59 protein-coding genes and 1 pseudogene (1 of these 60 only partly in view) are annotated in these 57,671 nt (G+C 42.0%); 13 read left to right on the top strand and 47 right to left on the bottom strand.

Features of this window, described 5'->3' with window-relative positions; genetic code table 11:
* Positions 1-78 precede the first annotated feature (78 nt).
* A complete protein-coding gene (locus ACIRUQ_RS00605) occupies positions 79-534 on the bottom strand; it encodes a DUF4230 domain-containing protein (RefSeq protein WP_082432775.1) in 456 nt (151 codons plus the stop codon).
* Here ACIRUQ_RS00605 and ACIRUQ_RS00600 point away from each other — a divergent pair.
* A pseudogene (locus ACIRUQ_RS00600) lies at positions 479-682 on the top strand (site-specific integrase); the annotation flags it as partial. The gene ACIRUQ_RS00605 and the pseudogene ACIRUQ_RS00600 overlap by 56 nt on opposite strands.
* Before the next feature lie 364 nt (positions 683-1,046).
* Here the strand turns inward: ACIRUQ_RS00600 and ACIRUQ_RS00595 are convergent.
* The 14 genes from ACIRUQ_RS00595 to ACIRUQ_RS00530 form a co-directional block, all read right to left on the bottom strand.
* Positions 1,047-1,505 (bottom strand): toll/interleukin-1 receptor domain-containing protein, encoded by a 459-nt coding sequence (locus ACIRUQ_RS00595; protein WP_055290156.1) that lies wholly within the window; start codon positions 1,503-1,505, stop codon positions 1,047-1,049.
* A gap of 27 nt (positions 1,506-1,532) precedes the next feature.
* Positions 1,533-1,913, bottom strand: coding sequence for a hypothetical protein (locus ACIRUQ_RS00590; protein WP_055290157.1), 381 nt, complete (start codon positions 1,911-1,913; stop codon positions 1,533-1,535).
* Positions 1,914-1,943: 30 nt separating this feature from the next.
* Complete coding sequence (locus tag ACIRUQ_RS00585; protein ID WP_082432777.1) at positions 1,944-2,912, bottom strand: caspase family protein; 969 nt, start codon at positions 2,910-2,912, stop codon at positions 1,944-1,946.
* 32 nt (positions 2,913-2,944) lie between these two features.
* Positions 2,945-3,886 (bottom strand): site-specific DNA-methyltransferase, encoded by a 942-nt coding sequence (locus ACIRUQ_RS00580; RefSeq protein WP_055290159.1) that lies wholly within the window; start codon positions 3,884-3,886, stop codon positions 2,945-2,947.
* Positions 3,871-4,656, bottom strand: coding sequence for a hypothetical protein (locus ACIRUQ_RS00575; protein WP_207642778.1), 786 nt, complete (start codon positions 4,654-4,656; stop codon positions 3,871-3,873). The genes ACIRUQ_RS00580 and ACIRUQ_RS00575 overlap by 16 nt, the downstream gene beginning before the upstream one ends.
* Before the next feature lie 22 nt (positions 4,657-4,678).
* Positions 4,679-4,879, bottom strand: a complete 201-nt coding sequence (locus ACIRUQ_RS00570) for a helix-turn-helix transcriptional regulator (protein WP_055290161.1) — start codon at positions 4,877-4,879, stop codon at positions 4,679-4,681.
* Between the two features lie 174 nt (positions 4,880-5,053).
* The gene (locus tag ACIRUQ_RS00565) at positions 5,054-5,431 is read right to left on the bottom strand and encodes a TnpV protein (RefSeq protein WP_055290219.1); all 378 of its coding nucleotides are present in this window, start codon (positions 5,429-5,431) and stop codon (positions 5,054-5,056) included.
* 17 nt (positions 5,432-5,448) lie between these two features.
* Positions 5,449-6,879 (bottom strand): MobA/MobL family protein, encoded by a 1,431-nt coding sequence (locus tag ACIRUQ_RS00560; protein ID WP_055290162.1) that lies wholly within the window; start codon positions 6,877-6,879, stop codon positions 5,449-5,451.
* Positions 6,880-7,177: 298 nt separating this feature from the next.
* Positions 7,178-7,405, bottom strand: coding sequence for a DUF5348 domain-containing protein (locus ACIRUQ_RS00555; RefSeq protein WP_055290163.1), 228 nt, complete (start codon positions 7,403-7,405; stop codon positions 7,178-7,180).
* An 83-nt stretch (positions 7,406-7,488) separates the two neighbouring features.
* A complete protein-coding gene (locus ACIRUQ_RS00550; protein WP_055290164.1) occupies positions 7,489-7,722 on the bottom strand; it encodes a hypothetical protein in 234 nt (77 codons plus the stop codon).
* A gap of 105 nt (positions 7,723-7,827) precedes the next feature.
* Positions 7,828-8,970, bottom strand: coding sequence for a helicase RepA family protein (locus ACIRUQ_RS00545; RefSeq protein WP_055290165.1), 1,143 nt, complete (start codon positions 8,968-8,970; stop codon positions 7,828-7,830).
* On the bottom strand, positions 8,960-9,295 hold the full coding sequence (locus ACIRUQ_RS00540) for a plasmid mobilization protein (protein WP_055290166.1): 336 nt from the start codon (positions 9,293-9,295) through the stop codon (positions 8,960-8,962). Before ACIRUQ_RS00540 ends, ACIRUQ_RS00545 begins: the two co-directional genes overlap by 11 nt.
* Positions 9,285-10,376 (bottom strand): site-specific integrase, encoded by a 1,092-nt coding sequence (locus ACIRUQ_RS00535; RefSeq protein WP_055290167.1) that lies wholly within the window; start codon positions 10,374-10,376, stop codon positions 9,285-9,287. The genes ACIRUQ_RS00540 and ACIRUQ_RS00535 overlap by 11 nt, the downstream gene beginning before the upstream one ends.
* Positions 10,376-10,564, bottom strand: coding sequence for a hypothetical protein (locus tag ACIRUQ_RS00530; RefSeq protein ID WP_055290220.1), 189 nt, complete (start codon positions 10,562-10,564; stop codon positions 10,376-10,378). The genes ACIRUQ_RS00535 and ACIRUQ_RS00530 overlap by 1 nt, the downstream gene beginning before the upstream one ends.
* A gap of 334 nt (positions 10,565-10,898) precedes the next feature.
* Between ACIRUQ_RS00530 and ACIRUQ_RS00525 the strand changes: the two genes are divergently transcribed.
* The gene (locus ACIRUQ_RS00525) at positions 10,899-11,432 is read left to right on the top strand and encodes a helix-turn-helix domain-containing protein (protein ID WP_055290168.1); all 534 of its coding nucleotides are present in this window, start codon (positions 10,899-10,901) and stop codon (positions 11,430-11,432) included.
* A 225-nt stretch (positions 11,433-11,657) separates the two neighbouring features.
* On the opposite strand, the gene guaA is transcribed toward ACIRUQ_RS00525, so the two are convergent.
* On the bottom strand, positions 11,658-13,202 hold the full coding sequence (guaA, locus tag ACIRUQ_RS00520; RefSeq protein WP_021739296.1) for a glutamine-hydrolyzing GMP synthase: 1,545 nt from the start codon (positions 13,200-13,202) through the stop codon (positions 11,658-11,660).
* 404 nt (positions 13,203-13,606) lie between these two features.
* Here guaA and ACIRUQ_RS00515 point away from each other — a divergent pair, with 404 nt between their 5' ends.
* Entirely contained in the window at positions 13,607-14,137 is a 531-nt protein-coding gene (locus ACIRUQ_RS00515; protein WP_022035122.1) for a nitroreductase family protein, read from the top strand.
* Between the two features lie 90 nt (positions 14,138-14,227).
* Here ACIRUQ_RS00515 and ACIRUQ_RS00510 read toward each other — a convergent pair whose 3' ends face one another.
* From ACIRUQ_RS00510 to ACIRUQ_RS00500, 3 genes are all read right to left on the bottom strand, one after another.
* Positions 14,228-14,809, bottom strand: coding sequence for a M48 family metallopeptidase (locus ACIRUQ_RS00510; RefSeq protein ID WP_055290169.1), 582 nt, complete (start codon positions 14,807-14,809; stop codon positions 14,228-14,230).
* A gap of 200 nt (positions 14,810-15,009) precedes the next feature.
* Positions 15,010-15,567: a 4'-phosphopantetheinyl transferase superfamily protein gene (locus ACIRUQ_RS00505; protein WP_055290170.1), complete on the bottom strand. Its 558-nt coding sequence runs from the start codon at positions 15,565-15,567 to the stop codon at positions 15,010-15,012.
* Between the two features lie 120 nt (positions 15,568-15,687).
* Positions 15,688-16,872 carry a pyridoxal phosphate-dependent aminotransferase gene (locus tag ACIRUQ_RS00500; RefSeq protein ID WP_021739300.1) on the bottom strand — a complete coding sequence of 395 codons (1,185 nt, stop codon included), beginning with the start codon at positions 16,870-16,872 and terminating at the stop codon, positions 15,688-15,690.
* A 276-nt stretch (positions 16,873-17,148) separates the two neighbouring features.
* Here ACIRUQ_RS00500 and ACIRUQ_RS00495 point away from each other — a divergent pair, with 276 nt between their 5' ends.
* Both ACIRUQ_RS00495 and ACIRUQ_RS00490 read left to right on the top strand, forming a co-directional pair.
* The gene (locus tag ACIRUQ_RS00495; RefSeq protein ID WP_022036659.1) at positions 17,149-17,841 is read left to right on the top strand and encodes a GntR family transcriptional regulator; all 693 of its coding nucleotides are present in this window, start codon (positions 17,149-17,151) and stop codon (positions 17,839-17,841) included.
* A gap of 20 nt (positions 17,842-17,861) precedes the next feature.
* Positions 17,862-18,299 carry a GatB/YqeY domain-containing protein gene (locus ACIRUQ_RS00490; protein WP_021739303.1) on the top strand — a complete coding sequence of 146 codons (438 nt, stop codon included), beginning with the start codon at positions 17,862-17,864 and terminating at the stop codon, positions 18,297-18,299.
* Positions 18,300-18,390: 91 nt separating this feature from the next.
* Here ACIRUQ_RS00490 and ACIRUQ_RS00485 read toward each other — a convergent pair whose 3' ends face one another.
* From ACIRUQ_RS00485 to ACIRUQ_RS00475, 3 genes are all read right to left on the bottom strand, one after another.
* Positions 18,391-19,575 (bottom strand): NlpC/P60 family protein, encoded by a 1,185-nt coding sequence (locus ACIRUQ_RS00485; protein ID WP_055290171.1) that lies wholly within the window; start codon positions 19,573-19,575, stop codon positions 18,391-18,393.
* A 141-nt stretch (positions 19,576-19,716) separates the two neighbouring features.
* Positions 19,717-21,267 (bottom strand): SPOCS domain-containing protein, encoded by a 1,551-nt coding sequence (locus ACIRUQ_RS00480; protein ID WP_172679884.1) that lies wholly within the window; start codon positions 21,265-21,267, stop codon positions 19,717-19,719.
* Positions 21,268-21,288: 21 nt separating this feature from the next.
* Positions 21,289-21,774 carry a protease complex subunit PrcB family protein gene (locus ACIRUQ_RS00475; protein ID WP_242853599.1) on the bottom strand — a complete coding sequence of 162 codons (486 nt, stop codon included), beginning with the start codon at positions 21,772-21,774 and terminating at the stop codon, positions 21,289-21,291.
* Between the two features lie 124 nt (positions 21,775-21,898).
* Between ACIRUQ_RS00475 and ACIRUQ_RS00470 the strand changes: the two genes are divergently transcribed.
* Entirely contained in the window at positions 21,899-22,633 is a 735-nt protein-coding gene (locus ACIRUQ_RS00470; RefSeq protein WP_404856512.1) for a lysophospholipid acyltransferase family protein, read from the top strand.
* 20 nt (positions 22,634-22,653) lie between these two features.
* On the opposite strand, the gene murF is transcribed toward ACIRUQ_RS00470, so the two are convergent.
* The 3 genes from murF to ACIRUQ_RS00455 form a co-directional block, all read right to left on the bottom strand.
* Entirely contained in the window at positions 22,654-24,066 is a 1,413-nt protein-coding gene (gene murF, locus ACIRUQ_RS00465; protein WP_022036663.1) for a UDP-N-acetylmuramoyl-tripeptide--D-alanyl-D-alanine ligase, read from the bottom strand.
* Entirely contained in the window at positions 24,059-25,123 is a 1,065-nt protein-coding gene (locus tag ACIRUQ_RS00460; protein ID WP_022036664.1) for a D-alanine--D-alanine ligase, read from the bottom strand. The genes murF and ACIRUQ_RS00460 overlap by 8 nt, the downstream gene beginning before the upstream one ends.
* 181 nt (positions 25,124-25,304) lie before the next feature.
* On the bottom strand, positions 25,305-26,201 hold the full coding sequence (locus ACIRUQ_RS00455; RefSeq protein ID WP_055290173.1) for a helix-turn-helix domain-containing protein: 897 nt from the start codon (positions 26,199-26,201) through the stop codon (positions 25,305-25,307).
* Positions 26,202-26,453: 252 nt separating this feature from the next.
* On the opposite strand from ACIRUQ_RS00455, the gene ymfI reads away from it, so the two are divergent.
* Complete coding sequence (ymfI, locus tag ACIRUQ_RS00450; RefSeq protein WP_021739311.1) at positions 26,454-27,182, top strand: elongation factor P 5-aminopentanone reductase; 729 nt, start codon at positions 26,454-26,456, stop codon at positions 27,180-27,182.
* Between the two features lie 288 nt (positions 27,183-27,470).
* Here the strand turns inward: ymfI and ACIRUQ_RS00445 are convergent, their stop codons facing one another.
* The 3 genes from ACIRUQ_RS00445 to ACIRUQ_RS00435 all read right to left on the bottom strand — a co-directional run bounded on the left by ACIRUQ_RS00445 (position 27,471) and on the right by ACIRUQ_RS00435 (position 31,736).
* A complete protein-coding gene (locus ACIRUQ_RS00445) occupies positions 27,471-28,124 on the bottom strand; it encodes a MerR family transcriptional regulator (RefSeq protein WP_055290174.1) in 654 nt (217 codons plus the stop codon).
* Between the two features lie 166 nt (positions 28,125-28,290).
* Positions 28,291-31,014, bottom strand: coding sequence for a sensor histidine kinase KdpD (locus tag ACIRUQ_RS00440; protein ID WP_055290175.1), 2,724 nt, complete (start codon positions 31,012-31,014; stop codon positions 28,291-28,293).
* A 14-nt stretch (positions 31,015-31,028) separates the two neighbouring features.
* Positions 31,029-31,736: a response regulator transcription factor gene (locus ACIRUQ_RS00435; RefSeq protein ID WP_021739314.1), complete on the bottom strand. Its 708-nt coding sequence runs from the start codon at positions 31,734-31,736 to the stop codon at positions 31,029-31,031.
* A 267-nt stretch (positions 31,737-32,003) separates the two neighbouring features.
* Here ACIRUQ_RS00435 and ACIRUQ_RS00430 point away from each other — a divergent pair, with 267 nt between their 5' ends.
* A complete protein-coding gene (locus ACIRUQ_RS00430; RefSeq protein WP_055290176.1) occupies positions 32,004-33,266 on the top strand; it encodes a glycosyltransferase family 2 protein in 1,263 nt (420 codons plus the stop codon).
* Positions 33,267-33,697: 431 nt separating this feature from the next.
* Here the strand turns inward: ACIRUQ_RS00430 and buk are convergent, their stop codons facing one another.
* Both buk and ACIRUQ_RS00420 read right to left on the bottom strand, forming a co-directional pair.
* Positions 33,698-34,768 (bottom strand): butyrate kinase, encoded by a 1,071-nt coding sequence (gene buk, locus ACIRUQ_RS00425; RefSeq protein ID WP_055290177.1) that lies wholly within the window; start codon positions 34,766-34,768, stop codon positions 33,698-33,700.
* Between the two features lie 155 nt (positions 34,769-34,923).
* Complete coding sequence (locus ACIRUQ_RS00420) at positions 34,924-36,246, bottom strand: MATE family efflux transporter (RefSeq protein ID WP_055290178.1); 1,323 nt, start codon at positions 36,244-36,246, stop codon at positions 34,924-34,926.
* An 84-nt stretch (positions 36,247-36,330) separates the two neighbouring features.
* On the opposite strand from ACIRUQ_RS00420, the gene ACIRUQ_RS00415 reads away from it, so the two are divergent.
* On the top strand, positions 36,331-37,149 hold the full coding sequence (locus ACIRUQ_RS00415; protein WP_055290179.1) for a MerR family transcriptional regulator: 819 nt from the start codon (positions 36,331-36,333) through the stop codon (positions 37,147-37,149).
* Positions 37,150-37,156: 7 nt separating this feature from the next.
* On the opposite strand, the gene rlmD is transcribed toward ACIRUQ_RS00415, so the two are convergent.
* The 3 genes from rlmD to ACIRUQ_RS00400 form a co-directional block, all read right to left on the bottom strand.
* Positions 37,157-38,533 carry a 23S rRNA (uracil(1939)-C(5))-methyltransferase RlmD gene (gene rlmD / locus ACIRUQ_RS00410; RefSeq protein ID WP_055290180.1) on the bottom strand — a complete coding sequence of 459 codons (1,377 nt, stop codon included), beginning with the start codon at positions 38,531-38,533 and terminating at the stop codon, positions 37,157-37,159.
* 2 nt (positions 38,534-38,535) lie between these two features.
* A complete protein-coding gene (locus ACIRUQ_RS00405; RefSeq protein WP_021739320.1) occupies positions 38,536-39,480 on the bottom strand; it encodes a 3'-5' exoribonuclease YhaM family protein in 945 nt (314 codons plus the stop codon).
* Positions 39,481-39,553: 73 nt separating this feature from the next.
* Positions 39,554-40,855, bottom strand: a complete 1,302-nt coding sequence (locus ACIRUQ_RS00400; RefSeq protein WP_404856511.1) for a S1C family serine protease — start codon at positions 40,853-40,855, stop codon at positions 39,554-39,556.
* A 159-nt stretch (positions 40,856-41,014) separates the two neighbouring features.
* On the opposite strand from ACIRUQ_RS00400, the gene ACIRUQ_RS00395 reads away from it, so the two are divergent.
* The 3 genes from ACIRUQ_RS00395 (at position 41,015) to ACIRUQ_RS00385 (ending at position 45,894) form a co-directional block, all read left to right on the top strand.
* Complete coding sequence (locus tag ACIRUQ_RS00395; RefSeq protein WP_055290182.1) at positions 41,015-43,390, top strand: endonuclease MutS2; 2,376 nt, start codon at positions 41,015-41,017, stop codon at positions 43,388-43,390.
* Positions 43,391-43,732: 342 nt separating this feature from the next.
* Positions 43,733-44,431, top strand: a complete 699-nt coding sequence (locus ACIRUQ_RS00390) for a response regulator transcription factor (RefSeq protein WP_055290183.1) — start codon at positions 43,733-43,735, stop codon at positions 44,429-44,431.
* A 47-nt stretch (positions 44,432-44,478) separates the two neighbouring features.
* Complete coding sequence (locus ACIRUQ_RS00385; protein ID WP_404856510.1) at positions 44,479-45,894, top strand: HAMP domain-containing sensor histidine kinase; 1,416 nt, start codon at positions 44,479-44,481, stop codon at positions 45,892-45,894.
* Between the two features lie 155 nt (positions 45,895-46,049).
* On the opposite strand, the gene ACIRUQ_RS00380 is transcribed toward ACIRUQ_RS00385, so the two are convergent.
* Positions 46,050-46,610: a hypothetical protein gene (locus ACIRUQ_RS00380; protein ID WP_055290185.1), complete on the bottom strand. Its 561-nt coding sequence runs from the start codon at positions 46,608-46,610 to the stop codon at positions 46,050-46,052.
* A 147-nt stretch (positions 46,611-46,757) separates the two neighbouring features.
* Positions 46,758-48,140 carry a short-chain fatty acid transporter gene (locus ACIRUQ_RS00375; protein ID WP_022036677.1) on the bottom strand — a complete coding sequence of 461 codons (1,383 nt, stop codon included), beginning with the start codon at positions 48,138-48,140 and terminating at the stop codon, positions 46,758-46,760.
* Positions 48,141-48,407: 267 nt separating this feature from the next.
* Between ACIRUQ_RS00375 and ACIRUQ_RS00370 the strand changes: the two genes are divergently transcribed.
* Positions 48,408-49,949, top strand: coding sequence for a phosphomannomutase/phosphoglucomutase (locus ACIRUQ_RS00370; RefSeq protein ID WP_172679885.1), 1,542 nt, complete (start codon positions 48,408-48,410; stop codon positions 49,947-49,949).
* A 163-nt stretch (positions 49,950-50,112) separates the two neighbouring features.
* Here ACIRUQ_RS00370 and ACIRUQ_RS00365 read toward each other — a convergent pair whose 3' ends face one another.
* The 12 genes from ACIRUQ_RS00365 to secY all read right to left on the bottom strand — a co-directional run.
* Positions 50,113-50,292 (bottom strand): hypothetical protein, encoded by a 180-nt coding sequence (locus ACIRUQ_RS00365; RefSeq protein WP_021739329.1) that lies wholly within the window; start codon positions 50,290-50,292, stop codon positions 50,113-50,115.
* A 397-nt stretch (positions 50,293-50,689) separates the two neighbouring features.
* On the bottom strand, positions 50,690-51,214 hold the full coding sequence (locus ACIRUQ_RS00360; protein ID WP_022035235.1) for a bL17 family ribosomal protein: 525 nt from the start codon (positions 51,212-51,214) through the stop codon (positions 50,690-50,692).
* Positions 51,215-51,444: 230 nt separating this feature from the next.
* Positions 51,445-52,404, bottom strand: coding sequence for a DNA-directed RNA polymerase subunit alpha (locus ACIRUQ_RS00355; protein ID WP_021739331.1), 960 nt, complete (start codon positions 52,402-52,404; stop codon positions 51,445-51,447).
* 128 nt (positions 52,405-52,532) lie between these two features.
* On the bottom strand, positions 52,533-53,126 hold the full coding sequence (gene rpsD, locus ACIRUQ_RS00350) for a 30S ribosomal protein S4 (protein WP_021739332.1): 594 nt from the start codon (positions 53,124-53,126) through the stop codon (positions 52,533-52,535).
* Positions 53,127-53,145: 19 nt separating this feature from the next.
* Positions 53,146-53,541 (bottom strand): 30S ribosomal protein S11, encoded by a 396-nt coding sequence (gene rpsK / locus ACIRUQ_RS00345; RefSeq protein ID WP_021739333.1) that lies wholly within the window; start codon positions 53,539-53,541, stop codon positions 53,146-53,148.
* Between the two features lie 85 nt (positions 53,542-53,626).
* On the bottom strand, positions 53,627-53,995 hold the full coding sequence (rpsM, locus tag ACIRUQ_RS00340; protein ID WP_021739334.1) for a 30S ribosomal protein S13: 369 nt from the start codon (positions 53,993-53,995) through the stop codon (positions 53,627-53,629).
* Between the two features lie 359 nt (positions 53,996-54,354).
* Positions 54,355-54,468 (bottom strand): 50S ribosomal protein L36, encoded by a 114-nt coding sequence (rpmJ, locus tag ACIRUQ_RS00335; RefSeq protein WP_003022746.1) that lies wholly within the window; start codon positions 54,466-54,468, stop codon positions 54,355-54,357.
* A 269-nt stretch (positions 54,469-54,737) separates the two neighbouring features.
* Positions 54,738-54,956, bottom strand: a complete 219-nt coding sequence (gene infA, locus ACIRUQ_RS00330; protein ID WP_021739335.1) for a translation initiation factor IF-1 — start codon at positions 54,954-54,956, stop codon at positions 54,738-54,740.
* Positions 54,957-55,007: 51 nt separating this feature from the next.
* The gene (locus ACIRUQ_RS00325) at positions 55,008-55,265 is read right to left on the bottom strand and encodes a KOW domain-containing RNA-binding protein (RefSeq protein WP_021739336.1); all 258 of its coding nucleotides are present in this window, start codon (positions 55,263-55,265) and stop codon (positions 55,008-55,010) included.
* Positions 55,256-56,053 carry a type I methionyl aminopeptidase gene (gene map, locus ACIRUQ_RS00320; RefSeq protein ID WP_022035234.1) on the bottom strand — a complete coding sequence of 266 codons (798 nt, stop codon included), beginning with the start codon at positions 56,051-56,053 and terminating at the stop codon, positions 55,256-55,258. Before map ends, ACIRUQ_RS00325 begins: the two co-directional genes overlap by 10 nt.
* Positions 56,054-56,074: 21 nt before the next feature.
* Positions 56,075-56,719: an adenylate kinase gene (locus ACIRUQ_RS00315; RefSeq protein WP_022035233.1), complete on the bottom strand. Its 645-nt coding sequence runs from the start codon at positions 56,717-56,719 to the stop codon at positions 56,075-56,077.
* 143 nt (positions 56,720-56,862) lie between these two features.
* Positions 56,863-57,671 carry the 3' portion of a preprotein translocase subunit SecY gene (gene secY, locus ACIRUQ_RS00310; RefSeq protein WP_021739339.1) on the bottom strand. 508 nt of this gene lie beyond the right edge of the window, so the window shows 809 of its 1,317 coding nt (coding positions 509-1,317); its start codon lies beyond the right edge, outside the window — the gene reads right to left on this strand; its stop codon occupies positions 56,863-56,865.

Here is a 57,671-nt window from a genome sequence, read left to right as displayed (position 1 = left end):
ATGATTATATTAACATCAAATTTTCAATATGTCAAAATCTTTATTTAAAACAATCCCAAGTATCACATTTACTTCACTCTACTCTATCTCCACCCATTCTACTGTATACTCTTCTCCAATTTGTTCACCAACATTTTTTACATATCCTTCTATAAGATTCTTTGCTCGTTCCTTGGCTTGCACCAAAAGAGCACCATTCGCCTGAGCAGTCTCCTCCATATTGTCTTGTGCTTCTGCTAATGCAGCTGTTTCTTCTTCTTTTGTGATTTCAGTCATAAATCCGGTATCTGTTAATGGTTCACTCATAGACTCTTCATCCAAGTCAACATCCAGCATTTCCGCATCCGGAATCGTAATTTTCACTACCCCATCAGCATCTGGTTTTGAAATTGATACTTTGTTCACATCAATTCCCAACTCGACAATCCCGCTGTATTCTGTCCAAATTTTCTTATATCCTGTTCCAAGCCATTTAAATAATCCACTTATCAAGGAACGTTTAGGACATGAAAAAATACAGACAACACTCGGCACTTATGGTCATCTGTATCCAAATACGAATCTTGAAGTTGCTAAAAAGCTGACTGGAATATTACAAGTACAATCTGCTACTGAAAGCATTGCTAATTATACCAGCAATCAACATACAGCAATCTATCACAGAACAGTTGAAGAAAAATAATGCAATGAAAATGCAATCCTATAAAGGAAAAGCTGTAAAACCCTTGTAAACAAAGGCTTTACAGCTCAGCTTCAACTATTCAAACTCTACAATCACTAATCAATTTTGTTTAGTAATTATTAATTGCCATGTTTGCTTTTCTTTCGATTTTTTGATTTATCCATATTATCCTGCCTATATGGGCTAATGTTATCATTCTGTTATCGGTATTGATAACACTCGCTCCGTAACTGTGGATAATAGCAATATGTTCCGATTCAGATTATAAGCGGTTTTGCTTAGAAAAGCAACACAATATATAACAAAGCAAACGTATTCCGATTCATCTCTTTTCCTATTACCAACATATTGCGTTATCCCGCTTTTATTTCAATCGTTGTTTTAATACATCATAAAAATGTTCTGTCTTTTGCTGTTGACTTGCAAATTCGTAAATCGCATGATATTCTCTTTCTACGTCATTTCTTGCTGATACATATTCTCTAATATCCGTACTTTTCTTTAATCGAGGCCAATACTGTAAATAATCCGGCAAAGAAACATCTTCCTTCAAAAAAGTTGCCGTCGGCATATCCTTTTGTGCTGCCATACCAACTTCAAAGGGAACCCATTGCGAAAATTTTGTTATATTTGACATGACAACAATTATATCTGTACATTTATTCAAATTTGCACGTATATGATTAGTTAGCTCTTTACCATTCTCTGTTATAGAATTATCTAATACATCAAGATAGCAATCCACTTTGATTTCTTTTAATTCTTTCGCTATCAAATTCGCTGTCGCTGAATCTTGTAGCTTATGTGATATAAATATTTTCATTTTTTACCGCCTTATCTTCAATTACTACTACACATTCCGACGAATCCACTCCTCTAATGAGTCTCTTCTTTTAGCTACTACAGGAATATTTAAATTTGTAATATTTGAACTTGTACTATCAGTAATTTTAATAGCAACAACTGGTTTACCAATAGAAATAGCAAAACGTATCTCATCCATTGACATTCCATAATTATTAGCTGGTCGATTGGAACATACTACTACGCTTGCATATTTTATTTGTTTTTGAATTTGAGGGTCAACATTGTATCTTCTATCGATACTATCAAAAGGCGAACTACTCGGAACAGAATAGTCCCTCACATTAAATTTTGTCCTATCCAACAAAGCACTTATTTCTGAATAATCATTATTATTCCAACGATGCGGTATAAACACATTAATCATTTCAATTCCTCCTTTTTTACAAAATTCAACCTAAAAACGTCTATCTTTTGACAGTTTCCAATAATGCAACCCTAATGCAGTTAGTTTACATGACTTATTTTCCATTGCTGCAAAATACATATGTTCCGTTCCCACAGGTTCCACAAGTCCAACGCTTTCAAATAATTGCAATTCTTTAAATACATTAACATGTTCAGCATCGGCATATGGCTCTATCACCTGATGTTCAATATTCAGTGCATTCGTGTATTCATACGATGGATCTAACTTAAACTCATCTGTTGGATTTTCAAAATATGTACTTAATTTTCTAAGTATACTCTTAGGAACCTTCGCCTGTATAGTTCGCAATGGCAAAAACTGAGAAATATTTGTTTTGAAAACTGGACGTTGTTGCCATGCACCTAATGATTGATCCACGAACGAATATAAACTTGCAGGTGTAATATTGCCACCAATATCAGCAGCTCCTCCCTTTAATCCTTGTATAAGCAATTCAGTAAATATGCCATGTTGTAGAGAACGCTTTTCCTCAGAAGTCTGCCATGACTGACTTGCTGCTATTATTGTTACGCCTTCTCCCAAAACAGAATTATTATTAAGTAATATAGATTCACCCATTTTAGCTGCAAAGCAACAGTCTAAAATAATAACCTTATTCTTGCAACGAGATTTATTGGCCATTTCCAATACATCTGTCATTTTAACGCCATAATTACTTCCCGAGAAGTCTGTAGTACAAAGATATCCACCATCTATATCTGCACCATGTCCCGAAAAATATAAAAGAGCTATATCTGCATCATCAGCAAATAATTTTCCGATAGCCGATATCAAATTGTTTTTTGAACAATTATCAATAATTGGAACCACTTCAAAATTAGGAGATCCATCCCCATTAGATTCTATCAATTCTTTCATTGCAATCGCATCATTATTGCACCACTCTAATTCACGGCCCGGATAGTTATTTAAACCAACTATTAACGCTTTTTTCATTACCTGATTCATCTCCTTTCATAAACTTACTTTTATATAGCTACACCATATTGGTCAAAAATCCATGTTTGACCTGTCTCAATCATTTTAATCAAATATTTTGCCTTAACCTCTTCTAAAAACTCATTAATTGCATCTGGATGATTTTTTAAAAACCATTTTATATGATTTTCAATATAATCAATTCTAATCTTAGCATCATTCAAATCATTAGGACATCTTTTCATTTTTTCATCAATACTGTCAAATCCCGAAAATGGTTCATTTAGTCGTTCCTTAGTCATTTGAATATACTCAGGATTAATATCGATTCCTATACTTCTTCTATTCAGTTGTTGACAAACCCTCAAGCAAGTCCCCGATCCAACAAATGGATCTACAACCAAATCTCCCTCTTCGCTTGATGCTAAAATCATTCTTTCATATAATCCCTCCGGCTTTTGAGTTGGATGTTTTTTTCGATTTTTATTACAATAATGCATATGTGAAAACTCCCACACATTTCCCGGATTAGCTCCACGCATATTATTAACTGAGCGATAATATTTTTGCGGAACACGAATCGAATCTAAGTTAAATAAAAATTTCTTGGGATTTTTTGTAAACATTAATATATCATCATGTCTTGGACTAAATCCTTTAGTTTTTCCAATTCCTTGTGTATAAAACCATGTAATCCAACTATTAAATGTCATTCCCAATTCTTGTTCTAAAATTGTGTATATATATGAGATATATTTCATGCCCATAAAAACATATATTGTCCCATCTGGTTTTAAAACTCTTTTCGCTTCGTTTAGCCATATTCTACTAAACTCAATATAATCTTCAAATTCCAGCTTATCTTGACTTGTACCATAATCTTTATTTAAATTATACGGAGGATCTGTCACAATTAAATCCACACTATCATTCTCTAATTTGCAAAGTTCCTCAACAACATCTCCGCAAATCGCATTCAATTTTTTATCCATTTATTTTTTTTAGCCTCTCTATAAAAATCATCAATACTTCTTCTTGAACTATGTAAATACTTACTATCTAACAATTTACACATTTCCCAAGTTGTCCTATATTGATATGTGACATAATGTATATCTTTAATTTGAATTTGTCCCGTTCCTAATGCTGGATTATAATTAATGTCTGCATCACTAATATATTTTAAATCATATGCATTATAATCAACAATTTCCATTATTCCATCCATCAGTTTTGTACGTTCATTTCTTTGAACATATACTTTATGTTTAATTGACAAAATTATAAACATAAAATCCGGATCCTTAACATAAGCAGTTCTTATTCTGCTAAAACTCGTGATATTCGGACCTTTACCACTATTAGGAATATCATTTGCAGTCGCTTTTACATCTACATTTCCTGTTATTGATTTATCGTCTTTTTTAAATTGCAAGATTATATCTGCCATTCCAAGGCGTTCTTGAGCCTCTACATTTACAAGTCGATACGGATTATCCATATCATCCCTTATCCCTGCAAACACTTCTCCAGCCCAAGCTTCAATCATGGGGCCTGCAATTTTATTTATATTTTCTAATGGAAGTCCCATGCGTAAGTTAGTATTAATGACAATCTTATTGTCACCCATTTCTTTTTGTCTATCAAGAATTAAATTCATCTGTCTAATTACAAACTCACTATTTTCTTTATAATCAGGCGATTCTACCGGTACTTTAAAAATCATATCTTCATATTGCATTTTATTTTTTCCTTTCTCCATTCCGTTATAGATCATTTTATATTTAGCTTACAAATTCCATAATATCCCCAATATTGCAATTGAGAACCAAACATACCTTATATAGACTTTCTAAGGAAACATTTTCCCCTTTTCCCATTTTAGCTAATACATTAAAACTGATTCCAGCCATTTCTTTTAAATCTGTTCGATTCAATCCTTTATCAATTAATAGTTTCCATAATTTATCATAACATACCGACATATCATTTCTCCCAATGTGTTATTTCCTATGTTTATATTAGGATACCATATTTCACCTCATACCTCAAGATATTCTCCCGAAAAAATGAGATTTTACAGAACATACTTTCTGTCCATTATAACTTGTAAAGTAGAGAGCAAGCCATTTTCCGACTTGCTTCCCATCATGTTATTTTTACTGATAAATCATCTCTTTATCCACAATCTCCCTTGCACACACCTGTATGTTATTCATTCTACCTACCCATTCTAATGCGTTATCAACCTTTAACTGTTCGGTAATTCCTTGTGCCTGTTTCATCTGCTCTACAATCCTTTCAAAACGTTCCTGTGCCTGTTCCTCTATATCTGCCAGATAACTGTTCAATCCGCCATTCATCAGCAGATCCAGATATACAGTCCTGCGGTATTCCTTCAAATACTGTAAATGTCTTTGTCCCCATACTCCGACAAATCTCGGTTCTTCTTCCTCCGGCAAGGTAAGGTTGGGGATAAAGTAATCTCCACATCTTACATAAGTGCCGCCCATTTCTTCAAAAATTGTTTTCTTCATTTTCTGTTCCACCTTTCTCATCGTTCTCTGTCCATAGATTTCTTCTTTGCTGACTGTTTTGGCTGTTGTCTGATTTCCTGTTGGTAACGGTGCAATTTTTTCCGTATGCTTGCCTTTTTCGGCGGTTCTGATGAATGCCCTTCCTTCTGTTCTGTCTGATTTTCCCATTCCCACAGCTCCTCATTGTATTCCCGAATCAACTTTTCCGATTTCTGATATATCTTTGCGAATGACTGAACATCTGGATACCCTGCCTGTTTTACAGTCTGCTCCATATCTGTGTGGATACGTTTCTCCTGTTTCTCTGCCTGTTCAATTTTTCCCTCTATGGATTTTCGTGCTTTTCCTTTGAAAAATCCCGTTGTCTCGGAAAGCTGTTTCTTCAATGAGGAAATCTCCTGCTGTGCTGACTTCACCGCCTGTGACTGCTTCTGAAGTTTCTCCATCAGCTTCCGCATATCATTCCATTCCTGTAAATCAATCTTTGGCACTGGCTTCGGCGGCAGCTTAAATTTGAAAATCATTTCCTGTAAGAAGTCTTTTGCCCCTCGGATAATCTGCTGAAACATATCCGGTAGCCATCCATGTGTCCGTATAGATTGCATTGTTTTATTCGTGATTTTCTCCCGCTTGACAGCTAAAATATCTTCTTCGGGAACGCCCTCGACTAATGCTACATCTACCGTCCGATTCCATTCCTGCCTTGCCGCATTATCTGTCCGTATCTCTGCTTCTTTCGGATTGTTCTTCCCGATTTTCTTGGTTGCCAGATATACGCCACCCTGCTGAAATACAGACAGCTTTTCGGATTCTTCTTTCACATGACTGTTGATGATTTCCGTAAACATCTCCTTGACTTCTTTGGTAAAAGCATCGCTCTTAAACCATTCATCTTTCTTTGTAAAAATGTGGCTCTCATAAACTTCCCCTTTTGGAATAATGCTGCATCCTGCCCGAAGATTTCCCTGCTCATCCAAAATCTCTTTCTTCGTGCGTCTGTGCTTGCCCTGCTCATCATAAAACATATTTCTGGTAGCAATTTTCACTTCTGGATGTTCCAGCATTTTCCGTTCGCTGAATACGAGGTGGATATGGTAATTAGTCATTTTTTTGTTATGGTGAAGTGCCGCACTGCATTCCACACCGTATCTTTTATGAAAGCTGTCTGCAAAAAGCCTTACCACATCATCTGCCTTATACTCAACAAAACTTTCAGGAAGTGCAATGATAAACTCCCGTCCTTCAATACATTTCCCCAATGTTCCACTTGCCTTAAAATCCAACTGATTCTCTCTCGCAAGATTCTTCCAGAACTCCGGTGTTGCTCCCTCCGTCTGATAGGTCGCATAGAGATGTTCCTGTCTTTTCGGATTGGAAATATAATCAATTCTTCCTGCCACATCAGACAGCTTGTTTTGTCTGATAAATGAATGTCTGCCTATAAGCATTCTCCTTTCCCGGCTCTCGCCTGCTTTGCTGTGAGTAGGTGCATAGGCACCTGTTTACGAACTAATTGCCGTTTCCGGCACAGCTCCCGGCAGGGCGAAATACACAGAGCATAAACGAAGTTTGTGCGATGGGTGTATTTCGCTCTCAAACGCCGAGGGCTTTATAAGGTGCTACCTTTCTCTACCATGTTTCGGCTTATGCTTTTCATCTTGGGCGTATCCGCCCTTTCTATTTGCCCGTATCCGGGCTTATTTTTTTATCCCTGACAGCAAACCGATTCTTTATTTTCTGTCTGATTTATCCCGGTATCCTTGCCCGTACATATTCCAGATCGCCGCAATATGGCGTTCCTACCAGATACCATTCCATTGCAGGATTCATCTCCATCCTTGTCCGTACCCACTGGTCATCCACCAGAACTTCCATACACTCTCCGCAGTGAAATCCTGTATCAATCCATAAGTCCATTGACAGTAATCCATATCTGCCATTTTCACAGTTATAACCTAATCTTCCTTCTCTCATTGCATAATTCTCCTTTCCAAATTTCTCCTTGTCTATGATTAACAGGGGCGTGCCACGCTCCTGTTCTTATCATCAAGGAAGAATTACCATCGGAAACTCTCCGACACTCCACGTCTGTCCAGATATTCCTTTCTCGCCCGTTCTCGTTCTTCCTCTGTCGGGGCTGTTTTGAATTTTCCGTACAGATCACGCATGACCATTCTGTCTAATTTCTTCTCTAACCCCTGTTTAATTTCTTTCTCGCAGCTTTCATCCTCAACCAAATGAAAGCGGAGCAACTGCATAAACAATTCCTGTGATATTTGCACATTTCCCATCTCATCCATCCTTTCCGTGACAGTATGTGACGGTATGTGACAGTCGTGACGGTTATTTGGATACCGCCCCGCTGTCAAAAATACCGTCACAACCGTCACATACTGTCACGCATTCTCTGTATTGTCTTTCCAGAGCCTTAGTTTTCGTCCCTCATGGACACGCTCACTCCGAAAGAGAATCCCATGCTCTGCATACAATCTACCTGCAAGAACATTCAGCTTTCTTGTGATAACATGAGGTTGAATGTCCACATTTATCAGTGCAACAAGAGCTGTTGGCGAACCTTCCCAGTAAGGATTGTCCTTCATAACAAGCTCCGCAATCTCGTCCAGTAACGGCTCCGGCGGTTCTTTCCATAACTCCGTTTCTGCCTTTTGCAAATCCCACAACAAGGTTTCTGTATTGCGGATCAGATACAGCTTCTGGTCTTGCTGATCTCTGCCCGATACTTCCAGTGTTGCGGCATTGCCTGTCCGCTTTTCTTTCTGAAGAAGAAACGCTCCGTCTGCCGCCCCAAGCAGTCCGCTTGTCCCGGAAATCATGTCAAACTTATCATCCGCATTCTGCTTTCTTGTATGGTGTACGAGCAACAGACAAAGCCCATGAGCATCTGCAAAACTTTTCAGTCTTGCCATAATCTGATAGTCATTTGCGTAACTGTAATTATCCCCACCAACCTCACGCACTTTCTGAAGCGTATCAATGATAATCAGCTTCGTGTCCTTATGCTCTGCCACAAATCCTGCAAGCTGTTCATCCAGTCCATTTCCAAGCTGACTGGCGGAGACAGAGAAGTAAAGATTATCGGTGCTTTCTGTCCCGAACATCCGGTACAGACGTTCCTGCAAGCGGCGGTAATCGTCCTCAAGTGCCAGATACAGCACCGTTCCTTTTCGGGTGGGATAATTCCAAAGCGGTGTGCCTGTACTGATATGGTAGGCAAGCTGTGCCATCAGAAAACTCTTTCCCAGTTTGGGCGAACCTGCAAAGATATAAGTGCCGGGGTAGAGCAGTCCGTCAATCAACGGTTGCTTACTCCGATACTGTGTATCAAACAGTTCATTCATGGAAATAGTCTGGAGATAGGACGGGTCTGATCGCAACTGCATTTCTCTCTGCAATTCCTCAAAACTCTTGATATTTCCACCATTCTCGGATATACTACTTGTAGCGTTTTTTGAAATTGGCTGCTCCGTATCTGCGCCAACAGATACATCCGGGGCAGTCTTTTCTTTTTTATTTTCCATCCTCGTCCTCTCCTTTCAGACCGCCCAGAATAACAGCGATCAGTTCAATGACATTCAGCAGTTCCTCATCCACGCTGTTTCCTGCTTCAATCCGCTTTAATTCTGTAAGGACAGCGGCAAGTTCCGTTTTGAGCGCCTTGTATACTCTCGGATTGCCCTGTACCACTACATCCTGATTCAGACAGCGTCGGTAGCAGTATTCCTGCTTTGGCAGTCCCGATAAGGCAACTGCCTTGTTGATGAGTTCATTTTCTTCGGGCGATACCCGAAACCCTACTGTGATGTTTCTCCAACGTTTTTTGTTATCTCTGTTCTTAGCTGACATTTTCAATCTCTCCTTTCCCTAAATCGTCTAATCTATCTGCCATTTCCGTCTGCTTTGACGGGAACAGATGAGCATACTGATAAGTGATGTCAATGCTTTCATGCCCCACACGGTCTGCAATCGCCACCGCAGAAAATCCCATATCAATCAGCAGACTGATGTGGCTGTGCCGTAAATCATGGATACGGATACGCTTTACTCCTGCGGCTTTCGCACCTCTGTCCATCTCATGGTGAAGATAACTTTTGGTGACTGTAAAGATTCGGTCTTTTTTCTTCAATCCGTAAAGCATCTGCAAATACTCCTGCATTTCTTCACAGAGGAACTTCGGCATTTTGATGATGCGGTTACTTTTCTTTGTTTTTGGTGTGGTAATCACATCTTCTCCGTGTAATCGCTGATAGGACTTGTTGATTCTGACCGTTTCTTTCTCAAAATCAAAGTCAGCGGCGATCAGTGCCAGTAATTCTCCTTCTCGGATACCGCACCAGTAGAGCATTTCAAAAGCGTAAAAGGAAACTGGCTTGTCCATCATCTCAAATGAGAATTTCTTATATTCTTCTTTTGTCCAGAACAGCATTTCCTTGTGTTCCTCACTTCCCATATTTCCCGCTTTAGCGGCAGGGTTGGAACGCAGTTCATAATACCGCACAGCATGATTGAAAATAGCGGATAACTGATTGTGCAGTGTTTTCAGATAGGTCTGTGAGTATGGCTTTTTCTTCTCGTCCCGATAGGCAAGCATCTCATTCTGCCATGCGATAACCTCTTTCGTGGAAATTTCACTGATTTTCAGCTTGCCGAAATAAGGTAAGATCTTCGTACGGATGATATGCTCCTTTGTCAGCCATGTGTTCTCTTTCAGACGGCTTTTCATATCCCGGATATACAGTTCGGTAAAGGCTTCAAAACTCATATCCATATCCGAAGAGTTCTGCAACTGGAACATTCGCTCCCATTCCTGTGCTTCTTTCTTGGTCGCAAATCCACGCTTGCATTTCTGCTTGCGCTCGCCTTTCCAGTTTACATATCTCGCCATCACATACCATGTTCCATTGCCCTCGTTTTTGAATACCGGCATTATTCGTCCCCCTTTCCAGCTCCGTAGAGCCTTTCATAGAAATACTGGCGGTTTACCCGTCCTGAAATAGTGATAAAGCCTTTTTCTTTCAGTTCCTCATTTAACTGACGGATTAGCTTGTAAGCATACGGCTTTGATACGCTTAGTTCCTGTGCCACTTCTTCGGCACAAATAAATCTGTTTTTCATATAATCAGTCCTTTCTTTCATTTTTATCGCCGCTCTATCCGAATGAAGTTCCAGCAGGTATTCCCTGTTCGGCACTGTGCTGTCCCGATATATCGTAATATGTCAGGCGCTCACTTGCTGTCTGGCAAGGTCTTGGCGGTTTATACTGTTCGGACGGTCATTTTATTTTTATTAAACTTATTTGTTTAATTTCGAACTTATTATACTAAGCATATTTGCTTGTGTCAAGTGGCTTTTCGGAAAATATTAAACTTTTTTGTTTTGTATTATCTTGACTTCTCCTAAACATATCTGCTATACTCATTGTAAAATACATACAAGGAGTGGACACGTTATGGCGATTGGAGAGAGAATACATTTTTTCCGCATTCTGCGTGGGATGACACAAAAATATCTTGGTACGATTGTCGGCTTTCCTGAGCGAAGTGCCGATGTACGTTTAGCACAATACGAAACAGGAACAAGAAAACCGAAAGCGGAACTTACTGCTGCACTGGCTCAGGCTCTTGATGTTTCCCCTCATGCCCTTGATGTGCCTGACATTGACAGCTATATCGGGCTGATGCACACTTTGTTTACCCTTGAAGATTTGTACGGTCTGACTGTTAGTGAATCAGACGGAGAAATCTGTCTGAAAGTCGATACTTCCAAAGGCAAAGATGCTCACGAACTTCGGAAAATGCTGTATGCCTGGAAAGAGCAGGCTGACAAGCTATCTTCTGAGGAAATCAGTAAAGACAAATACGATGAGTGGCGTTACCACTACCCGGAGTTTGATACTACGCAAACATGGGCAAAAGTTCCGTCACAGGAACTTAGCGACGCTCTGGTCGAAATATTCCAAGACCGACTCAAACCAGATAAATAAAGACGACAAAAAGCCCTTAGCTATGAGTTTTATACCCACAGCTAAGGGCTTCGTTTATAATATGGATTTATTTGTTGCACAACCACCTGTCAATCATTCTCTAACCCTAAAACCACCAGATCACAAGAATAATGGCTCTCATGCAACCGTTATCAAATTGTTATCAAAAGACTTTTAAAAGTGCTGCAAACCCGCATAAACGCTGGATTTACTAAACATTTTTGTTTATTCAAACTCAATCGTTCCAGGTGGTTTACTCGTCAAATCATAGAATACACGATTTACACCTTTCACCTCGTTAATAATTCTGCTCATTACCTTATTTAACACCTCATAAGGGAGCTCTGCTGCTTCTGCAGTCATAAAGTCAATGGTCTTTACAGCGCGAAGTGCGACAGCATAATCATAAGTTCTCTCATCACCCATAACACCAACAGAACGCATATTGGTCAGTGCTGCAAAGTACTGGTTGATATCCTGATCCAGCCCAGCTTTTGCAATCTCTTCTCTGTAAATTGCATCTGCATCTTGGACGATACGAACCTTCTCCTCTGTAACTTCACCTATAATACGAATACCAAGTCCCGGTCCCGGAAACGGCTGACGGAATACCAGTCTCTCCGGAATTCCAAGCTCCAGTCCGGCTTTACGAACCTCATCTTTGAACAGGTCACGTAACGGCTCAATGATTTCTTTGAAATCTACATACTCCGGAAGTCCTCCTACGTTGTGGTGCGATTTGATAACTGCAGACTCGCCGCCTAAACCACTCTCTACAACGTCTGGGTAAATGGTTCCCTGTGCCAGGAAATCAACGGCACCAATTTTCTTTGCTTCCTCTTCAAAAATACGAATGAACTCTTCACCGATAATTTTACGTTTTGCTTCCGGTTCTGTTACGCCGGCAAGCTTGTCATAATATCTCTGTTGTGCATTAACACGGATGAAGTTCAAATCAAACTGTCCTTCTGGGCCGAATACAGCTTCTACCTCATCGCCTTCATCTTTACGAAGCAAACCGTGATCCACAAATACACAAGTCAGTTGTTTTCCAATTGCTCTGGAAAGAAGTCCTGCTGCAACAGAAGAATCTACACCACCGGATAATGCAAGCAGTACACGTCCATCGCCAACTTTTGCACGGATATCTTTAATGGTATTCTCTACGAATGCATCCATCTTCCAGTCACCGGCACATCCACATACTTCATATACAAAGTTAGACAACATTGTCTTACCTTCTACTGTATGGAGTACTTCCGGATGGAACTGAATGGCATACAGTTTTTTCTCCTCACACTCTGCTGCTGCCACTGGGCAGTCCGCTGTATGAGCAGTAATGGTAAATCCCGGAGCTGTTTTTGAAATATAATCAAAATGGCTCATCCAACAAATTGTTGATGGGGATACGTTGTGAAATAATTTGGAACTATTCTCCACAAACACCTCTGTTTTACCATACTCACGCACCTCGGCGCGTTCCACTTTCCCACCTAAAATATGTTGCATCAGCTGGGCACCATAGCAAAGACCAAGTACCGGGATTCCAAGTTCAAACAACTCTTTTGTATAAGTCGGTGAATCTGCTTCGTAGCAGCTGTTCGGTCCTCCGGTCAAAATGATTCCCTTTGGATTCATAGATTTGATCTTTTCGATATCAGTCTTATAGGAATAAATCTCGCAGTACACATTGCACTCACGGACACGACGTGCCACCAGCTGGTTGTACTGTCCGCCGAAATCAATCACTATGACAGTTTCTCTGTTCATTGGATCGTTTCCTCCTTCGCAATAAATTATTTACATCATATATCTGTCATGGCCGAATTCACTTTTTATATAAGATTATATATATTTTTTTGCTTTCCCATCAGGGAAAATAATCCGCCACCCTTTCTATTATATATTACTTTCACACCACTTTACAAGAGGAACAACTGAAAAAATATTTGCAAGCTGATTTTTTCATAGTATAATAAAAGATACACCACTTTACAATCTTTTCATTTTAAAATATGATACAGCACTTTCTGCTGCATCATAAGCTTGGTAAAATCATTCCAAATAGAAAGTTGTAAACCGGTGTAAGAGACAGTAAAACTATTTTTACGGATCTGCTGCAATGTCTTCTACATAGACATGCAAAAATTTTGTTATAGGAGGATGATACTATCATGGAAACATTCAAAACAATGACTTGTCGAAAATCTGTCAGAAGCTACAAGTCTACTTTATCAGATGCAAATTTACAAAAAATCCTGATGGCCGCACAGGCTGCTCCGATTGGAATGGGCAAATATGACACTATGCATATGACCGTTATCCGCAATACAGAATTATTACAGGAATTAGACCGCAATGCTGCTGAATTTTTCGGCGATCCATCCCGGACACCGCTTTACAATGCGCCTTGTCTCGTAGTAATTTCCACACCGATTGCAAATCCTGCAATGGCAAATGTACCGTATTCCAATGCAGCCATGATGGCAGAACATATGTGCCTGCTTGCAACTGATCTCGGTATCGGAAGCTGTAACATCTGGGGTGCGATTGCTGCATTAAATACCAAACCGGAACTTGTAGCAAAACTTGGACTTCCGGAAGGCCATGTACCATGCTGCGCCGTAACACTTGGTGATACAGATGATACCTTCGCAGAACGTGAGATTCCGGCTGATCGTATCGCAGTATCTTATATTAATTAATCATAATATTTCATCTCAGACTGAGATAAAATAATGAGCAGACTGGAAATCAAACATTTTCGCCTGCTCATTTATTTGCTTGTTTTTTATTTACACCAGTTTATATTTTTTCAGCTGCTGTCTGCGTTCCCTGTAATCCGGACAGTATTTCTCTACTTCAGCCCAGAACTCCTTCGAATGATCCATATACCGTCGGTGTGCAAGTTCATGAATTACAACATAATCTAACAATTCATCCGGCAAATAGTATAATTGATAGTTAAAATTTAGATTTCCTTTTGAGCTGCAGCTTCCCCATCTTGTTTTTTGATTTCGAATCGTAATCCACCTGATTGTCACTCCCATTGCTTTTTTATAAGCATTTACCCGGCTTTCAATCTTTTTCTTTATTTTTTCCAGTTCATCACGGGATAATTCTCCCACCGGAACAGCACCGGTCTCCTGCCGCTGTTCCATTCGCGTCTGCATCTGCTCCACTTTTTTCCAGATCCATGCATGTTCGCTGTCTAGAAACTTCTGTAACGCATCTGCCGATAATTGATTCGGAATCCGAAGCACTGCATCGCCATTTTCGCACACCTGGAGCCCGATCGTTTTCCTTGCAGATCTGACAACAGAAAGTACTAATGTCTGATTTTCTTTTTGCAATTCTATATTTCTATAAATATTCAAGCTCTTTCTACTCCAACATTTTTATTTCATCGAAAGACTTCTAGCTCAGTACTAATATCAATATTCCTTTTCCTAGATATACCCTTTTATTATTCCTTCAACAGGCAGTATATATTGAATTTGTCGCTTTATTTTATCTTTTTTACTGGTGCCATTCTACATTTGATATCCACACACAGTTAAAAAAGCCATACTCTTTCTCAGCCTTCAAGTGGCTGCAGAGAAAAAGCCTGCCTATGTTCCGCTGTGACCACCATATGGCAGTCTTGCTGAAAAGCCACCAACTGTTGGCAGACATCCGCTGCTCCCGTCAGAATACCTGACGGACTTATGACAGAGAAATAGTCCATTCCCTGTATCAGTCCGACACCTGTATATTTTACATAACTTTCTTTGTATGCCCATAGTTTGCAAAAATGCGAATATCCGTTTTTTTCCAGCCATGCTACTTCCAGTGGATGATAAAAACGTCTGGCCAGACGTTCCGCCCGGCAATGTCGTTCCTGCTGGATATCCAACCCGACTTCTTCAGTGCTGACGGCACAGCTCCACCAATCTCCGCTATGGGATATGGAAAAATGAATGCTTTCCGCATTTTGAAACCTGGGTTTTTTCTTCTGCTCTGCAGATGCCAGTATCAGTGTTTCCGGAAGCAGTAGTGCATTCTCCCGTGCGTACCGACGAACTGCCTGCTCTAGAAGTGTATGAGAATTTTTCTCCTTCGCATTCCACTTCTGATAATAAATCGCTATATCCATCTTTTATTTGCCCCGCTGTTTCTTTCTCTTATCAGAATACCTTCCGATGCACGCTGATATTGAAAAAACAATACTGTTCAGCTACCAGTCAGAAACTGGTTTTGTCTTCACCTTTCACCTTTATTTCTGGTATTTGTCATATAATTTTTTAAATGCCGGCACACTTCTTTTTGCAACATCAGCCGGTACACAATAAGAGACACGTACCCAGCCCGGTCCATAAAAAGCGGTACCCGGTGCCATAAGAATTTTTTCTTCTTTTGCACGCTCACAAAACTTCGTATCATCCTCTTCCAGTGCTTTTAGAAAAAGATAAAATGCTCCATCCGGATGAATACAAGTATATCCAATCTCGGTCAGTGCATGATACAGAATGTCCCTTGTTTCCTGATAAATGCTGATGTCCACGGATGCATCCACACATTTCAGCAGCATTTTCTGCTGAAGAGACGGTGCATTGACATAGCCAAGATAACGCATGGAGGCTGTCATTCCTGCAATCAGATCTTCATAATCCTGCACACAGGATTCCATTGCGATATAGCCGATACGTTCACCCGGAATAGACAATGCTTTGCTGTAAGAATATACCACGATGGTATTCTCGTAGTAATGAGTCAGATATGGCACTTCAATATCATATGCCAGCTTCCGGTACGGTTCATCGGAAACCAGATAGATTGGATGACCATACTCCTCCTGCTTTTTCTTCAGAATATCTGTTACCATACGGATAGACTCTTCTGTATATACTGCCCCTGTTGGATTATTCGGTGTATTAATCAGTACAAACCTGGTTTTTGGTGACAATGCAGCTTCAAAAGTTTCCGGGTCCGGCTGCAATGTCTCCATATTACATAATGCCGGCACAAGTTTACCATACAGCGTCTCCACATAGCTTTTATACTCCCAGAAATATGGTGCAAACGTAACCACCTCGTCTCCGTTATCCAGCAAAGAATTTGCAATAACTACAATCGCTGCTGCTGCGCCACTAGTCATGATAATTCCCTGCTCGGTATAGTGACAGTCATATTTTCCATTTAAATAATTTGCGATATGTCTGCGCACTTCCGGATGTCCCACATTTGCCGGATAACCATGCAGTGCCAGCGGTTTTTCTGTATCCAGAATTTCTTTCATCGCCTCATTCACTGCCGCCGGAGGCTCTACGCTCGGATTGCCAATGGTAAAATTAAATATATTCTCCGAGCCGTAAATCGCAGCCATTTTTTTACCTTCTTCAAAAATATCACGGATGCAAATAGATGAATCCAGTGATCCTCTTAATCTTTTTGATATCATAATCTATATCCTCCAAATCCCCTGTTCTTTTTCACGTCAACGCTTTAATTCGCCATACTTTTTATATCTTAGCACAATTTTTAATAAAAAAAAAGGTTTCTTTACATCCAATTCGTTTTTTGCTATACTTTTTACATAACAAAGCGATACACACCATTCGTATGCCACGGCATACCAGTGGTTATCAATCAGGATAAGATCTTTCCAGCATTTACAGAAAGGGATTATCAGGAATGCCCCAAACATTCTTAATTTTTTCAAAACAGGAGAAGGTAAATGTCAAATCAGGAAATCAGCAAATATGATGCACTCAATCAGCCTGCTGAAAATAAACAGCAGCAGGCTTATCAACAGATAAAACAGGACATACTGAATAATACATATCCGGAAGGAACCGTTATGGTGGAACGCAAATTATGCGATATTTACCATGTCAGCCGCTCTCCGATCCGCAACGCCCTTCAGCAACTGACACACGAAGGTCTGCTGTCTTTCGTTCCTGGCAAAGGAACCGTAGTGGCATCTTTTACTACGGAAGACATTCTGGAAGTGTATGATCTGATTGAACTGCTGCAGGTATATGCCGTAGCAGCATTTCTAAATAAGTACAATGATCTGGCAGTTGATGCCATGGAAATAGCACTCCGGAACATGGAAAAATCATTAAACGAACATGATATATTCCAATGTACCCGATGGGATCAGAAATTCCATGAACTTCTGATCGGTTATGCCGGAAACAAACGCCTGGAAACAATTTATGACCAGCTAGACTGTCAGCAGATGCTGTTCATCTCCACCATTCTGGATGACACAGAGCGTGCCAGCCAGTCTTTCGCAGAACACTCTGCGATTCTGGCAGCTATAAAAGAAAAAGATGTACAGATTGCCCAGGACTGTATCCGAAAGCATTATTACCATATCAAACAATACTACATCAACAAACTGCTTAGCAGAATCCATATTTAATTTCAGGAGGTACTATCATTATGGAATTACAGACATTACAAAAAGACATGATTGCAGCAATGAAGGCAAAAGACAAAGTCCGCAAAGATGCTATCTCTTCTCTTGTATCCGCAGTCAAAAAAGTGGCTATCGATGAAGGATGTCGGGATGATATCAAACCGGAACTGGTTGACCGTGTCATCTTAAAAGAATTAAAGAGTGTCAAAGAACAGGTAGACACCTGCCCGGCAGACCGGACAGATCTGAAAGATGAATATCAGGCACGCTATGACATCATCAATGAATATGCACCAAAGCTTCTGTCTGCAGAAGAAGTTAAAATAATTCTGACAGAACGTTTCGCTGATGTCCTTGCCACAAAAAACAAAGGTCAGATCATGAAAGCTGTCATGGCTGAATTAAAAGGAAAAGCAGACGGTAAAGTTATCAACCAGGTAGTTGCTGAACTTTGCAAATAAACTTTTTTAAAGATGTTTTAAAAAAATCCCGATGCACATTGTTATCTCAATGCGCATCGGGATTTTTGATTTTCATATTTCAATACTTAAACTAGAAAATTCTTCTTACTGTTAAGATTGTTTTGTAATGTACATTGCCGGAAATCTTAATACCGGTAGATGGGGAACTTGCATGAACAATCTGTCCACCACCCATGTAAATAGCAACGTGTCCACTGTAACATACGATATCACCCGGCTGCATGTCGGATACAGATACCTCACGTCCTACACCTCTCATTGCGGAAGAAGAATGCGGTAAGGACACACCAAAGTGTGCATATACACTCATAATAAATCCAGAACAGTCAGCACCATTTGTCAGACTGGTTCCACCCCATACATATGGATTTCCAACAAACTGACATGCATAATTTACAACTGCAGAACCGGATCCGGATCCTGTACTTGCACTTCCGGAATTAGAACTTGTTGTATTGTGCTTTTTGTTGCTTGATGCAGCAGAAGAATTATTTGACACACTGGATGCACCTGCAGTCACTCTGACAGTCTGTGCTGCTGCCAGTTCCTGTGCAATGATTGCATTCTGCTGGTCAATGGTCTGCTTATACTGTGCGGCCAGTGACTGTGCCTCTGCCAGCTTGCTGTCGAAATTGTCCATCTGGCTGCTCTTCTCAGCTTTCAGCGTCTCTAACTGCTGCTGCTGTTCCTGATATGTAGCCTGATTTTCTTCCAACTCCTGTTTCTCTTCTTCTACCTGAGCCACAAGATTAGCAACTTCTGTCTTGGTATTCTGATACTCAACCAGAAGGTTACGATCATAATCATATACTTTTGAGAAATTCTCTACTTTGTTCAATACATCTGCAAAGTTCTGTGCACCTACCAGTGCATCCAGGAAAGAACTGTCACCATTTTCATACATATAACGAATTCTTTCTTTCATGGAACCGTACTGCTCAGCTTCTTTTGCTTTTGCAGTTTCTAAATCTGCCTCTGCCTGTGCCAGTTCTACTTTCTTGTTCTCAATCTCGCCGGCTACAACATCTAAATCTACTAATACCTGTACCAGCTCAGAATCTACCTGATTAATCTGAGACTGCAGTGCTGACTGCTGGCTCTTAATGCTGTCAATCTGACTGTTTACAGAATTCAAATTACTCTGTGCCTGATTTTTCTGGTTTTTTGCCTTTGAAAGAGTGGTTGCACCTGCCATCTGTGTACCGGAAATCGCAAGAACAACAACCAATCCCATTGCAATTAATTTCTTCTTCATATATTGAAATACTCCTTCGTAAGTGTTCCTTTTTTCGTTTCCTTATGGATTATAACACCTCTCTGTCACAATTTCAACCGAAAGAACACCATTTTAGAAATATTTCATACTGTTTTGTAATATTTTTGTAATATTTATCCGTTATTTTTTCACAACCAAAAGTTTCATTCCATCTGTCCTTTTCTCTTCTGACAGTTCATTGACTGTTTTGATATCCTGTACCGTCGTATGGAATTTCTTGGCAATATTCCACAGATCATCCGGCTTCTGCAGTCTGATACCTGCGATACCGGGAATGTGATTCAGCCAGTTTATATCATACTCCCTATCCTCTGTTCCGGTGATCAGTTCAGACTGTTTTTCCTTTGTGATCAACGTCTCTATATCCACCACGGCCTGTACTTCCAGCTCCGTTCCACTCTTCATCAGAAATGACAGATGTGCAAGACCCGTCTGCAGTTCTATCTGATAAAAGGACTTCATCTCCGGTATCTCTACATCATACTGGAATGGCACCAGACCTTCCGCAGCTCCTACCGGAGCCGCATCTGAACTGGTCAGATACAGAATACTGACCCACACCGTTCCTTCCACATGAATGCCCTGCTCTGTAACTTCCCAGTGTTCCGCTTCCACAGTGCCGAAACCTGCACCAAGCTGCAGAATCTCTGCTTCCTGTTTTTCTATTTCAATACTGTCATTCACCCGGCACCTTGCACTATTCTTCATATAAAGCTGCGGAAATTTCACCTGCTTTGTCTGCAGCTGCAACTGTCTCTCCAGTGAATAGGCATCAACAAGCTGCTCCCGTTTCACTTCCCGGTAAAGCCGCAATTCCACAGGCGTATCTGCCTCCAGCAAAAGCATCCGTTCCTCCCCGTCTGTATCCTCCTGCACCCGGCAGATCATCACCGGTTCCTGCCCGGACACACAGGGAATCATATCGCTCTCTGCCTCTGCCACATCCAGCTCATACTGATAGGGAACCCTCAATTCCAGCCACTGCAGCCGGTCTTCTTCCATTCCAAGATAGAGCAAAAAAATCTGGATTTCTCCCTGCACCTGCACATTTCCCTGATTTACCCGTATTTCCCTGCCAAGCAGCTGATGCTGCTGCCAGAGCAACTGGCGGATATTTGGCTTGTTGGAAGGCAGTCGCACTTCCTCTTTCAGTTTCCACCTTTCCGTGCCCCGATAGCAGAGTTCCAGATATACTTCCGTATTATGTAATTCTTCCAGAGGATACTCGCTATCAATCGCCACCGGAATATTCAGTTCCACTCGTTCCCGCGCCCATACTTTTATCTCCACCAGTGCACGGATATTCAGTTTTCTTGCATTTATCATACGCACCGTCAGATCTTCCAGGATGGCTTCTGTCTGCGCCATGTCAAATTCCTTTGCTTCGTCCAGCGTCATCATCTCATGAAATGGAATTTCTCCCTCCAGACTACAGATATTCCATTCATTCTGCCCGGTTCGGTACAGCACCCGAAACTGCAGCGTCCCCTGTACCTGCACATGCCCCTGACTGCATTTTGTCTCATCCATACGAATCTGCCCCCGGCTCAGGATCACAGAGAAAAAATCCGGCAGATAGTCCGGCAGATGATACGTCTCATCAAACGTCAGCTGTGTTGTTGCCGGTCCTTTTTTCTCTTCTGTATAGACTTTTTCTGTTCTCAGCTCCATACTTACATCCACTCCCATTTCCTATTCGAATACTACATTTTCTGTCAGTCTCTCCGTCTTTACCACAATATACGGATAGCTGACACATTTTTCCACTTTGGCACCATTTTCCGGTCCGATAAGATCCGTCTCAAAATAAATTGCATTTTCTGCCAGATACAATGCCTGCACCTGTATGCTGTAACCTCCGGTCTCCTGCATTCCGAAACCATGCACGATATACAGCGCATCATCAAGCAGATATGTCATTTTAAAATCCTCTGCTTTTCGTGCCTCAATTTCTGTCTTCAGTTCCTCTGGCAATTCCGCTTCTCCCACCACGGTATAATCCAGATCCCGCAGTTTCTCTACTCCGGTCTTCTTCCATCCACATCCACCAATGCCTGTACTGACCAGACATATAAAAATTGCCGAAAAAAGCACAAATACACTCCATTTTCGTCGTTTTGCATCTAATTGCTCTGTATTTCCTTTTCTATACGCCACCATCCTCTTTTTTTTATTCATCTGCTGCCCCACATACGTTCTTAGTCTATTGTATTTATGAAAATAAAAAATATGCATGGATTTATGAAAAACTATCTGTTATACTAGATAAGTATTTTTGAATTTAACATCTGGAGGAAATATTATGTTACGAACAATTCTCGCCGTTTTGTTCGCTGTATGCTATCTGATTCTCGGTATTCCGGTTTTATTTGTGGAATGGCTGATTGGAAAAAAGAACCCGCATCTGCGTGATATCAGCAGTCTGCGGATGGTACAGTGGGCATTTCGGGTCATCTACCGGATCTGTGGCGTTAAACTGACTATTATCGGTCAGGAAAACGTTCCGAAAGATACACCGGTGCTGTATGTGGCAAACCACAACAGCTATTTTGACATCATTATTACGTATGCACTCTGCGAAAATCTGACAGGCTACATTGCCAAAGATTCACTGGAAAAAGTGCCGCTGCTGAACATCTGGATGAAACGACTTTACTGCTTGTTTCTGAAACGTGATGACATGAAAGCCAGCCTGAAAACCATTCTGCAGGCTATCGAATATGTCAAACAGGGCGTTTCCATCTGCATTTTACCGGAAGGCACCCGCGGAGACAGCGATGAAATGGCACCATTTAAAGAAGGCAGTCTGAAAATCGCTGAAAAGGCCGGATGTCCAATCATTCCAATGGCGATCACACACACACGTGACATCATTAAGGATCACATACCATTTGTAAAACCAACCCATGTCACGATTCAGTATGGTACGCCGGTTTATCCAAACGAACTGCCAAAAGAAGAAAAACGTGCTCTGGGACGTTATACACAGAATATCATTCAGGAAATGCTGGACCATGAAAAAGCCGGAAGCTTATAAGCTTCCGGCTCTTTTTTATCTTATTCCTCCCAGGCTTTACAAATTGCCTCCACTACCTTGGAAAATTCCATAAAGTGGGATGCTTTTACCAGAACGGTGTCTCCATTTCTCAGGTAAGGCACCAGTGCAAGCATCATCTTATCCAGCGTTTTGAAATACATGACCTGTGTATGTCCGCGCTGTGCCCCTTTTGCCAGTTCCTCGCTGAGTGTTCCGCAGCAGAATAAAACGTCAACCCCCTGATTTGCTGCATATTTTCCAACTTCATAGTGCATTTCACACTCATTTTCACCCAACTCACCCATATCTCCAAGGACCGCAATCTTACGACCGTCTGCCTGAGCCAGCACATCCAGAGATGCCTTCATGGATACCGGATTTGCATTATAGCAGTCATCAATAACCAGCAGTTCTCCCACCGTAATTAGATTTGTACGTCCGGCAATGGTTTTTGCATGACTGATACCCTCGCAGATTTCCTCATTTGTAAGTCCCATGATGCGTCCCACACAGGCTGCCGCACAGGCATTATATACATTGTGTACTCCAGGAATCGGTTCATGGATCTGACAATCTTCTTCCGGAAAATGCAATACTGCATTCAATCCACGCAATCCTTTGTTCTCGATTTCGTCAGCTGTCACTTCATATGTAATATCCGCTGCCGGTGCGGTTCCGTCTTCTACATGATAGAAAATCGGTTTCACACCATGTGCCTCGGAGACCGTAATGAGTTTATCGTCATTTCCGTTCAGCACGATATGTCCGTCCGGTTTCAGGAAATCAAAAATCTCTGATTTCGCCCGGAGCACACCGTCACGATCGATGAGATTTTCCAGATGACACTGACCGATATTTGTCATAACGCAGATGTCCGGTTTTGCTACTTTAGCGATCCGATGCATCTCGCCAAACTCGGAAATACCCATCTCAACAACAGCTGCTTCATGCTCTCTGCGGATGCGCAGAATTGTCAACGGCAGTCCGATTTCATTATTAAAGTTTCCTTCTGTCTTCAGGACATTATATTTCTGTTCCAAAACAGCAGAAATCATCTCTTTTGTACTTGTTTTTCCAACACTTCCCGTAATCCCGATAATTTTGATTGCAAGCGTGGAGCGATAAAATTCTGCAATATCCTTTAACGCCTGCTCGCTGGATGCTACCAGAATGTACGGTCCTGCCGGATTTTCCAACGGTTCCTCAGACAAAACTGCCAGCGCGCCTTTTTCAAATACATCAGGGATAAAACGGTGACCGTCCACACGCTCGCCGCGGATCGGGATATACAGATAGCCCGGTTCCACCTGACGACTGTCAATGACTGCGCCGGTGATTTCACTGCCACGCAGGGTATCCTCTCCCACATAAGTACCGCCGCATGCTCGTGCGATATTTTCCAGTGTCATCTGCTGTAATGTATGATTATTCATGTTTTCCTCCGTATTTTTCCTGTGAAATCTGAATCAATCGTTCGCACAGATCTTCATACTTGATGCCAATCACGGCTGCCTCCTGCGGAAGCAGGCTGGTAGCTGTCATCCCCGGCAGTGTGTTTGCTTCCAGGCAGAACATCTCATTGTTCTCATTCAACAGGAAATCCATCCGCGCATAGGAATCCAGACCAAGTTCACGGCAGACTGCCACTGCATGTTTCTGCATTTCCTTTGCTACTTCTTCCGGCAGATCTGCCGGACAGGTCTCTACCGCACTTCCTGCTTTGTATTTGTTTTTGAAATCATAAAAGCCTTCTACCGGAGCGATTTCAATAACCGGAAGTGCCTGCATATCGATGACACCTACGGAAAATTCACGTCCACAGATATAACTCTCGATCACGATATTGTCTTCATATTTAAAAGCCTCATCCAGTGCAGCTTCATATTCATCTGCAGTACGGACAATCGTAACACCGATACTGGAGCCGCCACAGCATGGTTTTACAACACACGGAAGTGTTAACCCGGTCTCTGAAAACGGAGTATGACGCTGTGTTTTACTCATTGCAATACCGTGCGGTGTCGGAATACCAGCTGCCTCAAACATTTTTTTTGAAATTCCTTTATCCATGGCAAGGGCACTTCCCAGATAACGGCTGCCTGTATACTGGATACCAAACAGATCAAAGGCTGCCTGTATCTTGCCGTTCTCTCCGTTTTCTCCATGCAGTGCCATAAATACAATATCTGCTGCCTGACAGATTTTAATTACATTCGGTCCGAAGAAACATGCTGACTGATCTTTTCGCATTGCTTTTACCTGTGCAATATCCGGTGCTTCACCCGGAATCTGCGCAACATCTGCACTTGCTTCTTCTGTATGATTAAAAATATCCGTGATATCTTCCTCTTCCTCATGATATCCCATAAAAACATCCAGCATGATAACGTTATGTCCTTTGGAACGCAATGCCTTACTTACCATTGTTCCTGTATTCAGTGAAACATCCCGCTCCGTGCTGAGTCCACCAGCTAAAACTACAATATTCATACTATATTAATCTCCTTAATATTATTTTTCTATATCTGAAGGCAACTGCCCAGAACCGTATCTGCGCCATTGCACTTCTTCTTAGTTTAGCACATTTTTTTTATTTGTGAATGCCGCAAATATAAAATATTATAATTTTTTCTGATTTTCCAGTTATGCTATGGAACATAACTACAAACTACTATAATATTCCTTCTATAAACTTCAGCAGACAGCTCTGTTCTGCTAACATTTTATCAATCACACAGGCAAAGGCTTTTGCCTCTCCTGCTCTTTTTGTATCCCCGCGTTTTGTCATGCCGGAGGCCAACAGGGACAGCAGCATTGGAGCATAACGAAATTCTCCCGTCTGCACACAAAGAATCAATGCATCCCTGCAATATCTGATAGAACCGGGGTATTCTCCGCTCAGGAAACTGAGATCCGCAAGCTGATAACAGACTGAAATATACGCCTGTTTCTGCCACCTCAGATTCAGATCAGCGGCAGTCAGATACTCCAACAGCCTGCGAAGCTGTAAGATATCTCCGTCAAACTCCCGCAGTCCGCTCCGACAGGCAACCAGAAGCTGCCGGATCAGTATCTCGCATGCTGTGTAGCTTCCGACTGCCTGACATCCGCTCTCCTCATCTGCCAACGGCATTCCGCTCATCTCCAATATGCGCTGCAACACTTGTTCAATATTAACAGCTTCCCCGCCAGACCACCAGTGAAGTACTGTTTCTCCCAGACTGAGCCACTGTTGTTCCTGCCGGTTATTATCCCCGGAAAGTTCCCGGTACAACTCCAGCTGCTGCACCAGATGCATACGATTCCCAAGCCGGATTGCCAGTGCAATTTCTTCCTGTATTCGCTGACGCTGCAATTCCTGTTCCCCCACAAGCAGAATACAACGCCCCGGAAGTTCTCCCATCCGCTCCATCAAAGCCTCAAAAGTTCCGATTTTCGGACTGCAAATACCTCGCTCAATCTTCGACAATGTACTCACTGCACAAATGCCAAAAGCCAGATCCTCCTGCGTCATTCCATGCCGAATCCGCGCAGATCGCACCACTGAACCTATTTCATAACACTCCATTACAAAATCCCCCTGTTTTTTGACTAATTATATCATTTTAACGTTTGCGCACCTACCGTTCACTTGCACATCATAACCTCTCATTTGTATTGATTCATTAATTATTTTCTAATGTCCACTGATACAGCTTTCACAGAATTGCAGAGATGCACAGTTTTTCATCCATGATTTTACATTCGACTGTTTCTATGATAAACTGGCATCAAAATCATAAAAAATCGATACGATTATTTTTTTAACAAAGGGGTTTTTATGAAAACAATATTGATCACCGGTGCTTCCCACGGAATCGGGAAAGCCATTGCCGAAAAACTTGCCGCCTGCGGTATGCGGCTCTTTTTAAACTGCCGCTCTTCTAAGGAAACCTTATATGAGTATGCGGTCAAACTGTCAGAAACATATCATGTTCCATGTACCCCGCTTTTTTATGATGTCTCAGATCATAAACAGGTACATGCCATGTTTGAAGAAATCTGTGCTCTGGGTGAAAGCATCGATATTCTGATCAACAACGCCGGTATTTCCCATATCGGCCTGCTCCAGGATATGAGCATCGAGGAATGGAATCAGGTACTGAACACCAATCTAACTTCGGCTTTTTCCTGCAGTAAATACGCAATCCCGGATATGATCACCCGCAAGCAGGGAAAGATCATCAATATTTCATCCATATGGGGATGCTCCGGTGCTTCCTGTGAAGTGGCTTACTCCGCCAGCAAAGGAGGACTGAACCTGTTCACACAGGCACTGGCCAAGGAACTTGCCCCAAGCAATATCCAGGTAAATGCCATCGCCTGCGGTGTCATCGATACCCGTATGAATGCCTGTTTCGATGCGGAAGAACGGTCAGAACTGGAAAATGAAATCCCTGCCGGAAGATTTGCGGCACCATCTGAGGTGGCAGACTTTGTGCAGCAGCTCATCGATGCTCCATCCTACCTCACCGGACAGATCATATCCTTCGATGGAGGATATCTGTAATTATACAAATTCAAGTCGAACGCACGTGAGACTTGGTGCGTGATTCTGGTCAGCGAAAGCTGACATATTCTTCTCAGAATCACTGCACATCCTCGCGGAGCGTTTATCTCAGTCGGAGATTGAACTCCCACTGAGAAAGATTTGTTATTACTCACCTTATAGAAGTGGGAGTCTCAACTCAGACTGAGATGAAATCGGAGAATTTCTCCACGATCACCGGATGTGGAAAAATTCTCCGATTTTGCTGCTACACTATTTTTCGTTTTAAGCAGAGTAAAATTATCTTTTCTAAACTGTACTTTCTTTTGTCCTAAAGTGTCGTTTCCCGGCTTTTTCCTTTCTTCTGGACAATTTCTCTTTTTGCTTTTTTTCTTTTCGACTCATCTGTCTGCTGCGGATTGCTTCATCCAGTTTCCGGAACCGCTCTTCTTCCTGCTCCTCCTGTTCCTGCATCAGATAATTCATCTCTTTGATCACTTTCTCTCCGACATGCTCAGATACAGCCTGTCCCAATGCCTGATTGTTTTCTGCGATGGCATTTCGCACGATATCGTTCATCATCAACTGAAACTGCTCCAGCTTTGTCAGCCCTGCCGGTGCCGCATTGGTATGTGAAACTGCAACATGCATCTGCTGTCCGTCCTTTTCCGGCTCAGATTCTGTCTCACCGGACATAGTAGTGGTGTGCTCCTGCTGTTTCGCTTCTTCCAGATTCGGATTTTCATTGTGAAGCATCATCTTAATGGCCTTCAGCTGATATCCTTCTTCCTTCCATTTCTTGATCTGTCTAAACTGCTGCATATTTTCTTCAGTATAGTAACGGTGTCCCATCTCATTGCGGGGGACATCCAGCTCCAGTTCCTCTTCCCAGTAACGTAACACATGCGACTCTACCTGCATCATATTCGCCGCATCTGAAATCATGTATCGTACTTTTTTCACGATAGAATCCTCCTTTATTACTGTTACAATGATTGTAGCACAATCATGACAGTTCTCAAGAAAATCTCATCGTAAAATTTCGACATAATTTCACAGAATAAGAAAGTCCCTATACGTTCCTTACATCCTGAACAGAAAATATGCAGGTCTTTCTATACGATGTTTGTTATACTTCTGTCTGTTTGTTCTTCGGTCCCGGCTCTGCTTTGCTGATCTTCTTAAATGTAATCGTTACTTTAAACAGATCCCCATCCAGGTACAGATCAAATGTTCCGTCCTGCATTACTGTCAGGTTACGGGCGATCTCAAGGCCCAGACCGCTGCCCTCGGTACTTCGTGAGACATCTCCCCGTACAAAACGCTCCAGCAGTTCATCTGCTTTGAAGTTTAACGGACTCTCGGACACATTTTTCATGGAAAATACAACGATATCGCCTTCCACACTTCCGGTTACATAAACTCTCGTTCCGGTCATCGCATATTTTGCTGCATTGTTGTAGAGATTTTCAATAACGCGGAACATCCGGCGGCCATCTGCCCGAATCAGCATCTGCTCCTCCGGCAGATCACAGATCAGATTCAGATTTTTTGCGGCAAATTTTTCTTCAAATTCACCGTTTGTCTGCTTGATCAGCTGCTTCAGGTTGATCTCCTGCATAGTCAGTGTAATGTTTCCGGAACTGATTTTAGAAGCCTCCACCAGATCTTCTGTCAACTGTTTCAGACGCAGTGCCTTTCTGTTTAAAATTTCAATGTAACCGGCAATCCGCTCATCCTGAATATTTTCTCTTTTCAAAATATCCACATAGTTGATAATGGAAGTTAACGGTGTCTTAATATCGTGAGACACGTTTGTGATCAAGTCTGTTTTCAGACGTTCACTCTTCATCTGATTATCCACAGCTTTCTCCACACCATCACGGACTTTGTTGATTTCTTCTGCCAGTTCCAGATTTTCTCCCGACATGTGCTCGGTATTGATACGGTAATCCAGATTACCTGCTGCCAGCTGTTGAATACCGTCCTTGATGGCTTCTTTTCCACTGGTGCTCTTCAACATTTTCAGATATACAAAAATATCAAACAATATCATCAGAAGGAAGAAGAAAAATGCCATTCCGCCTGCATAATGAAAACCGAATGCACAGATGATCCACATAAAAATCGTCTGCACGCCAAGCAATACTATATAGGCAATCAGAAGCTGTCTGTTTGCTTTCTGTGCACGATAAGAATTCTGAATGGTTTTTCTGGATGCATCCACAGTTCTTTTTATTGCATGCGCAATACTTGCAAAGATACTTCCGCCAAGTTTACGCTCTTTGATCCTTCGGCCGTAACTCTTCAGATTCCAGGCAAACAATGCGGTTGCCAGGACTCCGCAAATGGCACATCTTACCATAACATTTTCCGTTACCTGCGGCAGCATGCTGTAATAATAACTACTGTTACGGCTGACACAAGCAAATCCGGTTCCATATAAAACCACCAGTAATGTCCACAGAATGATATCCTTAAGCATCAAAAGTTCTATCGGAAATCTGTCCATAAGTACCGGATGAATCTTATCATCCTCCGGTTTCCGTCCGGTCTGCAGTGCAACCAGAACCAGCATCACAATTGCAAGGGCCAGGAACACCCACATAGCAACAAACACATTGATCTGCTTTTCTCCCGATGCACCATGAAATGTGAGTTGCTCGGAAGTATTTTTATAAAATGTATAAAACATGGAATCAAAATAAGACGGTGATGTCTTACAATGATAATTTGTATCCAGCCCTACAAAGATCTTCCAGTTACCGTCTCCCAGGACATCACTGACGATTTCTTTCATTTCTTCGTTCATATAATGCACCGGAGTAGAAACCTTTCCGGCTGCCTCATCGATCATCAAATAAAAGATCTGATCCGGTGCAGAATAATTTTCTGTCAGATACTGTTCTTCCACCTGGGTCAGAGACATTTCCTGCTCCGTTTTCCATGCCGGCACATTGGTAAATACGCTGCCATCTTCTTCATTTACCAAATATACATATACATTCGTATTTGCAAACTGTTTTTCAATATTTTGGCTTTGCTCTACCAGTGCATGCACCTGACGGGCTGCATCCAGCAGATTGTCGTAATAAGTCGAAAGCAGATTCATCTGATCACTTGTCCTGGCATACTCTGCCAGTGTCATTCCGTTGATATTCTTAATAAACTTCTGCTCTATCTCAAGTCCGTTTCCATACAACACATCCGGACCATTGTTATAACATTTCACCTGATAGGACTCATATGCTTCCGGATGTCTGTTATCAGCGGTACCGCCATCATCACTTTCACTGATCCAGTCACTGATATCCACTGTCTCTATATTAACCGGCTGTGAACCATCCACAGCAGATTCTGTTTGCGCTTCCGTTGCAGCCACAGATGATTCATCATCTTCGGAATCTACGACATCATTTTCCTCGTATTCATCATACACATACTCATCTTTCGTCTCGGTCAGCCAGCGAAGGAACGGATAACCATCCGAATTATAAAACGCATCCAGATCGGACAATTTGTATTCCAGATTCGGATCTTTAGTTTCTGCCTTCACGCCACCATCTAAATTTGAAATATCTACGGTCAGATCACCGTTATAGGCTATTCCATTCAAAATCTTATTTTCAGATGCAAAGTTGTCCAGCTGACTATATACTTCCTGTCGCACATAGCGTTGGGCCTGCTCGCTGTCCACATAAGAAACCGGATTCATAATTTCCTGCACATTCATGCCCTCATATAATCCCAGAACGGACCATCCGGCGCAGACAGCAGTCAGTCCACCAGCCACCAGCAGAATCGCCGTTGTCAGCGTCTTTGCCCACATGCTGTAAAAATGTTTTTTCTTCATAAGGATCTCCTGTTCTACTCGACTTTAATATCCTCCATCTTATAGCCGATTCCCCATACCACTTTCAGATAACGTGGTTCCTTAGGGTTAATTTCGATTTTTTCCCGGATATGCCGGATATGTACCGCCACTGTATTATCCGCATTGATAGCATCTTCATTCCAGATATTTTCATAAATCTGCTCAATAGAAAATACTCTTCCCTTATTTTTTGTCAGGAAAAGAAGGATATTATATTGAATTGGTGTTAATTTTTCTACAACTATGCCATCGACCGTCACCTGTTTCATATCATCATTGATCTCCAGACCACCCGTTTTATAAACATTCGACGTCGGTTCCTGCATCATTGTCCCCAACTTTGTATAACGACGCAGCTGTGATTTCACTCTTGCCACAAGCTCCAGTGAATTAAATGGTTTGGTCACATAATCATCGGCTCCTACATTCAATCCGAAAATCTTATCCGTATCCTCCGTCTTGGCTGAAAGGATTATAATCGGGATATTGGACTCTTCACGAATCTTTAAGGTTGCACGGATACCATCCATACGCGGCATCATCACATCCATGATCAAAAGCTGTATATCATTTTTCCGCATCATCTCGATTGCCTGAATACCATCATATGCTTTTAAGATCCGGTACCCTTCCGGAGCCAAATAGATTTCAATGGCATCTACGATATCTTTGTCATCATCACATACTAAAATATTTATCATAATTTTTCACCTCCCCGCCATTATACTCGATTTGCATGCATTCGAAAAGGAATGTTTCCCGCAATTCCTTTATGCTGACACTTTAACAGACAATTCTTTCCGGAAACCACGCCAAATTCTTAACGATTTATGAAGATAACCAAAAGGATAAAGTCTTTATATTTTCAACAGGGTTTCTTAATGATTTGTTAATGATTGCAATTATAAATCCTAACATTTGCCTGCTATATTAGGTACAACGAAAAAACGTACAGGGAGGAAACAATTATGCTGGTTACTATCACCCGTGTGATCAACTGGTCAATCTTATTTGCATTTATCGCATGTTTTTCTTATCAGATTGTCTACCTGATCGCACCTTATATTAAAAAAGAAAAAACACACAAGCCTTTGCAGATGCACCGTTACGCCGTACTGATTGCAGCAAGAAATGAAGAAAATGTCCTGGGTGGACTGCTTGACAGCATTCGCGCACAGAATTACCCGTCCGAACTGGTGGATATTTACGTCGTTGCGGACAACTGCACCGATACCACTGCTGAAATTGCTTATGCACACGGTGCCTATGTATATGAACGTTTTAACCGGGTCCAGATCGGAAAAGGATATGCCTTAAAGTACCTGCTGGACCAGATTTCCCTCAGTGATAATCTGGAAGATTACGACGGATTTTTTATCTTTGATGCAGATAATCTGCTGGATGAAAATTACATAAAAGAAATGAATATGACCTTCAATGACGGATATGATGCCGTCACCAGCTACCGTAATTCCAAAAACTTTGGTGATAACTGGATTTCCCATGGTTACGGTCTCTGGTTTTTACATGAAGCACAGTTTTTAAACCGCGGCAGAATGCGTATCGGCAACAGCTGTATGGTATCCGGCACCGGCTATATGATTTCCCGTGAACTCATTGAGAAAAATGATGGATGGAACTTCTTCCTGTTAACGGAAGATATTGAATTTACCGCTGACTGCATCGCAAACGGTGTAACGATTGGTTACTGTGAGCGCGCAGAATTCTATGATGAGCAGCCGACCAGACTTTCCGTATCCTGGCATCAGCGTATGCGCTGGGTAAAAGGTTATTTTCAGGTATATAAAAAGTATGGCCGACAGTTATTATCAAAGGTCGGCAAAAAAGGAGGCTTCTCCTGTTTTGACATGCTGATGTCCAATTTACCGGCCTTTATTCTGACTATGATAGCTACTTTTGCAGGACTTACCCTGACCATTCTGGCACTTTTAACCGCTCAGGATTTCACATCTGCCCTGCTCTGTGTCGGAAAATTCACGGTCAATACCTCTGCTGCAATGCTGGTACTTGGAATCTATACCACATTAACTGAGTGGAAACATATCCATATGGCATGGTACAGAAAAATCGGCTATATGTTCACATTTCCGATCTATATGCTGACTTATATTCCCATCGCTTTCATGGCAATGTTCAAGAAAGTAGAGTGGAAACCGATTGCGCACGGTTCCAGAGTGACAAAAACTCCGGTTCGCACAATTGCATCCTGATTGGTCACAATTCCCGGCAAGAAAGCGTGCCGCAATAAAAGAAGCCGCCGTGGCAACGGTATTATCTGTACTAATCAGATAACTACCATGCCACTGCGGCTCTATATACTTCAAGTCGAACACACGTGAGACTTGGTGCGTGATTCTGGTCAGCGAAAGCTGACATATTCTTCTCAGAATCACTGCACATCCTCGCGGAGCGTTTATCTCAGTCGGAGATTGAACTCCCACTGAGAAAGATTTGTTATTACGCACCACTTGCAGAAGTGGGAGTCTCAACTCAGACTGAGATAATACTCCCTTTTATTTACCTGAAAATGCAATCCATTTCCCGGTAAATAAAGCGGACATTCGCAATCCGCTTTCGCTACTTGCTCATGAACGTAGTCGCTTTGCGACCTGCGTTCAAATATGATATATGCAGACTATGATTACTCCGTTTTTACAAACTCATGTGCTTCTTCCTGTCCACGCAGCACACGAAGTCCGCCAAGTGCCAGAGATTCCATCTCGTTCTCGCCCGGATATACGATCACCGGTGCAATCCACTCTGCATTTTTCTTTACTTCACTTGTGAAATACTCAGAATAAGCAATTCCGCCTGTCAGGATGATTGCTTCCACATCACCTGCGACAGTGGCAGCTTCCTCACCGATCTTGCGGGCTACGTTTAATGCCATCGCATCATAGATCAGTTTTGCATGCTCATCACCATTCTCGATCATTTTCTCTACTTCACGACTGTCGTTAACACCAAGATGTGCTACAAGACCGCCACGGCTCTTCATTTTCTTGAGCATCTCTTTTGCAGTCATGCCACTCTGGCCGAAATATTTGATCAGATCCTGAGATGGAAGACCCCCTGCACGCTCCGGAGCAAATGGACCATCCTCATCATTGATAATATCGGCCACTTTTCCACCATACTGCAATGTTATAGAAATGCCACCACCGAGATGTACCACGATCAGCTTGCAGTCTTTATACTCTTTTCCATGCTCGCGGGCATATTTCATAGCTGCCGCTCTTGTATTCAGGTTGTGTCCGATTCCCTTTCTGCTGAGTTCTTTCAAACCTGTGATCTTCAAAATCGGCATCATCTCATCAACGGTTACCCCATCATAAATGAAAGCCGGAATTCCCAGTGGTTTTGCGATTGCATCTGCAATAATAGCACCAAGGTTAGAAGCATGCTCCATCGCCGGTTTATTTTTCAGCTGCCATACCATATCGTCGTTTACACGGTAAGCACCTGCCTGAAGAGGCGGAAGTAAACCACCACGGGCAACGATTCCGGTCAGTTCCTCCAGTTTTACATTTTTCTCTTTCAGAACTTCCATGATCATATCTTTACGGAACTCATACTGATCAACGATCAGGTCATATTTTGCGATCTCATCTGCGGAATGGGAAATGCTCTCCACAAAAATCTGCTTCTCATCCTCATAATAAGCAATTTTGGTAGAAGTAGAACCCGGATTTAAAATTAATAATTTCTCCATTATCGTAATCCTCCTGCTTTTTTATTTTGTACTCTTATATGTCTTATATTACCATGCATCATATATCTTGCACAATATTTTTTTGAAGATTTTAAATTTCTTTTTTATGTACACGATAAGAAAAACTTATCAAAACAAAAAATCTTATCGAATACCTATTTTTCCTTCATGAAATGCTTTCCGTATATCCGATACAGGTAAATTGCAATGAAAATTGTCACAGCTTCCGACATCGGCATTGTCAGCCAGACACCGGACACACCGATCAGTTTTGGAAGAACCAGTATAAATATAACGACAAGGAACAACGAACGCAGCAATGAGATCACTGCCGAAATAAATCCATTTCCCAATGCAGTAAAATATCCGGAAAGAAATACATTCAGACCGATAAACACAAAAACCGTACTGAACAGCTTCAACCCATCCCAGGTCAGTGAGAACACATTTCCATCCCCGACAAATAAGTGAATGATATCTTTTCCATAAATGTAAGATACTGCCAGGATCAACACGGAGCTGATGGCAATCGTAATAAAACTGTAGCGCGTTGTTTCTTTAATTTTCCCGTAATTTTGAGCTCCATAATTGTAGCTGACGACCGGAGCTGTTGCAACGGCAATTCCCATATAAAAGGAAATAAAGAAATAATAAATGTACATGATGATCGTCACAGCCGCAACTCCGTCTTCCCCAAAGTATTTCATAATAATAATGTTAAATAAAAATGTAGTGATACCGGTAGACAATTCCGTCAGCATTTCACTGCTTCCGTTCGTGCAAGATTTCAAAAGAACTTTCCAATTTACGTTCGGCTTACAGAACCTGATCTGACTGTACTTCAGAAAATAAAGCAAACCAATTATCATGCTGACTGTAATGGAAAGAAATGTTCCCCACGCAGCTCCAAACGTCCCCATACGAAATACAACTACGAAAATATAGTCGAAAACAACATTCAGAGTAAGACCTGCCAAGGACATTACCATTCCAATCTGTGATCTCCCGTCTGTCCTCACAAGATATTCGAAAAACAGCTTAAATGACATCGGAACGGCTCCTAAAAATATCACAAATGCGTACGGAATTACATGTTCCATCAAACGTTCACTGCTTCCTAAGAAGATACAGATCGGTTTCAAAAACAGGATACCGCCGATTGTAAATACAAGGGAAAGTATGAGCAGTACAATCGCGATAAAAGTGAAAATCTCATTTGCCTCCTGCTCCCGTTTTTGCCCCATCTTCTCACCTATGATGGCGGCGGATCCCGTTGCAAACATGACTGCCGTTCCAAAAATAATACAGGTGATCGGAATCACAATATTAATCCCTGCGAGTGCATCCGAGCCGGCATAACGGGATACAAAAAATCCATCTATTGTTGTGTAAAAAGACAAAAAGATCATGGTCAGCACTGACGGGACAAGATATTTTAAAAATTGTGGATAAGACATTTTTTCTTCAAAACATTTCATTTCTATACGCCTCCTACTTGCTAATTTCTTTCTATGAATATACAATAAAGGATATAGTAACTATAGTGTCAAGACGAGGTTTATATGAAAGATATGTTTTCCATCGGTGAGCTTGCAAGATATCAGAATATCTCAAAGCAGACACTGATTTTCTATGATAAGATCGGACTGTTTCGTCCGGCATATGTGGATCCGGATAATAAATATCGCTATTATAAAGCGAGTCAGATCGACTATCTGGATACAATTTTAATTATGAAGGAAATGGGATTTTCACTTGGAGAGATCCAGGAACATATGAAAACGTATACGATCAATACGTCATTGATCGCATTGAGAAAACAATTGACCGTACTCGATCAGCAAATCAAACATTTACAATTGGTTCGAAATCGTCTTGCTCACAGATGCGAGCAAATGGAAACTGTAAAAGAAGTGCGCGACCGAAACCAGGAGGTTACGATCAAAGAGATAAATCGCAACTACCTTCTCTATGCGGAAGTAGATGCGCCACACTCTTTCAGCGAAATAAGCATCGCTACAAAGAAGTGCTTTTCTCAGGCGCTCAAAGATGCCCTTCCGATATTTTTTCAGACGGGCGTAATTGTTCCATATAAGCACATTTTAGAAGGCCGATATACCGAAGCAAACATTGCTTTTCTGCCAATTGAAAAGACAAAAAATGTGAAAAATATTATGATACTCCCAAAAGGACGTGCCGTAAGTATCTATCATTACGGCACGTATCAGTCTGTGGACTATTCTTATAAAAAACTGTTGGACTATTGCAAAGAACAGAATCTTAACATTATTTCCGACTCCTATGAATTTTGCATCAATGATTACATCTCCTCCGGAGATGAACGTGAGTATATTACAGAAATCTTTTTTTACGTGCGATAAGGAATTTCTACATGTTCACCCGATGCAGACAACACACCGCTTCTGTATGCACGGTATGGCAAAACTGATCCACCGCTCGTACACGTTTCAGTTCATACCCTTGCTCACACAGTATCTTCAGATCCCGGGCCAGCGTCGCGGAATCACAACTGACATAGACCACCCGGTCCGGTGCCATCTTCACAATAGTATCCAGTAATTTTTCATCGCATCCTTTTCTCGGCGGATCCACCACAATAACATCCGCATACGCCTTCCGTCCTGCTGCCGCTTCTTTTTCATAAAACTCCGGCAGCACTTCCTCTGATTTTCCGACGAAAAATTCTGCATTTTCGATGCCATTCTTTACAGCATTGCGCTTCGCATTTTCAATGGCCTGTGGAATAATCTCCACGCCATACACCTGTTTCGCTTTCTGAGCCAGGAACAGGGAGATTGTTCCGATACCGCAATACAGATCCCACACAGTCTCTTCCCCGTGCAGATCTGCATATTCCAGTGCCAGTCCGTACAACTTCTCCGTCTGCACCGGATTGACCTGATAAAAGGATACTGGTGAAATTTCATAAGAAATATCTCCAATCTGATCTGTGATATATTCCTGCCCCCAGAGCACGATGGTCCTGTGACCCAGAATCACATTGGTGCGCCCGGTATTGCAATTAAGGGAAATACTTGTCATACCATCAATTTTTCGCAATGCTTCCACCAGTTTTTCCCCGTGTGGCAGACTTTTTCCATTAATGATCAGGCAAACCATCTTTTCCTGACTGGAAAATCCACATCGGATCAGTACATGGCGCACCAGTCCTTTTCCGGTTTTCTCATCGTATGCGGAAATATGATATTTTTCCATAAAATCAATGACAATATCCAGAATTTCCCTGTTTACCGGAAGCCCGAGCGCACAGTCGCGATTTGGAATAATCGTATGCGTTCTTCCTGCATAAAAGCCGGTAACAATATGACCTTCTTTATCCGTTCCCACCGGAAATTGTGCTTTGTTTCGATAATGATACGGCTCATCCATACCAACGATCGGTTCCATCGGAATTTTCGTAAATCCACCGATGCGTTCCAGATTATTACGCACCTTATTTTCTTTGAATTCTAACTGTTTTTCGTAAGACAATGCTTGAATCTGACACCCGCCACACTGTCTGTAATACGGACAATTCGGTTCCACACGATCCGCCGATGCCTCCAACAGTTCCATCAGCCTGGCATAGCCATACGTCTTTTTTAACTTGATAATCTTCGCCCGCACCACATCACCGATAACAGCATCTTTGACAAAAAAAGTCATGCCGTCCGATTTTCCGATACCGGCACCGTCCACACCCATATCTTCTATTTTCAAAATCAATTCATCATTCTTCTGCATAATTACTTACCTGTTCTTCTGATGTTGGAATCCAGGAAGCGGTTGAAGCCCTGCCACTCCAGGCTGTTCTCCGGAATGTTGGAAAGTGCTTCCCGCATAGTTTCCAGTTTTGCATCGGAATTATCCGCAAAACTCAGTGCGATAGCCTCTGCCAAAGCCGGTTTTTTCGGTGAACCATATTCCAGTTCCCCATGATGCGCCAGGATACAATGTATCAGCTCAGATGCTGTCCGCTTGGGGAAACCTGCAATCTGATCGATATGTTTCTGAACTTCCATTGCTCCGATCATAATATGACCAAGTAACTGTCCGTCATCCGTGTAATCATTTGCTGGGAAAGTGGACAGTTCGGATAATTTTCCAACGTCATGGAACATGGCTGCGGTCAGCAGCAGATCACGGTTCAGCATAGGATACAGATTGCAGAAAAAATCACAGATCTGTGTCACATGCAATGTATGCTCCAACAGTCCGCCTACGAATCCATGGTGCACACTTTTTGCCGCGGAATGGAACTGAAAACGTTTTGCAAAGTCCGCATCCTTGAAAAATGATTCTGCCAGCTGCTTGAGATATGGATGTTTCATCTGATCGATATATGCCAAAAGTTTCTGATACATCTCCTCAATGTTGTACTCGCTGACCGGCAGATAATCTGCCGGATTCACATCACTTTCTGCCATTTTTTTTACTCGTTTCACATTCAGCTGCAGAGAACCCTGAAAACTGGTCACGTCGCCCATGACATAAATATAATCCAAAGAATCAAACTCCTCGATACCATTAGAAGATACATCCCAGATTTTTGCGTCCAGTGTACCTGTTTTATCCTGAAGTGTCAGCGAATCATACGGCTTTCCTGCTTTTGTCATAGCAGTCTGTTTGTGTCTGCACAAATATACCTCACTGATTCTCTCGCCTTCACGTAATGTTTCAATAAATCTCATTTTCCTCACAATCCCCACTATGGGTATCCTTTCTAACTAAAATCTATACGATTGCTATTTACTATTCCGTCTGCTAATTTTCCTGCAGCGTACCAAATACAACTTTGAAACGCAGATCCTGATATTTCCCATCTGCACCCATCCGTTTGACGGTGACGGTACTCTGCTGTCCGTCCTTTGCATTCATAATACAGTCCTCATACTGTTCTGCAGTCAGAATCTCCTTACTGTCAATCTTGGTCAGCACGTCTCCCACCTGAATGCCGGCCTGCATTGCCGGTGAATCAGGAGACACCTGTTTGATATATATGCCCTTCGGAAGTTCATTCGATTTTGCGATCTCCGCTGTCACCGTACAGATTTCCAACCCAAGATAAGCCGGTGATTCTCCGTTTGACATTTTTTCCAAAAGTTTGCTGATCTGAGAAATGCTGATAGCAGTCATCATACTCTGTGCCTCCCGCGTGCTGTAACTTTGCAGCATCAGTCCAACCACTTCACCCTTCAGATTGATCAGCGCACCGCTTCCTGCATCGCTGGCATTGATATCAGTGGAAATCACCTTATAGTTCGCGTCCACGGTGGACACCTCATAACTGCTGGATGTGACATTTCCGGTCAGAATGGAAAATGGTTCCCCCAGCGGACTGCCGATAGCGATCACAATGGTTCCCTGAGACAATGCAGAAAAACTGCTGAGTGTCGCAGCTGCCACCTGATCAGTGGTATCTGCTGACAGCTGCCGTTTTTCCACACACAACATGGCAATCCCTGTATTTTCGTCATAAGCCTGCAGTACCGCGGAAGCGGTATCGTTATTGTAAAAGGTCACCTCTACCTGACTGGCATCTGAGATCACTTTCTTCTCCGTCACCACCAGATACTCATCACCGGTGTCCGCTACAATAATGCCGGTTCCCTGACTCTCTGTTTCATAGGCATTATCAAACCAGTCTGTAGCCTCTCCGATTCCCCGGACTGCTACTACGGATTTATTCGCTTCCCGGCCAATGGCATATAATTTATTCTGCAACACCTGGTAATCCTCCGGTTCCATGAGCTGCGTTTCCGTAATATAGACCGGTGCGTTTTCTTCCGGTGTTTCTTCCGAAATTTCATCCTCTCCGGAAATCACCACAGTATTGTCCTTCCGGTAAAGCAGATTGTCAAATACTGGTCTGAGTGCTGCAAATACCGCTGCTGCCACCACGCCAAACAGAACGGCCAGTAAAATCGTTCCAAACAGCCGTGTACGCAGTTTTTTCCGGTCAATAGGTATTTTCTTAATATGCTCTTTTACAAAATGATATTCTTCCTGTTTCTTTTTATCCACTGCAAAGCACCTCTCCGCACCTGTTTCTTTTGGTAACTTCAAGTCAGATATTTCAAACTCGCCTGCACTTATTATACGTTTTCTGTAATTCTTATGCAACTGAAAAGTTTTAATAGAACTTTCACTTTTCACTTCTTTCATTATGCGTTAAAATGGAACTGTTCCGATACAGGAATATACCGTTATAACATGGAGGAGTTTATGAATCAAAAAGCTTTAAAAGTTTTAGAATATGACAAAATCATTCAGCTGCTTGCAGAGCAGGCGACTTCAGATGCCGGAAAAAAACGATGTCTGGAACTGGTTCCGATGACAGATAAGCAACTGATCACGGATGCGCAGGCTCAGACAGCAGATGCTCTGTCCCGCATTTACCGCAAAGGAAGTATTTCCTTCGGTGGATTAAAAGATCCGGGCTTTCAGATGAAACGACTGGAGATTGGCGGCTGTTTAAATGCAGCAGAACTACTCTCTATCTGTACCTTATTGGAGATCACCAGGCGTGCAAAAGCCTATTCCAGAGAAAACCGCGACGATCTGCCGGCTGACTCCCTGGATGTACTTTTTGCGGGACTGGAACCGCTGACACCGTTGCTTGAGGAAATCCGCCGCTGCATTCTGGCAGAGGATGAGATCAGTGACGATGCCAGCCCGGCACTTCACAGTGTCCGCCGCACCATCCGTAATATTAATGATAAAATCCATGGTGCCATGAATAACCTGTTAAACAGTTCCACCACACGGTCTTATTTGCAGGATGCAGTCATCACCATGCGAAACGGACGTTACTGTCTGCCGGTCAAGGCGGAATACAAAGGACAGGTTCCGGGTATGATCCACGATCAGTCCTCCACCGGTTCCACACTGTTTATCGAACCGATGTCTGTCGTAAAATTAAACAATGACCTGAAAGAGGCATTTTTAAAAGAACAGGAAGCCATTGAAGCAGTTCTGGCAGAACTCAGTAATCTGACTGCACAGTATGCCGCATACCTGTTGGATAATTACCGGATCCTCGCTGACCTTGATTTTATTTTTGCAAAAGCAAACCTGGCAAAAATCCAGAACGGTATGGCACCGATTTTTAATACAGAAGGACGCATCCGCATCCGGCAGGGACGTCACCCACTTCTGGATCCCAAAAAAGTCGTTCCCATTGATGTGCATCTGGGAGATACCTTCCACCTGCTGATCATCACCGGACCGAACACAGGTGGTAAGACGGTCTCCCTGAAAACGGTTGGCCTGTTCACCCTGATGGGACAGGCTGGTCTGCATATTCCGGCAAAAGATCGATCCGAACTGGCTATTTTTGATGATGTCTATGCGGACATCGGTGACGAGCAGAGTATCGAGCAGAGTCTCAGTACCTTCTCCTCCCATATGACCAACATCGTTTCCATTTTGAAACATGCGACGCCTCAGTCCCTGGTGCTCTTCGACGAGCTCTGTGCCGGAACGGATCCGGATGAAGGTGCTGCGCTGGCGATCTCGATCCTGGACCGGCTGCGTCAGGATGGTATCCGTACTATGGCTACTACCCATTACAGTGAAATTAAGCTATATGCCCTTTCCACAACCGGCGTAGAAAATGCCTGCTGCGAATTCAGCGTTCAGACTCTGAGCCCGACTTACCGGCTGCTCATTGGTATTCCCGGAAAAAGTAATGCCTTTGCAATTTCCAGCAAGATCGGTCTTCCGACAGATCTCATTGAAGATGCTAAGACCCGGATCACAAAAGAAAATGAAAACTTTGAGGATGTTATTGCTGATCTGGAACAGAGCCGTCTGACCATAGAGAAAGAGCAGGCAGAAATCAACCGTTATAAAGAAGAAGCTGCTTCCCTAAAGAAACAGTTAGAGGAAAAACAGGAGCGCTTAAACCGCAGCCGCGACCGTGTATTGCAGGAAGCCAACCAACAGGCCGCCGCTATTTTAAAAGAAGCCAAGGATCTGGCTGATGAAACCATCCGCAACTTCCACAAATACGGCAAAACCCATATGGATGCCTCCGCCATGGAAAAGGACCGCGAGAAAATCCGGAAAAAAATGGCAAAAGCCCAATCCAAGTCCTCTATCCAGAAGAAAGAACAGATCAACCATAATGTACCGAAAAAACTGCGTCTCGGAGATTCCGTCAAAATTCTCAGTATGAATCTGAAGGGTACCGTACACACACTTCCGGATGCAAAAGGAAACCTCTTTGTACAGGCCGGCATCCTGCGATACCAGACTAACATCCGTGACCTGATATTGGTAAATGATGATGCTACCCCGGCAGTGCACAACACCAAAACCGGTGCCGGCAAATTAAAGATGTCCAAATCTCTATCTGTCTCACCGGAAATCAATCTGATTGGCAAGACCGTGGACGAAGCACTGATGGAATTGGATAAATATCTGGATGATGCGTATCTCGCTCATCTGAAATCCGTGCGTATCGTACACGGAAAAGGAACCGGTGCTCTGCGCAAAGCTGTGCAGGGACACTTAAAACGCCAAAAATACGTCAAAGCATTCCACCTTGGAGAATTTGGTGAGGGGGATGCCGGTGTAACTATTGCAGAGTTTGAATAATTTCAGAGCCATGAAGATTGCAAGTATAAATACGAATCATGCCCGCATGATTCAAGTCGAACGCACGTGAGACTTGGTGCGTGATTCTGGTCAGCGAAAGCTGACATATTCTTCTCAGAATCACTGCACATCCTCGCGGAGCGTTTATCTCAGTCGGAGATTGAACTCCCACTGAGAAAGATTTGTTATTACTCACCACTTGCAGAAGTGGGAGTCTCAACTCAGACTGAGATGAATATTTATACTTGTAAGACTCTTTTGCGAGAAGCCACATCTCGATATTGTGTAACAATGTCGAGATGGCTCTGAAATTTTTAAGTATACTAAACACAGGAGGCCCCTATGGCAGTCAAACAAAAAATCCTCATCGTCGACGACGATGCCAATATTGCGGAACTGATCTCCCTCTATCTGCTAAAAGAATGCTATGATACAAAGATTGTGGAAGACGGAGAATCTGCCCTGCATGAATTTAAAACTTATCAGCCAAATCTGATTCTGCTTGATCTGATGCTTCCGGGCATCGATGGCTATCAGGTCTGCCGTGAAATCCGTACCCAATCCAACGTGCCTATCATCATGCTTTCCGCCAAAGGGGAAGTCTTTGATAAAGTGCTGGGACTGGAACTTGGTGCAGATGACTACATCATTAAACCATTTGATTCCAAAGAACTGGTCGCCCGGGTAAAAGCAGTGCTACGCCGCTACCAGGCTGTCAAACCAGAAAAAGAAGAACCGGATATCAAATGTGTCGAATACCCGGATCTGATCATCAATCTGACCAACTATTCCGTTATGTATTATGGGCAGATTATTGATATGCCGCCAAAAGAGCTGGAACTGCTGTATTTTCTCGCCTCTTCCCCGAATCAGGTATTCACCCGCGAACAGCTGTTAGACAACATCTGGGGATATGAATATCTGGGCGATACCAGGACGGTGGACGTACATGTCAAACGTCTCCGGGAAAAAATCAAAGATCACGAACATTGGGGGATTACCACTGTCTGGGGCATCGGCTATAAATTCGAACGCCGCTAGCCCCTGACCGGTAGCACTTACATATGAAACATAAGCTATTATTTAAAATGATCGGTTCCTATCTTATTTTTGCTGTGTTGGGATTTATCCTGATCTCGACCTTTACCGCACATTACAATCAGAATTATCTGGAGCAGTATTACGCTGCTGCCTTGCGCCGGGAAAGCAGCCAGATTGCAGATTCTTTCGGAAACAGCTACTATCGATCTGAGTTGACGCTGGAAGAATTTCAAAAACAGATTGCGGCTGTCAGCAGTTATCTGGATGCGGACATCTATATTGTCACCACTGGTGGTCGTGTCCTGATTACTTCTGAACAATATATCCGGCCGTCTGAAACAGAATCCATCAAAGATTTTGATATTCTGGATTTCAGTGGCAGTAATTATTCCATCGGAACTTTTTATGATCACTATGACGATGATGTACTGACGGTCTATACTCCCATTACCCGGAGTTACAAAGTAACCTGCTACGCTATCATCTGTCTTCCGCTGTCGCATATCACTACTTTACAGTATGATCTGCTAAACGGATTTTATCTGTCCTTGATTTTTCTGTTGCTTCTGGCACTGATCATTCTGCTGACATTTATTTTTGCATTCTATCGCCCACTGCAGGTAATCATCCGGGCCGCAAGGAACTATGCCGACGGTAATTTTGACACAGCATTGGAGATGGAACGCCAGGATGAGATCGGCACACTTGCCGATACCCTGCATTTTATGGCATTGGAACTGAATGCTCTGGAAAACGACCAACACAAGTTTGTTTCCAATGTTTCCCATGATTTTCGCTCACCGCTGACTTCCATCAAAGGTTATGCGCAGGCCATGGCCGACGGCACGATTCCACCGGAACTACAGGGAAAATATCTGGATGTTATTATATTCGAATCGGAACGTCTCGAGAAACTGACCCAGAGTCTGCTAGAACTAAACAAATATGGAACTAAGGGAACTTATCTGGATCTCTCTGTTTTTGACCTGAATGCATTGATCAAACGAACGCTTCTGATGTTTGAAGGACGCTGTAAAGAAAAAATGGTTTCCTTCCATCTGATTCTTACCGGAGAGGAACTTTATGTCAAAGCAGATAGTGCTAAAATTGACCAGGTCATGCACAATCTGGTAGATAATGCATTCAAATTCAGCCACAGCAATTCCGAGATTACCATTGAGACAACGCTGCGGAACGGAAAAGTATTTGTCTCAGTCAAAGATCAGGGAATCGGGATTCCAAAGGAAAGTATCGGACGTATCTGGGAACGTTTTTATAAAACGGATGCTTCCCGTGGGAAAGACAAAAAGGGAACCGGTCTTGGGCTGGCCATCGTTAAAGAAATCGTACATGCCCATCATGAAAATATCAATGTCATCAGCACAGAAGGTGTTGGTACAGAATTTATCTTTACGCTGCCTTATATCAACGTGGATACGGATTTTGTCAGCGTAGACAACTAATGAACGCAGTCGCTTTGCGACCTGCGGTAAAGCGGACATTCGCAATCCGCTTTCGCTACTTGCTCATGAACGCAGTCGCTTTGCGACCTGCGTTCAAAAAAAGATGTGCGCTCTGTGTCATCAGAACTCACATCTTTTTATATTTGATGAATTATCTAATCCATCGTTACCATTGCTTTTTCCCGCATGGTGCGTTTTTTCTTTTTCTCTGGTTTTGCAGCTGCCTTACGACTTCCTTTCTTATGATACCTGGAATCAAAAGAAATCTTTTCCAGCTGATATAAAATCCGCTGCTGCCCTTTCTTGGGCTTTGCCATATAGACCACCACAAGGATTGCAAGCAGTACCGTCGCCACAATGGATACCTCAATATCCTGCCGTGCAGTTGCACCAATAATGGCCGCTATACAAAGTGCTGCTCCCATCCCAAGAAATAAATTGGCTGAATGCTTTTTTCCAAACTTTCCTACGATCTTACAGCCCCGCTCATCATCCTCGATCCGGCCATTGAAATAAAGTCCCAGACTCATTCCCTTGATCTCGAATTCCTTATGATGACAGATTGTAAAATCCCTGTCATTTTTAAAATGCCCCCAGTAACAGTTTTGCTGCTGGTAGGCCCGCATATTCTGTTTGGTATCTTCCACCACTTTATCCTCCCAGGATTTTTTCCACTCCTGCGGAGTAAGGTGGCTGACAATCGTTACATTTTCCATACGTTTAAAAACAATCTTTCTAAATTTTTTTACATATTCAATTTTTCTAATCTACATTTAATTGTAGAACTATTTGTAAAACGGACATTCACAATCCGTTTTCGCTACATTCTGTGGTTATTGGTTTTACATTAATTACGTTCTATTTTATGCCAGCAACGGTACCAGGAACAGGAAACCAAGTGCTGTCACAATACCGGATGCAATCAATACAATCGCACAGTAACCCATGATATCTCTTGCTCCCAGGCCAGCGATACCAAGTGCCGGAAGCGCCCAGAACGGCTGCAGCATATTTGTCCATGCATCACCCCAGGCGATACCCATAGCAGTAACTGCCGGTGTAACACCAAGCTCCAGACCGGCAGGCATCATGATCGGACCCTGAACAGCCCACTGTCCACCGCCTGACGGCACGAAGAAGTTTACAATACCAGCTGCCAGATAGCACAGTACCGGGAACGTACGTGGTGTAGAAATATTTACAAATGCTGTACTGATAGCAGATGCAAGAGATACACCATTGGAACCTACCGTAACCATCATACCCTGGATACCAGCGTAGAATGGGAACTGTAAAATGATTCCTCCTGCACTTTCTGCAGACTCTGTAATCGCTCTGACATAACTGATCGGCGTCTTATGGAACGCAATACCAAGGATCAGGAAGATCAGATTTACGATATTCAGTGATAACGCATTCAGAATAGAACCTGCATTTACAAAATAATAAATCAGATAAATTGCACCGATGACTACAACGATATAAGAAAGAACCATACTGTTCTCCAGTTTTTCAGCCGGAGTCTGATCTTTTCTTGCTTTTACTTCTGTGTTATCCGGTGCATCCTCTAATAATTTCGGATCAATAGATACAACATCCTTTGGATCCGGATGCATTTTTGCATTTACAAAAGCAACGACTACAACCACTGCCAGAACCATGATCAGGTTCCATGCTGAGAAGATTGTCTGAGAGGTCGGTACGATTTCCGTAACAGCCCCAGCAGTGTTATCTACAACACCATCTGCGTTTAATGCTGTCATGCCAAGCGGAATAGATCCGGAAATACCTGCATGCCAGATAACGAATCCGGAATATGCAGCTGCAATAATCAGACGATAATCAAGTCCTTTGATCTTCTTTGCAACTTCTTTTGCAAGTAATGCACCGATGATCAGACCGAATCCCCAGTTGATAAAGCAGCAGATTGCGGAAATCACTGTAACAAAAGCCACCGCTCCTACCGGTTTTTTCGGTACTCCTGCGAGTTTGACAATAAGTTTCTTGATGGCTGGTGCATTCGCCAATGCACTACCAAGTACCAGTACAAGAGCCATCTGCATTGAGAATGCTAACAGACCCCATACACCGGAACCCCAGGCATTTGCCACCTCGATTGGGTTCATGCCGGCTACCGGCATTGCAGCGATAAATACGACGATTGTCAGAATAATACAGAAGACAAATGCGTCAGGCAGAAATCTCTGCACAAGTTTTACACAGCCATTTGTGAATTTTTTAAACATTTTCCCCACTCCTTTCAATTCACCTAACCACAAAGTATAGTATACTACTTTTTTACTCAGTTACCAATAGGTGTCTGTAATTTTTTTATAAATTATTTATAGATTTTTATTATATATTACATAATTTTCCATCTTTCTTTCTATTTTTTGCCAAATCAGGCTTTTCTTTCCTCAGACTTGTATTCATACTGTTTCTGAATTATAATTTACTGGAACTAATATGTACGGAATCTATCCGTATGACAATGTAAAAGGAGTAGCAAATCTATGTCTATTACAAAATCAGAATTAATGAAACTACAAAACGGCAGCGACGTCCGTGGTATTGCCTGCGAAGGAATTGAAGGAGAACATGTCACCCTGACTTCAGAAGCAGCATATCTCATCGGACGTGCCTTTGCCATCTGGCTGTTAAAGAAAAAAAATATTGCCCCGGAAGAATGTATTGTAGGTGTCGGCACTGATTCTCGAATCACCGGTCCTGAAATTAAAAAACAGGCAATCCGCGGCATGCTTGACGAAGGCATCTATGTGTCTGACTGCGGCATGGCCTCCACACCTGCCATGTTTATGTCTATTGTTTATCCGGAAACCAGATATGACGGAGCCTGCATGATCACAGCAAGTCATCTGCCATTTAACCGGAACGGTCTGAAATTTTTTGATCACGAAGGCGGTCTGGAACATGATGATATCACAGCAATTCTTGAAATTGCATCCACACTCTCTGACAGCATGGATCCTTCTGTACTGGAGGAGCCTCTGCCAACGGATAACAACCGTTTTACAGAATTTGAACTGATTTCCTTATACAGTGCAAATCTTTGCATGAAGATCTGTGATGGTGTAAATGCAGATAATTATGATGCGCCACTGAAAAATTTGAAAATTGTTGTAGATGCCGGAAATGGTGCCGGTGGTTTTTTTGTTAAAGAAGTACTGGATGAACTTGGTGCAGATACAACCGGAAGTAACTTCCTGGAGCCTGACGGTACATTCCCGAACCATATTCCAAACCCGGAAAACAAAGATGCCATGAAGGCAATCTGTGATGCAACAGTCGCTGCAGGTGCTGATCTGGGTCTGATCTTTGATACCGATGTAGACCGTATGTCTGCTGTCTTATCTGACGGTACACCGATCAACCGCGATTCCATCATTGCAATGATAGCAGCCATCCTGGCACCGGACTACCCCGGAAGTACCATCATTACAGATTCTGTTACTTCCGATCGTCTTACCGATTTTCTCGAAAACGATCTTGGGCTGAAGCATCTGTGCTATATGCGTGGCTATAAAAACGTCATCAACAAATGTAAAGAATTGAATGCCGAAGGCATCGTAAGCCCGCTGGCTATGGAAACTTCCGGACATGGTTGTCTCAAAGAAAATTATTATCTGGATGACGGCGCTTATCTGGCTGTTAAACTTGTTATCGCCGTTGCAAAAGCAAAACGTGAAGGCAAAACCATTGATCACTTCATTGCGAACCTCTGCACAGAATATGCAGATCGTGAAGTACGTTTCCCGATTCTGACCGATGATTTCCACGCCTATGGTACATCTGTACTGGAAACGTTCAAAAAGAGAGCCCTTCAGTCCGGTTTTGAGCTTCCAAAATCCTATGAAGGTATCCGTATTCGCTTTAGCGGTGTCTGCACCGGCTGGATGCTGTTGAGAGCGTCTCTGCATGATCCGGTAATGGTTCTAAACCTGGAGGGACATACACCAAGAGATCTTGAAATTATCACGGGAATCGCTCAGAGTCTTGTAGAAGGATTCGACAAACTGGATTTATCTGCATTGTAATAAGCACAAAAAAAGAAGCGGTCTTGCCGCTTCTTTTTTGTGCTTATACTTCGGACAAAGTATATAAAGAGTTAGGTTTTTCTCCCTGTGGCTTCCCTTCCACACGGATAAAGGTTTGGTATTTATGTTGGTATTTGAAAATTACTGATTTAGCAGCTACATACTAGCGATATGAAGTAGCATCAAAAGTTACATCTGTTGCTGTATAAATGGAAGCAACGGTTCCACAGTGTGGGCAACGCTGACCATAACTTTTTGTAAGGTGTCCACATAAGTTGCAACGATATTTGCTGTCTGCACCTACACCTGCAAATAATGATTTTTTGTTTTCTACATTTCTCATATGACTTCCCTCCAATTCTTCTTTTCAATTATTTTTCCCTGTTAATTATTTTGTACTTTCTCAAGTACATGCTTATAATATAACATATTTTTGCATCTTTCCAATAGAAAAATCATGCTTTTTAATAATATAAACTTATTAATGTGCGTTTTGTTAAGATATTACCGACTGGAAATGTGTAATGCGCATACTTTATCGAAGTATTTGAAAAGGCTTTCGTTGCATCTGCACAAGTATTATGGTTCATCAATCATTTTTAAACTATGATACTTGTGCAAATTATCCTGATAGCAATCTTTTTGCAAGTTATCCTGATTGGTCTGTTTTTTCAATAATCAAAAAAGAAGTCATACGAAAATTTCTTTTCGTATGACTTCATGAAGTACCTCTTTAAATCTTATACTAACTCAAGAACAACTTCCATTGCTCCGTCACCTTTACGAAGACCGATTTTAACGATTCTTGTATATCCACCGTTACGACCTTTGTATTTTGGTGCGATCTCTGTAAATAATTTATCTACTAAATCAACTTTCTGAGTATCTTTCTTTTTAGCACCTGTCTCTGTTACAGGGTAAAGAACTTTCAGCATCTCTCTTCTTGCATGAAGACGGGATGGCATATCTTTCTTGATTGTTTTCTCTACTTCATCATAAACAGTAACTTTTTTACCATCTACAACTTCTTTTACTCTCTTGCCTTCGCTGTCTTTACGAGCAACTTTTGCTTTAACTGTAACTTCTTCAAAGTTATCGCACTCTTTTACAGCAGCTGCGATCAGGCCTTCAGCGACTTTACGAACTTCTTTTGCTCTAGCCTCTGTTGTAATAATTCTTCCGTTGTGAAGTAATGCAGTTACCTGACTTCTGATCAATGCTTTTCTCTGGGAAGATGTTCTTCCTAATTTACGATATTTTGCCATTTTAATAGCCCTCCATTATTGTGGTTCATCCGGCAACGCACTTTGGTCTTAGATACCGAATGTGATGCGGGGAGACGTTTCGCCTGCCCTGTTGATATTCCTCCACTCATGAATGACGACAGATTAACGCACGTCGGTCTTATATCCTCTGCCGATTAATGAGTTATATTTAAGAAAGTGTAAAATCACACCATCTCAAAATCAAAATGATTTCCGATCAATTAAAAGAATTACTCTTCGCCCTGATTAAGCTGTAAGCCTAACTCTTTTAATTTTGCCAGTACTTCTTCTAAAGACTTGCGTCCAAGATTACGAACTTTCATCATGTCTTCCGGTGTTCTGTTTGTCAACTCTTCTACTGTATTGATTCCTGCTCTCTTCAGGCAGTTGTAAGAACGAACGGATAATTCAAGTTCATCGATATTCATTTCCAGAACTTTCTCTTTTGCGTTGTCTTCTTTCTCAATCATAACCTCTGCTGTCTTAGCGTTCTCAGACAGGTCAATGAAGAGATTCAGATGCTCGCTTAATACTTTTGCTGCAAGGCTGACAGCCTCATCCGGCTCAAGTGTTCCGTTTGTATGAACATCTAATGTAAGTTTATCGTAGTCAGTAATCTGACCTACTCGTGTATTCTGAATCGTCAGATTTACACGGTCAACCGGTGTATAAATAGCATCTACCGCGATCACGCCAATCGGTGTATCTTCGCTCTTATTTTTATCAGAACTTACATAACCACGACCTTTTGTAATTGTGAGTTCCATGTATAACTTGGAATCTACGCCACCGTTTAAGTGAGCGATTACAAGATCCGGGTTCATGATCTGGATGTCCGGATCAACCTGGATATCAGCTGCGGTAACAACGCCTTCACCTTCAAATTCAATGTAAGCAACTTTAGATTCATTTGTCGGACTGGTATTCTTTAAAGCCAAATTCTTGATGTTCATGATGATTTCAGTAACATCCTCTTTAACACCCGGGATTGAACTGAACTCATGTAAAACACCATCAATCTTTACCTGACTAACTGCTGCTCCCGGCAATGAAGAAAGCATGATTCTTCTCAGGGAATTACCAAGAGTAATGCCGTAACCTCTTTCGAGCGGCTCTACGACAAATTTGCCATACTTTTTGTCTTCTGAAATTTCAGCAATCTCAATTTTTGGTTTTTCGAAATCGAACACTGTGACGTCCCTCCTTAAATTTTATAAAATCAGTGCTTCTTTTTTAAGACACAAAAATCATCCGCCTGCATGATGCCATGAAGCGTCTGATTTTTGTGCAAATTCGGCACTGCTCGTTGCCTACATGATTATTTAGAATATAACTCGACGATAAGCATCTCGTCTACCGGTACGTCGATCATCTCGCGTGTCGGTAACTCTTTTACTTCGCCTTTCAGATTCTCCTGATCAACATCAAGCCATTCCGGAACAAGACGACCTGCTGTTACCTCAAGAATATCTTTATATCTCTGAGAGCTCTTAGCGTTCTCTTTGATTTCGATTGTGTCACCAGCTTTTACTAAGTAAGACGGGATATTTACACATTTGCCGTTTACTAATACATGCTTGTGATCAACGATCTGTCTAGCTTCTTTTCTTGTTCTAGCTAATCCAAGACGGAATACTACGTTATCAAGTCTGCTCTCAAGAATTGTCATGAGGTTTGTACCAGTCATGCCTTTCATTCTATCAGCTTTCTCATAGTAGTTGTGGAAAGGTTTCTCCAGAACTCCGTAGATGAATTTTGCTTTCTGTTTTTCTCTTAACTGAAGACCATACTCAGAAATCTTCTTGTTTGCTCTTTTTGACTGTCTATTTGATTTTTTATCAATTCCTAAATAAATCGGATCCATACCAAGGGATCTGCATCTTTTAAGAACAGGTACTCTATTTACTGCCATCTCAGACTACACCTCCTAATTAGACTCTTCTACGTTTTGGCGGACGACAACCGTTGTGAGGTACCGGAGTAACGTCTGTGATACTTGTTACTTCAAGGCCGCTTGCGGAAAGAGCACGGATAGCTGCTTCTCTTCCTGAACCCGGTCCTTTTACGAATACGTCTACTGTTTTAAGACCATGAATGAGCGCTGCTTTTGTAGCAGTCTCAGCTGCCATCTGTGCAGCATAAGGAGTAGATTTTCTTGAACCTCTAAATCCAAGACCACCGGCACTTGCCCATGATAAAGCATTGCCTTCAGCGTCTGTCAATGTAACGATTGTATTATTGAAAGAAGACTGAATATGTGCCTGTCCACGTTCAACGTTTTTCTTTACACGCTTTTTAGTCACTTTCTTTGCAACTTTTTTAGCCATAATTAAACTAACCTACTTTCTACAAATTTTTGTAATCAGTATGCATTGCGGTCTGTCCTATGACATCCCTCTCTATCTCAATGCATTATTTTTTCTTGTTTGCTACTGTTCTCTTCGGACCTTTTCTTGTTCTTGCATTGGTCTTTGTTTTCTGACCACGAACCGGAAGTCCTTTTCTGTGACGGATACCACGATAGCATCCAATCTCCTGAAGTCTCTTGATGTTCATAGCAACTTCTCTTCTTAAGTCACCTTCTACAGTCTGAGACGCATCGATTACTGCACTGATTCTCTTAACATCATCATCTGTTAAGTCTTTGCAGCGGATATTAGGATCAACTTTTGCTTCTGCAAGGATACGATTGGAACTTGCAACGCCAATACCATAAATATAAGTCAAGCCAATCTCTACACGTTTTTCTCTTGGTAAATCTACACCTGCGATACGAGCCATGTGTGTTTACACCTCCATAATGATTTCGTTTTCTTAGTTACATTCTGATACATTTTATGCAGCTCCGGATTACCCGGCCTGAAATGTGTGCACAACCTGCATCAGCTGTTCATTCATGCTTCTATTATTCAGCATAGAAGCATCACAGTGTCATTTTATCTTCCGCCATGAACAGCAAAATTCAGAGGGAATCTTGCTGCAGCCGCACATCCGGAAAATTTCAGGAGACGCTGTAATCCCTTCTGATTCAAACAGATCCTGTTCCAAATTGGTACTCTGTGGCAGAGCGCTCCATGGAGGAACGGATTAGCAGTTTCGCGTTGTCTCCAACCTGCTCTCATCATCTATCTAAAGAATGATTAACCCTGTCTCTGTTTGTGCTTCGGATTTTCACAGATAATTCTGATGCTTCCTTTTCTTTTAATTACTTTGCATTTTTCGCAAATAGGTTTAACTGATGATCTTACCTTCACAGCAAATCCTCCTTTCCTTAAACAAAAACACTCCATACTACAAAGCCTTTTCGTTTTGTGAATAGAAGCCAGGAAATACACATAATATTCCCTTGGTTTTCCAAAAGCGTCGATAGACATTATAGCATGGAGTATTTATGATTGCAACATTTTTTTCTGTTTTTTTTATGTTTTTTAGTTCCACACGCCATTCATCCTTATCCATGCAGATCATGCCTTATGCCTGCATGTTAATTACCTGAATACATATGACGAGTGAACCTGCAAAATTATTTATCTCTCCAGGTAATTCTGCCCTTTGTGAGATCATATGGGGAAAGTGCAACCTTCACCTGATCTCCCGGTAAAATACGGATAAAATTTGTCCGCAGTTTTCCGCTGATATGTGCAAGTACCTGATGACCGTTCTCTAATTCTACCTGAAACATAGCATTCGGAAGTTTCTCAACAACGGTTCCGGTCATTTCAATTACATCTGCTTTAGACATGCATTTGCCTCCTGTTATTTTTATTCTGTTCTGTGTAAATTTAACGTGTTCTTACTTTTCAACATGCTTTTTATACAATTTAATGGCACGTTTTATCACCACATCATCCATTTGGTTCTGCAAAAGTTCTGCCACATCTGCAGGCAATTTTCGAATCGGCTGAATATGTCTCCGGTTTTTCCTCTTTGGCCGTGCAAGCAGCTTCAATTCTCCGTCTGCCACATATACAGCCTCAGCTTCTTCGCCGACAACCACATAATAATGTCCTTTATCATGTCCTGCCAGTGACAATGCCAGTTCTACTCGCATCCCAGTCCTCCGTTCTGCATCAGAACCCGCTCATCCTCTGTCAGTGTCAGAATCTCCGGCTCGCCATCGGTGATCAGAATTGTATTCTCATAATGTGCAGACAGTGAGCCATCCTCTGTGATAACAGTCCAGTCATCATCGGTCCATTCCACATCATAACGGCCTGCATTGACCATTGGCTCAATAGCAAGCGTCATACCCGGACGCAGACGGATACCTCTGCTCTTCTGAATAAAATTCGGAATCTGCGGATCTTCATGCAGCTCACAGCCGACTCCGTGTCCCACCAGATCTCTTACTACACCATATCCAAATTTCTCACAATATGCACCGATGGCATTGGAAATCTGATGGAGATGATTTCCTGCTTTCGCATATTTGATTCCTTCGAAGAAACTTTGTCTGGTGCGCTCGATCAGTAATCTGGCTTCCTCGGAAACTTCACCGATTGCATGAGTTCTTGCTGCATCAGAATGATATCCTTTGTAAATGCATCCCATATCAAGACTTACGATATCACCTTCCTGGATTATTCGTTTGGCAGATGGAATTCCGTGTACCACTTCATTATTGATGGAGACACATACAGATCCCGGGAAACCACCATAATTCTTAAAGTTCGGCACGCATCCATAGCTTCGGATCATATCTTCTGCCAGACTGTCAACCTCCAGTGTAGACATACCAGCCTTCAGCTCTTTACCAAGATCCTGATGAATCTTGGCAATAATGTGGCAAGACTTGCGGATCAATTCTATTTCACGTTCAGATTTAATCGTTACTGACATCTTATCCTCCATTCTGGAGCTTTATGCTTCTATCATTTTTACAATTTCATCGAAAACAGTTTCCATCGGCAGGGTACCATCTACTGTTTTCAGAATTCCCTGATCGGCATAATAGTCGATCAGCGGTTTTGTCTGTGCATGGTATACATCCAGACGTTTTTTTACCGTCTCCGGTTTATCATCATCACGAAGAACTACCGGTTCACCGCAACGATCACAAATTCCGGGGGTCTTCGTTGGAATATTGACAATATGATATGTTGCACCACAATTTAAGCATGCTCGTCTGCCGGACATTCTGGAAATAATATTCTCATCCGGAACATCTACATTGACCGCATAGTCCATTTTCTCATTGCGCTCATTTAAGGCTTCTGTCAGACACTCTGCCTGCGGAATGGTTCTTGGAAATCCATCCAGAATAAATCCATTCTTACAGTCCTCCTCAGAAATACGGTCAACTACCAGATCACAGGTCAGTTCATCCGGAACTAACAGTCCCTGATCCATATATGTTTTGGCTTTCTTTCCAAGTTCTGTACCATTTTTGATATTGGCACGGAAAATATCTCCGGTAGAAATATGTGGGATTTCATATTTATCAGATATCTTCTTTGCCTGTGTTCCTTTTCCGGCACCTGGTGCCCCTAACATAATTATTTTCATTTCCTTATTTTCCTCCTCCGACTCTGAGCTCATTCCCTTATTGCTCTCTCTATTGTACAGGATTTGCTTTATTTTGAAAATATATAATTTATCTGAAGTATACAAATGGAGATACCTGTATTCCAAGTATCTCCAACTGTACATTAATCATTTAAAAAACCTTTATAATTACGAACTAACATCCGTGATTCGATCTGTTTTAAAGTTTCAATGATAACACCTACAATGATGATCAGAGAGGTACCACCGAATGAAATGGATGCATTGAATGCTCCCTCGAAGAAGATCGGAATAATCGCTACAATTACCAGGCCTACGGCACCGATAAAGATAATGTAGTTCAAGATTTTTGTCAGATATTCACTGGTCGGTTTACCTGGACGGATGCCCGGGATAAATCCACCCTGTTTTTTCATATTGTCTGCAATTTCCAATGGATTAAATGTGATTGATGTATAGAAATATGCAAATGCAATTACTAATACAATATATACAATTAATCCAATAGAGTAAATCGGCTCCTTGAAATCGCACCAGTTGGACTGATTTAACATTTTAAGAATCGTACCGCCAACTCCGTTTCCACCAGACTTACCAAGCAGCTGCATGATAATCAATGGGAACATGAATAAGGACTGAGCGAAGATAATCGGGATAACACCAGCTGTATTCACTTTTAAAGGAATATAGGAGGACTGTCCGCCAATCTGTTTTCTGCCCTGTACTTTTCTGGAATACTGAACCGGAATTCTGCGCTCAGCTCCCTGTAATGTTACAGTCAGTACAGTTACTGCAATAATGATTGCAATAATGATTGCAAGATTCAGTACCTGGAATGCAATTTCTTTTCCTTTTACAAACTGTTCAAATAACAATGTAAGATCCTGCGGAATTCTGGAGATAATATTGATCGTCAAGACAATAGAAATACCATTGCCGACACCGTTCTCCG

Source organism: Eubacterium ramulus, assembly GCF_045002895.1.
Lineage (GTDB): Bacteria > Bacillota > Clostridia > Lachnospirales > Lachnospiraceae > Eubacterium_I > Eubacterium_I ramulus.
Note: the sequence above shows the minus strand (reverse complement) of the source record. Positions and strands in the feature narration are given on the sequence as shown.

Excerpts from the sequence above, each read along its gene's own strand:
- ACIRUQ_RS00595 (WP_055290156.1), bottom strand. The coding sequence starts at position 1,505 with ATGAAAATATTTATATCACATAAGCTACAAGATTCAGCGACAGCGAAT.
- ACIRUQ_RS00590 (WP_055290157.1), bottom strand. The coding sequence starts at position 1,913 with ATGATTAATGTGTTTATACCGCATCGTTGGAATAATAATGATTATTCA.
- ACIRUQ_RS00585 (WP_082432777.1), bottom strand. The coding sequence starts at position 2,912 with ATGAAAAAAGCGTTAATAGTTGGTTTAAATAACTATCCGGGCCGTGAA.
- ACIRUQ_RS00580 (WP_055290159.1), bottom strand. The coding sequence starts at position 3,886 with ATGGATAAAAAATTGAATGCGATTTGCGGAGATGTTGTTGAGGAACTT.
- ACIRUQ_RS00575 (WP_207642778.1), bottom strand. The coding sequence starts at position 4,656 with ATGGAGAAAGGAAAAAATAAAATGCAATATGAAGATATGATTTTTAAA.
- ACIRUQ_RS00570 (WP_055290161.1), bottom strand. The coding sequence starts at position 4,879 with ATGTCGGTATGTTATGATAAATTATGGAAACTATTAATTGATAAAGGA.
- ACIRUQ_RS00565 (WP_055290219.1), bottom strand. The coding sequence starts at position 5,431 with ATGAAGAAAACAATTTTTGAAGAAATGGGCGGCACTTATGTAAGATGT.
- ACIRUQ_RS00560 (WP_055290162.1), bottom strand. The coding sequence starts at position 6,879 with ATGCTTATAGGCAGACATTCATTTATCAGACAAAACAAGCTGTCTGAT.
- ACIRUQ_RS00555 (WP_055290163.1), bottom strand. The coding sequence starts at position 7,405 with ATGAGAGAAGGAAGATTAGGTTATAACTGTGAAAATGGCAGATATGGA.
- ACIRUQ_RS00550 (WP_055290164.1), bottom strand. The coding sequence starts at position 7,722 with ATGGGAAATGTGCAAATATCACAGGAATTGTTTATGCAGTTGCTCCGC.
- ACIRUQ_RS00545 (WP_055290165.1), bottom strand. The coding sequence starts at position 8,970 with ATGGAAAATAAAAAAGAAAAGACTGCCCCGGATGTATCTGTTGGCGCA.
- ACIRUQ_RS00540 (WP_055290166.1), bottom strand. The coding sequence starts at position 9,295 with ATGTCAGCTAAGAACAGAGATAACAAAAAACGTTGGAGAAACATCACA.
- ACIRUQ_RS00535 (WP_055290167.1), bottom strand. The coding sequence starts at position 10,376 with ATGCCGGTATTCAAAAACGAGGGCAATGGAACATGGTATGTGATGGCG.
- ACIRUQ_RS00530 (WP_055290220.1), bottom strand. The coding sequence starts at position 10,564 with ATGAAAAACAGATTTATTTGTGCCGAAGAAGTGGCACAGGAACTAAGC.
- ACIRUQ_RS00525 (WP_055290168.1), top strand. The coding sequence starts at position 10,899 with ATGGCGATTGGAGAGAGAATACATTTTTTCCGCATTCTGCGTGGGATG.
- guaA (WP_021739296.1), bottom strand. The coding sequence starts at position 13,202 with ATGAACAGAGAAACTGTCATAGTGATTGATTTCGGCGGACAGTACAAC.
- ACIRUQ_RS00515 (WP_022035122.1), top strand. The coding sequence starts at position 13,607 with ATGGAAACATTCAAAACAATGACTTGTCGAAAATCTGTCAGAAGCTAC.
- ACIRUQ_RS00505 (WP_055290170.1), bottom strand. The coding sequence starts at position 15,567 with ATGGATATAGCGATTTATTATCAGAAGTGGAATGCGAAGGAGAAAAAT.
- ACIRUQ_RS00500 (WP_021739300.1), bottom strand. The coding sequence starts at position 16,872 with ATGATATCAAAAAGATTAAGAGGATCACTGGATTCATCTATTTGCATC.
- ACIRUQ_RS00495 (WP_022036659.1), top strand. The coding sequence starts at position 17,149 with ATGTCAAATCAGGAAATCAGCAAATATGATGCACTCAATCAGCCTGCT.
- ACIRUQ_RS00490 (WP_021739303.1), top strand. The coding sequence starts at position 17,862 with ATGGAATTACAGACATTACAAAAAGACATGATTGCAGCAATGAAGGCA.
- ACIRUQ_RS00485 (WP_055290171.1), bottom strand. The coding sequence starts at position 19,575 with ATGAAGAAGAAATTAATTGCAATGGGATTGGTTGTTGTTCTTGCGATT.
- ACIRUQ_RS00480 (WP_172679884.1), bottom strand. The coding sequence starts at position 21,267 with ATGGAGCTGAGAACAGAAAAAGTCTATACAGAAGAGAAAAAAGGACCG.
- ACIRUQ_RS00475 (WP_242853599.1), bottom strand. The coding sequence starts at position 21,774 with ATGAATAAAAAAAAGAGGATGGTGGCGTATAGAAAAGGAAATACAGAG.
- ACIRUQ_RS00470 (WP_404856512.1), top strand. The coding sequence starts at position 21,899 with ATGTTACGAACAATTCTCGCCGTTTTGTTCGCTGTATGCTATCTGATT.
- murF (WP_022036663.1), bottom strand. The coding sequence starts at position 24,066 with ATGAATAATCATACATTACAGCAGATGACACTGGAAAATATCGCACGA.
- ACIRUQ_RS00460 (WP_022036664.1), bottom strand. The coding sequence starts at position 25,123 with ATGAATATTGTAGTTTTAGCTGGTGGACTCAGCACGGAGCGGGATGTT.
- ACIRUQ_RS00455 (WP_055290173.1), bottom strand. The coding sequence starts at position 26,201 with ATGGAGTGTTATGAAATAGGTTCAGTGGTGCGATCTGCGCGGATTCGG.
- ymfI (WP_021739311.1), top strand. The coding sequence starts at position 26,454 with ATGAAAACAATATTGATCACCGGTGCTTCCCACGGAATCGGGAAAGCC.
- ACIRUQ_RS00440 (WP_055290175.1), bottom strand. The coding sequence starts at position 31,014 with ATGAAGAAAAAACATTTTTACAGCATGTGGGCAAAGACGCTGACAACG.
- ACIRUQ_RS00435 (WP_021739314.1), bottom strand. The coding sequence starts at position 31,736 with ATGATAAATATTTTAGTATGTGATGATGACAAAGATATCGTAGATGCC.
- ACIRUQ_RS00430 (WP_055290176.1), top strand. The coding sequence starts at position 32,004 with ATGCTGGTTACTATCACCCGTGTGATCAACTGGTCAATCTTATTTGCA.
- buk (WP_055290177.1), bottom strand. The coding sequence starts at position 34,768 with ATGGAGAAATTATTAATTTTAAATCCGGGTTCTACTTCTACCAAAATT.
- ACIRUQ_RS00420 (WP_055290178.1), bottom strand. The coding sequence starts at position 36,246 with ATGAAATGTTTTGAAGAAAAAATGTCTTATCCACAATTTTTAAAATAT.
- ACIRUQ_RS00415 (WP_055290179.1), top strand. The coding sequence starts at position 36,331 with ATGAAAGATATGTTTTCCATCGGTGAGCTTGCAAGATATCAGAATATC.
- rlmD (WP_055290180.1), bottom strand. The coding sequence starts at position 38,533 with ATGCAGAAGAATGATGAATTGATTTTGAAAATAGAAGATATGGGTGTG.
- ACIRUQ_RS00405 (WP_021739320.1), bottom strand. The coding sequence starts at position 39,480 with ATGAGATTTATTGAAACATTACGTGAAGGCGAGAGAATCAGTGAGGTA.
- ACIRUQ_RS00395 (WP_055290182.1), top strand. The coding sequence starts at position 41,015 with ATGAATCAAAAAGCTTTAAAAGTTTTAGAATATGACAAAATCATTCAG.
- ACIRUQ_RS00390 (WP_055290183.1), top strand. The coding sequence starts at position 43,733 with ATGGCAGTCAAACAAAAAATCCTCATCGTCGACGACGATGCCAATATT.
- ACIRUQ_RS00385 (WP_404856510.1), top strand. The coding sequence starts at position 44,479 with ATGATCGGTTCCTATCTTATTTTTGCTGTGTTGGGATTTATCCTGATC.
- ACIRUQ_RS00380 (WP_055290185.1), bottom strand. The coding sequence starts at position 46,610 with ATGGAAAATGTAACGATTGTCAGCCACCTTACTCCGCAGGAGTGGAAA.
- ACIRUQ_RS00375 (WP_022036677.1), bottom strand. The coding sequence starts at position 48,140 with ATGTTTAAAAAATTCACAAATGGCTGTGTAAAACTTGTGCAGAGATTT.
- ACIRUQ_RS00370 (WP_172679885.1), top strand. The coding sequence starts at position 48,408 with ATGTCTATTACAAAATCAGAATTAATGAAACTACAAAACGGCAGCGAC.
- ACIRUQ_RS00365 (WP_021739329.1), bottom strand. The coding sequence starts at position 50,292 with ATGAGAAATGTAGAAAACAAAAAATCATTATTTGCAGGTGTAGGTGCA.
- ACIRUQ_RS00360 (WP_022035235.1), bottom strand. The coding sequence starts at position 51,214 with ATGGCAAAATATCGTAAATTAGGAAGAACATCTTCCCAGAGAAAAGCA.
- rpsD (WP_021739332.1), bottom strand. The coding sequence starts at position 53,126 with ATGGCAGTAAATAGAGTACCTGTTCTTAAAAGATGCAGATCCCTTGGT.
- rpsK (WP_021739333.1), bottom strand. The coding sequence starts at position 53,541 with ATGGCTAAAAAAGTTGCAAAGAAAGTGACTAAAAAGCGTGTAAAGAAA.
- rpsM (WP_021739334.1), bottom strand. The coding sequence starts at position 53,995 with ATGGCTCGTATCGCAGGTGTAGATTTACCAAGAGAAAAACGTGTAGAG.
- infA (WP_021739335.1), bottom strand. The coding sequence starts at position 54,956 with ATGTCTAAAGCAGATGTAATTGAAATGACCGGAACCGTTGTTGAGAAA.
- ACIRUQ_RS00325 (WP_021739336.1), bottom strand. The coding sequence starts at position 55,265 with ATGCGAGTAGAACTGGCATTGTCACTGGCAGGACATGATAAAGGACAT.
- map (WP_022035234.1), bottom strand. The coding sequence starts at position 56,053 with ATGTCAGTAACGATTAAATCTGAACGTGAAATAGAATTGATCCGCAAG.
- ACIRUQ_RS00315 (WP_022035233.1), bottom strand. The coding sequence starts at position 56,719 with ATGAAAATAATTATGTTAGGGGCACCAGGTGCCGGAAAAGGAACACAG.